We start from the raw sequence: 57,671 nt of genomic DNA on the forward strand, positions 1-57,671 counted from the left end.
GATTTGATGTATCCCTGCGGGCGATCGCAACGCGTGCCAACGTCACCGCGGGACTCGTGCGCCACCACTTTGGGTCCAAGCAGGCGCTGCGGGCAGAATGCGACGCCACGGTGCTCGAGCGCTACCGCCGCATGAAAGAGGATTCCCTGGCGGCCAGTCCCCAGCAGGTGTTCAGCAATCTGCCCAGCTCCAGAGAAGGCGGGGTGCTGATTCTGTACATTCTGCGCTCGGTGCGCGAGGGCGCGCAGGCGGGGACGCAGTTCACCGGCCAGCTGATCGAAGAGGCGCTTGCCTTATTGGATCGGGCCGTTTCGCGCGGGCTGATCGTCCCCAGCCGCAATGAGCCGGCGCGGGCACGCTTTCTGGTCCTGCAATCCCTGGGTGCGCTGGTATTGCACTTCGCGCTGAACCCGCCGCAGGATCCAGAAGACTTCGCTACCGTGATGCAGGAATACTATGCGCAAGTTGCCCTGCCAACACTGGAACTCTATTCCGAAGGGCTGTTCACCGACCCGGCCTACCTCAACGAGTACCTGGCCTCCGGCGCAGCCGACGTCCCGCCCGCGGGATCCGCGGGAACTGCCGAACCCCGGTAAGGAGCACACCATGGCCACCACCAAGCAGGCCATTGAAGTGAGCGGACTGCACAAGAATTTCGGGCGCGCCGCCGCCCTGTCAGGATTGGACCTGCGAGTGGACACCGGCCAGGTTGCCGGGTTCCTGGGGCCCAACGGCGCGGGAAAATCCACGACCATCCGCATCCTGCTGGGATTGCTGAAGGCCGACGGGGGAACAGCCCGGATGCTCGGCGCCGACCCCTGGGCCGATGCGGTGGCCCTGCACCGCCGCGTGGCCTATGTCCCGGGCGAGGTGAACCTCTGGCCCAACCTCACCGGGGGACAGGCGATCAGCATCCTGTCAAAGCTGCACGGGCGGGTCGATGAACAACGCCGCAGCCAGCTGCTTGAACGCTTCGACCTTGATCCCTCCAAGAAAGCCCGCAGCTATTCCAAGGGCAACCGCCAGAAGGTCGCCCTGATCGCCGCGCTGTCCTCGCGGGCAGAACTGCTGCTGCTCGATGAGCCGACCTCGGGCCTGGACCCGCTGATGGAGCAGGTCTTCACCTCCTGCATCCGCGAAGCCGCCGCAGAGGGGCGCAGCGTGCTGCTCTCCAGCCATATCTTCGCCGAAGTGGAAAAGCTCTGCGATACCGTGACCATCATCCGCGACGGGCAGACCGTTGAGGCTGGCCGCCTCTCCGACCTGCGCCACCTGCAGCGCACCGAAGTCACCGTTGAAGTCTCCGGCGCCGCAGCCAGCCTTGCGGCAGTTGAGGGCATCGAGGATTTCAAGCTCTCGGGCACTACGGCGAGCTTCAGCGTCGACCCGGAGCAGCTGTCCGGTGTCCTTGCAGCCTTGGCGCAGTATTCGCCGCGCAACCTGGTCAGCACCCCGCCGTCGCTGGAGGACCTGTTCCTGCGCCACTACTCGGACCAGGGGCCAACACCGGTGGCTGCCCGGGGAGGTGGGGTGCGATGACTACGGGCACCGCCCATGGGCGCCATGCTGCGGCAGAAAACCTGGGGCAACCGGCCACCTCGGCCCGCGGCACCAGCACGCTGGCCGGCGCCGGGACAGCCGCATGGTTCATCCTTCGCCGCAATTGGCTGCGCCTGGGCCTCTGGGCGCTGGTGCTGGCGTCGATGATTCCGATTGTCTACGACTCCCAGCAGCAGGCTTTCCCCACGCAGCAAGCGCGCGATGCCTATGCCCAGGTGGCCAACACCCCGGCCGTGGCTGCCATGACCGGCCTGCCCTACGCCGCGGGTTCGCTGGGAGGCATCCTGGTCATCAAGATCTGGATGACGCTGGCCGTGGCTTTGGCCTTCGCCGTGGTCTTCCTGGTCACCTGCAATGGCCGCGCCGAAGAGGAAGCAGGGCGCACCGAATTGCTGCGCGCCACCGCACTGGGACGCCACGCCTACCCGAGCGCGAACTATCTGGTCTCCGCAGGACTGTGCCTGCTGACCGGATTGCTCATCAGCCTGCTGTGCCTGTCGGTTGCGCTGCCGGCGGCCGGCAGCTGGATCATGGGTGCCTCGATCGCCGGCACCGGCCTGGCCTTCATCGGATTGGCGGCCATCTGCGGCCAGCTCGCCTCGACCAGCCGTGGAGCGAACTCGCTGGCAGTGGCACTGATCGGCCTGTTCTACTTCATCCGCGCGGGAGCCGATCTGCAGGCCGAGGGCATGGCCCCCAGCGCGCTGAGCTGGTTCTCGCCCATTGGCTGGGCGCAGAACATGCGCGCCTACGGGGAGGACAGTTGGTGGCCGCTGATGGCCCTGGCCGTCCTGGGCGCTGCCGGTTGCCTCGTGGCGTTGCGCATCGACAGCTCGCGGGATTTGGGCTCGGGCATTTTGCCCGAACGCCGGGGAGCATCCTTTGCCGGCCCCTTCACCACGACAGCGCTGGGACTGGCGCTGCGCCTGCAGCGATCTTCGCTGATCGGCTGGCTCATCGGTGCAGCGGTATCCGGGCTGTTCTTCGGCTCTGTCGCACGGTCCATGGGCACGCTGCTGGATCCCGAGAACCCCTTCGCCCGCAATTTTGTCGGCACCGGGCACAGCATGCTCGACGGGGTGCTTGGCATCTTCGTGGCGTTCAATGCATTGCTGGCCGCAGCTTTTGCCACCCAGTGCCTGGGTGCAGCGCGCAGCGAGGAAGAGAGCGGCCGGCTCGAACAGCAGCTTGCCGGGGCCTTGTCCCGTGGCAGGTGGCTCGGCGCGCACCTGCTGATAGCGGTGCTTGGCTCGGGGCTGATGCTGCTGCTTGCCGGGGCCCTGACCGGTGCATCCTCCCAAGGAGCAGGGGATCCAGGGCAGCTGGCCGGTGCCTGCCTCGCTTTCTGGCCGGCAGTGCTGTCGATGCTGGGCCTGCAGCTGCTGGCCTTCGGCTTCCTTCCGCGCCTCGCCACAGCGATCACCTGGTCCGTCTACGGGCTGTCGGCGATGGCGGCCATGTTCGGCGGGATCTTCTCGCTGTCGCAAGATGCCATCCGCTTGACCCCCTTCGGCGCCATCGCGCGCGTACCGGCAGAGGAATTGAGCTGGACCCCGCTGGTGGTGCTCGTGCTGATATCGCTTGTGCTCGCGGCGGCCGGCATGGCCCGGTTCAACCGCCGAGATGTCCTGGGCGCCTAGATGCCGAGGGCGGGCATCGCAGCAAGACCGCAACAGCGCAGTGCTTCGCGCGTGCATGGGATCCGCGAACCGGCTTTGTGTCCCTTGGTGGGGGAATGGCCCAGCGCACCCGTGTTTCGCAAAAACACCTGCTGATAAGGGGCATCGCAAATCTCCGAATGTTACGCCGTCACCGCAAATCAGTGGAGAAGTCGACTATCGTAACAATGTTACGACACACGCGCGGTAATAAAGTGGGCAGATCCTACGATTATTGAGTACTTTCCGCCGCCGATCGGTTCTGTAGCAACACAGGCCGGGAATTCTGGCGGCAGTTTTGCTTTGCCGAAAGGAATCAGCTCTCCCATGTCTAACACTCAGAACTCCGTCGTCGGTTCGGAACGCGTCAAGCGCGGAATGGCCGAAATGCTCAAGGGCGGCGTCATCATGGACGTGGTCACTCCCGAGCAGGCCCGCATCGCTGAAGATGCAGGTGCCGTTGCAGTCATGGCTCTGGAGCGTGTTCCTGCAGATATTCGTGCCCAGGGCGGCGTATCGCGCATGAGCGACCCGGACATGATCGATGGCATCATTGCCGAGGTCTCCATCCCGGTCATGGCCAAGGCCCGCATCGGCCACTTCGTCGAGGCGCAGATCCTGCAGTCCCTGGGCGTGGACTACATCGACGAGTCCGAGGTGCTCTCCCCAGCTGACTACGAGAACCACATCGACAAGTGGCCATTCACCGTGCCATTCGTCTGCGGTGCAACCAACCTGGGCGAAGCCCTGCGCCGCATCAATGAAGGTGCTGCCATGATCCGCTCCAAGGGCGAAGCGGGCACCGGCGACGTCTCGAACGCCACCGGGCACATGCGCAAGATCCGCGCCGAGATCGCCAAGCTCGCCGCCCTTCCAGAAGACGAGCTGTACGTTGCCGCCAAGGAATTGCAGGCACCATACGAGCTGGTCAAGGAAATCGCGCACACCGGCAAGCTGCCAGTAGTGCTGTTCACCGCGGGCGGCATTGCCACCCCGGCCGACGCTGCGATGATGATGCAGCTGGGCGCAGACGGCGTGTTCGTCGGCTCGGGCATCTTCAAGTCCGGCAACCCGGTGCAGCGCGCCGAAGCCATCGTGAAGGCCACCACGTTCTTCGACAACCCTGACGAGCTGGCCAAGATCTCCCGCGGCCTGGGCGAAGCCATGGTCGGCATCAACGTCGCCGACGTGCCAGTGCCTCACCGCCTTTCGGAGCGCGGCTGGTAATCACTGCACAGCGAAAAGCACGGGTCCGTGCCACCGAATTCCGGTGGGCGGGCCCGTGCTTTTCAGTCTTGATGCAGCTGCCGCGGACTTCAATTCCTGCACATTAGTGGCACCTAGCGCATGGTCCACCCTGTGGCGGGGAAGATGGCGATCGGCTACGAGGTTCTCGCGGTGCAGTCCACCTCCGGGCTGACATTCACCACCTAGCTGCCAGTGCCGGGCAGTTCTAGTGCCGATGCACTGGAATTTCTCCGCGGCGTGAGCGTCGGAGCCGAGTACGCAGGCTCAACCGCGACGGCCACCCGCCCTGACACGCAGCTGTGGCAGACTGAAGCCCATGAGCGAGATCATTTTCGACGCGGCCGTCACGCTGAACGGCTACCTGGCCGATGAAAACCACAGCCTGCAGTGGCTTTTCGAAGTTCCCGGAGCGCACGAGCCCGACCCGGACCTGCTGCCTGGCAACGTCGGCGTTCACGTGGAAGGCGCCTCCACCTACCTGTGGCTGCTCGAGCATGAACGGCTCATCGAGAACCCTGACAAGTGGCAGGACTACTACCCGGGAATCACCACCTATGTGTTCACCTCGCGCGAGCTGCCGATCCCGGAAGGGGCCGACGTGCGCCTGGTCAATGGCCCGGTTGCCGGGGTGCTGCCCCAGATCCGCGGCGCGGCGGGAGAGAAGAACATCTGGGTGCTCGGCGGGGGAGAACTGCTCGGCCAATTCCTCGATATCGATGCGATCGATACTTTGGCCCTGACCATCGCGCCCGCGGCCTTGGCCGGCGGGGCGCCGCTGCTGCCGAGGAACATTGGCAGCGACCGGCTGGAACTGGCCGAGGCGAGGCAAGCAGGACCTTTTGCGCGTTTGGTCTATCGGGTGCGCCGGGCCTCATGACCCTGTGTTGAGCGCGGAGTGCTAAAAGCAGCGAGCCGGCCACGGGAGGTTTCCCGTGGCCGGCTCGCTGCTTTGGCAGGTTGGACAGACCGCTACTGGTTCCAGGAGCGAAGCACCATATGGCGCCCGCGGCCCAGCAGCTTCAGCCCGTTGGCGCTGAAGAAATCGGCGCTGGATGGCGTGGCCGCAGCCAGCAGCTCCTGCGGGACTTCCTCATCAGGCGGTGAGAGCGGGTTGATCATCGAGCGCGAGAGCCCATGGAGCAGCGCGGTGCCCACGCCGTGGCGGCGGTGCTCCTTGCCCACGGCCAGCGAGTGCACCATCAGCTGCCCGCCCAAGCCCTGCTGGGCAAAACCGCGCCCGACAATCTCGCCCTCATCGGTGCGCGCCAGTGCGTGCTCTACCCGGCGCAGGGCCGGGTGGCCACTGGAGAGCTGCGAGCTGGTTTCGCGCCACAGGTTGGTCACGTTCAGTTCGGCAGCATCCGCCCCGGCGGCCTCGGGCACGTTGTTGCCCAGGCGGATCTTGCCGGCCCAGCGATCCATCGGGATCGCCAGCGGGCCGGCATGCCAGGAGACCTGGGCATTGTCGGAAAAGCCGGTGGCTTTCAGCTCGGCGGCGTCGGCCCCGGAATTCATCCAGGCTTCCACCCGCCTGGCACCCAGGCGGTGGCCTTCGGCCAGAGCCGGGCGCAACCCGGCTTGTTCGGGATGCTCGGGGAACAGCAGGATCAGGCGCTTGCGCACCGGCTGCCATGCCCACGAGCACCCGTGAGTGGTAAAGATCTTGCCGCCGGTGGCAACTGCTAGTGCCTGATGCCAGTGGCTCAGTGCTTCCTGTGCGGAGGCAATCGTCGTCATTATTCTGCGTTCACCAATCCTCGACGGCGCAGCAGCGGTTCTACCCGTGCGGTGCGGCCGCGGAATAATTCGTAGGACTCTAGGGGGTCGCGCGTATTTCCGCGCGAAAGCAGTTCCTCACGGAACCGATTACCATTTTCGCGCATCAGGCCGCCATTTTCCTCGAACCACTGCACAGTGTCGGCATCGAGCACCTCGCTCCAGATGTAGGAGTAGTAGCCAGCGGAGTAGCCATTGGCGAAAATGTGCTGGAAATAACCGGTCCGATAGCGTGGCGGAATCAAGTCGGCATCAAAGCCGGCGTCAGCAAGAACCTGCTGCTCGAATGCCACGGGATCATCAATGACCGTATCCGGGCCAATGGTGTGCCAAGCCCAGTCCAGAACGCTCGCGGCCAGATACTCGGTCGTGGCAAACCCCTGGCCCCACAGTCCTGCTGCACGGATCCTGGCAATGGTTTCATCATCCAGTTGCTCTCCGGATTGATGATGCACGGCATAGCCGGGCAGCACCTGCTGATCCAGTACCCACATCTCATTGACCTGTGAAGGGAATTCAACAAAATCCCGGGGGACCGAGGTGCCCGAAAGCGAAGCATACTTCCCGTTGGAGAACATGCCATGCAGGGCGTGGCCGAACTCGTGGAAGAGCGTATTGGCTTCATCCAGGGTGAGCAATACCGGATCTCCAGGGGCAGGAACCGAAATGTTCAAGGTATTGGTGACAATTGGACGTTCGTCGAAATAGGAGGCGGCATCACGAAGACTGGTCATCCAGGCGCCGCCCTTCTTCGTTTCGCGGGCCAGATAGTCACCGGTGTAGAGTGCCAGCGGGCTTCCGTCGGCATCAAAAACTTCGAAGACTCGAACCTGCTCGTGATAGGCAGGCAGGTCAAAACGCTCAGCGAAGGTGATGCCGTAGAGCTTGGTAGCGGTGGCAAAAACGCCATCGACCAGCACGCGATCAAGTTCAAAGTAATTGCGCAGCGACTCGGAGTCCACGGCATACTGTTCACGCAAGACCTGGTTGGAGTAGAACTTCCAATCCCACGCCTGAACTTCGTGGCCGGCAATGCTGCCCAGCACCTCAGCTTCTTTGCGCGCGTTGGCAGTTGCCGCCTTGGTCAACTCGGCGAGGCGTTGTTCAACTGCCGCGGTTGATGGCGCTGTCGCTTGGGCCAGCACCGTTTCAGCGTGGTTTGCAAAACCCAGCAGGGCTGCACGTTCAGCACGTAGCTTCGCCATATCTGCGGCCAGCTGGAGCGTGGGGTTTTCGGTGATCCCGCGTGAGATGGATGCGGCAAATACCTTGCGCCGCGCTTCGCCGCTGGTCAATGACTCCAGAACCGGCTGCTGCGTAGGGGAGACCAATGGCAGAAGATATCCTGCCGAATGGCCGGCCTGCTTTGCCGCTTGCGCTGCGGATTCGAGGGCCTGTGATGACAGGCCGTCCAGCTCGTCAGCCGAGTCGAAATGGACTGCATGGGCGTTTTGGTTTTCCAGTACGCGATTGGAGAACTGGCTGGAGAGCTCGGAGAGCTGCGCGTTGAGCTGCTTCAGCTGCTGCTTCTGGACTTCATCCAGATCAGCGCCAGCCAGCCTGAAAGCCTTGAGCGTTTGCTCGGCCAGGCGTGCGTCTTCACCAACCAGTCGGGAACAATCTGCGGCTTGTAAACGCGAATACAAAGCCTGGTTTAGGTAGATCTCGTCTTCTTGGGCGCTGAAGATCGATGACATCTCGGTCTGGATGGCCCTGATCGGTTCGGTTCCGTGGGCCGAAAGGACACTGAAATAGGTCATCATCGAACGGCGCAGCACTTGTCCGCTGGCTTCCAGCGCCAGGAACGTGTTGGCAAAGTCGGGTGCACTTTGCTCTTCGATGATGTGCTGCAATTCGGCGCGCTGTTCTGCGGCGCCGAGTTTGGCCGCTTCCAAATAGTGTTCGGCAGTGAGAACGTCGAATGCTGGCCATTGATAGGGGTTGGCGCTGGGTGCCAGGAGCGGATTTTGCATAAGCATAGGTTTTCACAGGCAACGTGATTTAGCTTGCATTTACACCCCTGATAGCTTGCTGGGATAGGGTCTAGGCATGCGCTCACGTCTGCCTCTGTCCTGCGGTTCCTTGGCCGCCGGCGTACTGCTTTCGGTACTGCTGGCAGGATGCTCGGCAAGCGTCGAGCCGGACGAAGACCCCCGCCCTTCCAAGCCTGCGATGGCAAGCACCCCTGCTCCCGAGTCCGGTGCAACCAGCGAACCGAAAGAGTTTTCGCTCATGGTTACCGGAGATGTCTTGTTGCATCCTCCGCTGCTCGAGCAGGCTCGCAGCGCTGCCAAGTCCGGCAACGGGAAGGAGTACGATTTTTCTGCTTTGCTTGCGGGCCTGAAGCCCTATGCGAACGACGCAGATGCCGCCCTATGCAATCTCGAAACCCCCATCGGTGCGCCACCGTACTCCGGCTATCCCCGGTTCACTGTCCCTGCGCAGATTCTCTCCGATCTCAAATCCATCGGCTATGACGGCTGCACCACTGCCACCAACCACACAGTCGACGCCGGAACCAGTGGGGTGAACAGGACCCTGGACGCTCTGGAGGAGCAAAAGCTATTTGCCACCGGGTCATACCGCAGCATGAAGGAAGCACAGGAACCGCCGATCATGCAGATCGACGGCATCAAGCTCGGCGTGATTGCCAGTACGTTCTCGCTCAATGGCCTGCCAGAGGTCGCCGACTGGCAGGTCGATACCGGAGTCGACGCGCAAAAGCTGATACAGCGTGGAAAATCGGCGCGCCAGGATGGTGCTGACATCGTGGTGGCCGCAATTCACGATGGCACTGAATATTCGAACAGGCCAACTGCCCAACAGCGCAAACTGGGCCGAGAGCTGGCCGAATCTGGAGTCTTCGACTTCATCTACATGCACCACACGCATTCGGCTCTGCCAATCGAAAAACACGATGGCACCTGGATCGTCTACGGGCTGGGAAATTCGGTGGCCAAGCATGCGACAAAAACCATCTTGAACCGAGAAGGAATCAGCGTCAAGGCAACGTTCAGCCACGATGAGAAGTCGGGTGACTGGAAAGTTTCACAACTTCAATGGGTGCCGCATATGCTCTCGCAATCACCGGTGGCATGGTGCCAGGTCTTCGAAGCATCGGCTTGCTTGCCCGAAGCCGATGCCAAGGCATCACTAGCCCGGACGACGGCCACCGTAAATGCCTACGGCGCATTCGATGATGGCCTGGAGGACTGGAAAATCGAATAAGCTAGCGTGCCGGTCAGGGCGCCCACGCGCCATCCACGGGAATGATCGCACGGGCCCATGCAAGCTGCGCGGGAGAAATATCGTCGAGTCCTGTCGTTTGTTGACAGGAACCTAACTCCTCCACGTCGAATTGATGGGTTATCCGGCCGTTCCCCAGATCCAGGACTTCAACAAAAGAGCCGGAGAGAACCGCTCCCACTTGTGCCTCAAGCTCGTCGAGCAGTTCCGGGACAGATTCATCGCAGGCATCGCAACCGCAGTGGGGCATGGCTGCCTGGAATAATGCGCCAAATCGAAGCTGCACCCCGGGAAACCTAGTGAAAACCAGGCCCATGGGTGCTCAACGCGAATCTTCCGGAAACAGTCTCACTGAGCGCACCAGCTCGTCACTGGGTACCCGTAATTGGGCAGCTAGGCCGGGGTCTTCGAAACACCGCACCTTGTAGAATTCGCAGATCCATTCCACGAGGGCCTCAGCCACAACTTGCACAGGAGAGAAGCGCTGCGGATGCGCTGTAACCGAGTAGCTCTCCGCTGGTGGTGCGTCGTCCCATCGTTGCCCATAGCCAATAGGTGCGCCACCGTCATCTGTGTAGGCATTGTGGGTTATCTCTGGACGCTGGTACCCCTGGAGCATGCTCAACTTTCTCATCGGATTTTCCGTATTTTCAGAGTACCTGTTTAGCCACTACCGCGGATTGAATCGATCCGGCGCTTTTTCCTGCTTGATTGCGCCTGGGGCCCTCGTCTTCAGCTCCATGTGGAGATAGCCAGCCGGGAAAAGTCCTCATGCCGCTTGATGCTGAAGTGTGACTTGAAAATCGCAACGGGGAAAACACGACACACCGAGCAACAAAATCAACTGCTGCTTCAGCCGGTACTAACGTTGATTCGGCGCCTAGTGCGCCTCGAACCCCGCAAACTATGAAGGTCACATCCATGCCGAAAATTGGCGTCCTCGCCCTCCAAGGAGATTTCCGCGAACATCTTGCATCCTTGCAGCGACTGGGACAAGAAACGCTCGCTGTGCGTACCCCGGACGACCTTTCGAAGGTCGACGCTTTGGTTATCCCCGGCGGAGAATCCTCGGTCATCGACCGGCTCTCCCGCAACTATTCACTGGCAGAGCCAATCAAGCAGCGCATCGCACAGGGCATGCCGGCCTACGGCTCCTGCGCGGGAATGATCATGCTGGCGGACCGAATTGAGAACCCTGCGGTCTCCAGCACTGGTGCCATCCAGCAGAGCTTCGGCGGCATCGACATGACGGTTCGGCGCAATGCCTTCGGCCGCCAAGTGGACTCCTTCGAATACCAGTTGGGCTTCTTGGGGCAGAACCTCGAAGCTGTATTCATTCGGGCTCCTGAAGCGGTGCAAGTAGGCGCCGATGTGCAAGTGATCAGCACGGTTCCAGCCGAAGGCGATGGCGAACAGGGTAGAATTGTTGCAGTACGCCAGGGAAATTTGTTGGCAACCAGCTTTCACCCGGAAGTCACCGGCAGCACGGCGATCCACGAATTTTTCATCCAACTCACGCGAGGAGACGCTTAAAGCATGTCAGGCCACTCCAAATGGGCAACCACCAAGCACAAGAAGGCCGCGATTGACGCCAAGCGCGCCAAAGCCTTCGCAAAATTCATCAAGGGCATCGAAGTTGCAGCCCGCGCCGGCGGCGCAGACATGTCGGGCAACCCGGCACTGGAACTTGCCGTCAGCAAGGCCAAGAAGAACTCTGTGCCAGTCAACAACATCGATCGCGCAATCAAGCGCGGTGCCGGCCTGACCGGCGAGGTCGTTGACTACACCGAAATCATTTACGAGGCACGTGGCCCGCAGGGCTCGGCTCTGCTGATCGAGTGCCTTACGGACAACAAGAACCGCGCAGCGTCCGAGGTTCGAGTTGGCATCACCCGCAACGGCGGCACCGTTGCCGACCCGGGGTCGGTCGCGTACTTGTTCAACCGCCAGGGCGTTGTCCGCTTGCCAAAGGGCGAGCTGACCGAAGACGATCTGCTGATGACCGTGCTGGATGCCGGTGCTGACGAGATCCTGGACGAGGACGAGAACTTCGCCATCGTTTCGGACCCATCGGACCTGCGTGCCGTGGCCACCGCATTGGATGAGGCTGACATCGCCTACGAATCCGATGAAATGGAATTCCTGCCTTCGATGAAGGTAGAGCTGGACGTTGACGGCGCCCGCAAGTTCCTCAAGCTCTTCGACGCATTGGAAGAGCTGGACGACGTGCAGAACGTCTACACCAACGCCGATCTGTCCGACGAGGTTCGCGCCGCGCTGGACGAAGAGCAGTAAAGGCTTGTCCCTTCGCGTTGTCGGCGTCGACCCCGGACTGACCCGTTGTGGCCTGGCCGTGGTCGACGTCGCTGCAAACAGGCAAGTTTCGCTGGTTGATGTCACCGTTGCCGGCACCCCGCCGGGCACCCCCTTGGACGCCCGGCTCTTGACGATCGCCAACGCCATCGACGCGTGGCTTGATGAGCACAAGCCGGATGTTCTGGCCCTCGAACGGGTCTTCGCTTCGGCCAACGTGTCTACCGTTATTGGCACGGCTCAGGTCACCGGTGTCGTCATCACGGCCGCAGCCCGGCGCGGCATCCCCGTGGCACTGCATACGCCCACCGAAGTGAAGGCCGCGGTGACCGGTTCAGGACAGGCAACCAAGGTGGCGATCGGTAAAATGGTTGCCAAGATCTGCCGTCTCGACGAGCCTCCCAAGCCAGCCGACGCAGCAGATGCTGTGGCTTTGGCGATCGCCCACGGCTGGCGCGGAGCAGCTGCAGGGTCGAATGCTTCGGCCTCGGCAGCCAGCGCTACAGGGTCCTCCCAGCTCACTGGTGCGCAACAAGCGTGGATCGCCGCCGAAGCCTCGGCCAAGCGCCGAGCTATTCGCCGGTAGGCAACACGACCCACCGTTGCGCCGCCCACGTCGCGATTCGTAGGTATCTTCGATAAACTGGGTTCGATCGAACATATATCCCAAGGAGTGGCATGATCAGCTCATTGACCGGCGCCGTGCAAGCGGTGACCCTGAATACTGCGGTAATTGACGTCAACGGCTTCGGCATGTTGATCAATGCCACCCCAGGAACCCTGGCAACCTTGCATGTTGGACGCGAAGCCACCGTATTCACTTCCATGGTGGTCCGTGAAGATTCCATGACCCTTTTCGGATTCGCCAGCGCTGAAGAGCGCGACGTGTTTGAAGTCTTGATTTCGGTCTCGGGTATTGGCCCGCGCACCGGCCTGGCGATTCTCGCAGTCCACAGCCCCGAAGAAGTGCGCATTGCGGCTAATACCAAGGACACCGCCGCTTTCACCAAGGTGTCCGGCATTGGCCCCAAGGGAGCTAGCCGAATTGTGCTGGAACTCAATGGCAAGCTCGTGCCAACCGGCGCGCCGGTCTCACCGGTGGCGGGTGCCGGCTCGCTCAGCGTCTGGGAGCCCCAGGTCATCGAAGCGCTCACCGGACTGGGCTGGAGCGAGAAGGACGCCACCAGCACTCTCAAGTCGCTCTCCAAGGCCGAACCGGAAATTGTTTCCGGCGGCAACGTCGCCGAAATTTTGCGTGCTGCGCTGCGCAGCATGTCCAGCGGAACCCGAGTCTAGGCCGGCTTCGAGAGGATCATGACGATGAACGATTCCACCGGGCTGACCAACGCCGGGAGCGAGCCCGAGGAACGGGTGCTTGAAGCAGCCTTGCGACCACGCAACCTTGACGACTTTGTCGGCCAGTCACGCGTCAGGCAGCAGCTATCGCTGGTCCTCGAGGCTGCCAAGATCCGCGAACGCACCGCAGACCATGTGCTGCTATCGGGGCCTCCGGGCCTCGGTAAAACAACGCTTTCCATGATCATTGCCGCGGAGATGAACGCGCCCCTGCGCATTTCTTCTGGCCCGGCAATCCAGCATGCGGGGGACCTCGCGGCCATTCTCTCCTCGCTGACCGAAGGCGAAGTTCTTTTCCTGGACGAAATCCACAGAATGTCCCGCCCGGCTGAAGAAATGCTCTACATGGCGATGGAAGACTTCCGTGTAGATATTGTTGTCGGCAAGGGCGCGGGAGCTACCGCCATCCCATTGGAGTTGCCGCCATTCACACTGGTCGGTGCCACTACCCGTGCTGGCCTGTTGCCTGGTCCGCTGCGCGACCGCTTCGGCTTTACCGGGCACCTGGAATTCTATGCAGTCCAAGAACTTGAACTTGTACTGCGCCGCTCAGCGATGATGCTGGATTTGAGCGTGACTTCGGCGGCCTTCACCGAGATCGCCGGCCGCTCGCGCGGAACACCTCGAATTGCCAATCGGCTGCTGCGCCGTGTGCGCGACTGGGCGCTAGTGCACAAGCTCGAAGAGATCGACCATAAGGCGGCCTCGGCAGCACTGGACATGTATGAAGTCGATGCGCGTGGGCTGGACCGATTGGACCGCGGCGTATTGGAAGCATTGTGCACCAAGTTTGGCGGGGGACCAGTAGGCCTATCCACCCTGGCCATTGCGGTCGGCGAAGAAACGGAAACCGTGGAGACCGTAGCTGAACCCTACTTGGTTCGCGAAGGCTTGATGGGGCGCACCCCACGCGGCCGCATCGCGATGCCAGGCGCTTGGGAGCATTTGGGACTGGCCATGCCCAAGGACGCCATCTTTGCCAGCGCCCAAAGCTATGAATCCGATGAGGATTAGGCAAGCAATACTTCACTGCCCGCGTAAATGGTCTGCCGGTTGACCGTATGCCATTAGACTAAAGACGCCCGACCTCTGCCCGTTTACGGGTCCGGTAGGGCGTCTTTGCCGTTAATGCCCGACCTTGGGCGACCCGGCAACCTAGAACTTTTGATCAAATCGCAACAATTCGTTAGCAGGTAAATACGTGAATTCCCTCGTAATCGCCCAGGCCGCCAGCGGCGGCTTCAACCCTTCGCTCATCTTGATGGTAGCGCTGTTTGCAGTGTTGATCTTCATGATGTTCCGTGGCCGCAAGAAGCAGTCCGCTCAGCAGGAGAAGCTGAAGAACAACACCGTGCCAGACGCGAAGGTGATGACCAACTCGGGCATCTTCGGCACTGTCGTGGGCATTGACGCAGAGGATCGCGTACAGGTCGAGGTCGCCAACGGCGTTGTGCTGACCCTGCACCGCCAGGCCATTTCCACCTTCCTGGATAACGAGCCAGCTGCCGCCGCAACGCAGCAGCCAGCAGAAACCAGCGATGTTGCTGAAACCCCAGAAGAGTCCCTGCGTCGCTTGAACGACGAGGGCAAGGACGAGCGCAACTCCTAATTTCCGGGTAGCAAGCGGTGGCCCGAAGCTACAGCCACCAACACGAGAAAGCACATTAGATGTCATCAATCAGACCTGTTAAGCAGGCGCGCAAGGCGTTGCTGTGGTTGCTGATCGTCTTCATCATCGCAACCGGCGTGCTGGTGGCTGGTGCAGCGAACGGTAAAACCGGGTGGGGACCAAAGCTGGCCCTCGACCTTGAAGGCGGCACCGAGATGATCCTGGCCCCACGGGTTCAGGGCGATCAGGAAATCAACCAAGAGCAGCTGGACCAGGCGGTGGAAATTATCCGCCAGCGTGTGGACGGCTCCGGTGTTTCGGAATCGGAAATCACCACACAGTCCGGTCGCAACGTTGTCGTATCCATGCCGGGTACACCCGACCAGGCAACCCGTGAACTGATCCAGGCTTCAGCAGCCATGGAATTCCGTCCGGTACTCGTCTCCGGCAGCTATCAAGCGACGCCGAAGGACCAGCGCACCGCCAAGGCTGATCTTCCCAAGCCAAACGGTGAACCTAAAAACGCTTCGGACACCAATTGGGTGACCGCAGATCTTTACCAGAAATTCGAAGCCTTCGACTGCACCAATGAAGAAGACAAGAAGAGCAGTGAAGACGCTGATCCCGCAAAGCCCATGATTTCTTGTGATGAGAGCGTGGGAGTCAAGTACATTCTTGGCCCCCAGGAAATCCCTGGCGACCAGATCTCCGACGCTTACGCACAGCTGGCCCGCGGAGTCAACGGTTCCGTCACTGGCGAGTGGGTTGTTGTCATTGAATTCAACCAGCAGGGCACCAAGACCTTTGCTGACACCACCCAGCGCCTGATTGCGCTCCAGGGTGCACAGAATCAGTTCGCGATCGTCCTTGACGGGCAGATCATCTCGGCCCCTACGACCAATGCCGTGATTTCCGACGGGCGCCCGCAGATCTCCGGTGGCTTCACCCAGGAAACTTCACAAGCGTTGGCCGAGCAGCTGAAATACGGCGCCTTGCCGATCAGCTTCGACATCCAGTCTGAGCGCCAGGTCTCTGCGACTCTTGGTGCCGACCAGCTGACTGCCGGTTTGATCGCAGGCATCATCGGCCTGGTGCTCGTATTCATCTACTCGCTGTTCCAGTACCGCGCACTGGGCCTGGTGACCATCGCTTCCTTGCTGGTCTCCGGTGTGCTCACCTACCTGTCCCTGGTCCTGCTTGGATGGGGAATGAACTACCGGCTGTCGCTGGCCGGTGTCGCGGGCCTGATTGTCGCGATCGGCTTGATCGCCGATTCGTTCATCGTCTACTTCGAACGCGTACGTGACGAGTTGCGCGAAGGCCGTCCGTTGGCCAGTGCCGTCGACATTGGCTGGGGCCGAGCCAAGCGCACTATCCTGGCTTCCAAAGCCGTGAACGTGCTGGCCGCAGTGGTGCTCTACATCGTCGCCGTCGGCAACGTGCGAGGCTTCGCCTTCACCCTGGGCTTGACTGCAATCATCGACCTTGTCGTGGTCTATGGCCTGACGCACCCAACGCTGGTGCTGCTGGCCCGGACCAAGTTCTTCGCCGATGGCCACCGCCTGTCCGGCCTTGATCCGTCGCTCTTGGGCGTTGAACCGCTGTACAAGGGCGCCGGCCAAGTTCGCCGATTCGGCGAGAATGCGGAGGCGAACCGCGGCAAGAAAAATGCCAAGGCTTCAGGCGAAGCAGCCAAGCGCATGACTATTGCTGAGCGCCGCCGCGAAGAGGCAGCCCAAGCGATCCGGCCTGGGAATGCATCGTCGAAGGCTCAGGAGGAGAACAATGAATAAGCTAGTGACTTGGGGCAACGAGCTCTACACCGGCAAGCGTTCCTACCCGTTCACCTCCAAGCACCGGCTTTGGTTCGCCATCGCAGGCGCAATGGTGATCCTGTCGATCCTTGTCCCTGTAGTCAAGGGCGGGTTCAATCTCGGCATCGACTTCCGTGGTGGCTCGGAATTCACCGTCTCGGATGTCCAGAACACCGATATCAAAATCGGTGAAAACGCAGTTACCTCGGTTGCATCGGGCGCCGAGGCCACGGTCACGAATATTGCACCGAACACCATGCGTGTTGAGACCGAGCGTCTGAGCGATGACGAAACTCTGGCAATCGCAGCATCTTTGGCTGAGGACTACGGGGTATCCAGTGACGAAGTGACCAGCAACTTCATCGGCCCAACCTGGGGGCAGGACGTTTCTCGCCAGGCGCTGCTTGGCCTGTTCGCTTTCGTGGTCCTTGTTGGACTCTTGATGGCCGCATACTTCCGCACGTGGAAAATGTCGCTGGCCGCCATCGTAGGCCTGCTGGTCGTGATCTTCGTGACCGCCGGCATCTATTCGGTCACCGGATTCGAGATTACGCCAAGTGCCATTATCGGCTTCCTGACGATTCTGAGTTATTCGCTCTACGACACCGTCGTGGTTTTCGACAAGGTTCGTGAAAATACGAAGGACTTCACCAAGCAGTCCAAGCGGACCTTTGAGCAGTTGGTGAACCTCGCGGTGAACCAGACCTTGGTCCGTTCAATCAATACCTCAGTGGTGGCCGTACTGCCCGTGGCATCGATTCTCTTCATCGGTTCCTACATGCTCGGTGCAGGTACGCTCAAGGATCTTTCCTTGGCCTTGTTCGTCGGCATTATCATCTCGGCGTTGTCCACCCTGTTCGTTCAAGCGCCGCTGTACCAATGGCTGCGCCGCAACGATTCGGATGTCGTTGAGCACTCGAAGAAAATGGCCGTCGCCTAATCGCACCCGGTCAGAAGAAGCGCCTCCAGCATTCGCTGGAGGCGCTTTTTCACAATGGCGTGAAGCGGTGTAATTAGTTGTCACCGGCCGAACGTGCTATAACAAATGAACTAAACAACGTGTTTTTTTGGTGCAAGGTCGTGGACGTAACCGCGGCCGGAAACTACCACCGGATGTCGCCACGCTAGCTCGCACAGGCCAGCGGCGTCAGGTGGCAATGGGGAAGGAGCGGGGCATGGCGAATACGTCAAACCTGAACAATTCGAAACGGCGCTCAATTTCCCGTTTAGTGCGGTTTGCCGGACGCGGCAGTACCCCGAGCACGTCGCCGACACTTGAGCCGCTGCTTCGCACAGTAAAGTCGAAGCATCCCCGTGCTGACCTCGACCTGCTCGTGCACGCCTATGAGGTAGCCGAAAAATACCATGATGGCCAGAAACGCAAAAGCGGTGACCCGTACATCACCCACCCCGTAGCCGTTGCTACAATTTTGGCCGAGATGGGAATGACCGGCGCAATTCTCGCTGCCGCGCTCCTGCACGACACGGTCGAAGACACCGAATACTCTCTTGAATCGGTCAAGAAGGAATTTTCGGAAGAAATTGCCATGCTCGTTGATGGCGTGACGAAACTCGACAAGGTCACCTACGGTGAAGCGGCACCGGCTGAAACCGTGCGCAAGATGGTTGTCGCCATGTCTCGCGACATCCGCGTCCTGTTGATCAAGCTTGCCGACCGCCTGCACAATGCCCGTACCTGGCGCTACGTTTCGCCTGAGTCTTCTTCGCGCAAAGCCAAGGAGACGCTGGAAATTTTCGCACCCTTGGCACATCGCCTCGGCATGAACACCGTGAAATGGGAACTTGAAGATCTTTCCTTCGCGGCCCTTCACCCTAAGGTCTACCAAGAGATCGTCCGCATGGTGGGGGATCGCACCCCCGAGCGAGAAAAGTACCTCTCCTCAATTCGCCAGACGCTCTCTGGCGACCTGGGCAATGTCGATATCCATGCCACCGTATCCGGGCGTCCAAAGCACTATTACTCGATTTACCAGAAGATGATTGTCCGAGGAAAGGACTTTGACGACATCCATGACTTGATGGGTGTTCGCATCCTGGTCGACACCGTCAAGGATTGCTATGGGGCACTGGGCGTCGTCCACGCAGAGTGGAATCCGCTGCCCAACCGCTTCAAGGATTACATCGCCATCCCGAAGCTGAACCTCTACCAGTCGCTGCACACCACGGTGATGGGGCCGGAAGGCAAGCCGGTAGAAATTCAGATCCGCACCCACGACATGCACGTGCGTGCCGAGTACGGCGTGGCTGCGCACTTCCAATACAAGCATGGCCAAAACGCGAACTCCATGCTGTCTCCGGAACAGAATATGGACTGGCTGCGGTCCTTGATGGAATGGCAGGCAGATACCACCGACTCCGAGGAATTCCTCGACGGGCTGCGCTATACGATCAGCTCCGCCGAGGTGTATGTCTTCACGCCCAAGGGCGACATCATGTCGCTGCCAGTGGGTGCAACTCCGGTGGACTTCGCCTACTCGATCCACACCGACGTTGGCCATCGGACGATCGGCAGCCGGGTCAACGGCAAGCTCGTGCCGCTGCATACCGAACTCAAACAGGGCGACGTAGTAGAGGTTTTCACTTCGAAGGCAGAAGGCGCCGGTCCATCCCAAGACTGGCAGAACTTCGTCAAATCACCACGTGCCAAAGCGAAGATCCGTGGATACTTCTCCAAGGAACGCCGTGAAGAAGCCATCGAAAAGGGCAAGGAGCTTCTGACCAAGGAGCTGCGGCGCAACCACCTGCCCCTGCAGAAATTGATGACTCACGACCTGCTGACCGCGGTTGCCAACGAGCTGCACCACACGGACATCTCGGCGCTGTATCAGTCTGTTGGCGACGGGCATACCAGTGCGCAGAACGTCATTGAGCATCTGACGGCCCTCATTGGCCCTCCTGAGGCCGAACAAGTCGATGAGGAAGCGGTAGTCCGCCCAAACGCTCCGAGCCCCACAACGGGCAACGACGCCGGCGTGATTGTTGAGGGCGTCGGCGACGTACTGGTGAAACTGGCTCGTTGCTGTACCCCAGTTCCACCAGACGAGATCCAGGGCTTTGTGACTCGTGGCGCGGGCGTCTCCGTGCACCGCTCGGATTGCTTGAACTTGACGCAGTTGTCAAACCAGCCAGATCGGCTGGTCAACGTCACTTGGGCAGCTAAGCACCACGGCGTGTTCCTCGTGGAGATCCAGGTGGAAGCGCTCGACCGCAAATCGCTGCTCTCCGATGTGACCCGAATTTTGTCCGAGAGCCACTTGAATATCCTCTCGGCCACGGTTCAAACCAGCAGGGACCGCGTGGCTTTGTCCCGTTTCTCCTTCGAAATGGGCGATCCGAAGTTCTTGAGCCACGTACTGAACCAAGTGCGCCGGATCGATGGCGTATACGACGTGTACCGCACCACTGCTGGCTCACGCCGCTAGAAACGCAACTGCCTCTAATAAATCACGCGGCCTGCGCGATGTCGTCAAAGGAATCGACTAGGCGCAGGGCGCGTGATCTTTCTGGGGACTTTTCACAAGCAATAAGGCATTCCCGGATCGACTCAAGATTCAAATAGGGATCATCCAGGGAAATTGCGTTGCCCAGAACTCGACTGGCTATTGGCAATGGGTCGAACTGGGCGCAGTCGCATACGCTGCGCAAGGCGGAAGTTACCTTGACCCGGCTACGGAAGACCATTTGCGTATCGGGAACTATGGCCTGCATGAATTGGGCATTCAACCCGAAGCCGGGTGCAAAAGGCCGATGGTAATTGCGCGTATAAATGCACAGCGTAAAGACTTCGGGCAGCAACCCATGAATCCAGGCGGCCGTTTGACGCGCCAGCACGGCATTGGAATTCAGCTCCCGCCCGCAGGCAAAAGCAGCAACCTGCGCGCGTAGCGAGGCAGTGATTTGAATCTGGCTGGGAAGAAAACAATCACCGAGCACCTCACGGAGCAAACCGTTCGAGGCCATCGCCTGCAACTCATTTCGGCTGAACATCTGGCCTGCGATCCAGAGGTCTTCTGGAATGCGCAACGCGGCGGCGCGTGGCCCGATAGCCTGGCAATTTCTAGATTCCATGTGGCTACTGAACCAGCAAGCGCCGCCGCGTTGAGCGTGTGCTGACGATCTGTGGATTACTTACTGGAAGTCGGCTGCCGATTTTTCCAGGGTGTTCAGCCACATGCGGCGTGCATCCAGTGCTTCCTGGGCCGCTGCGATCTGCTTTGCGTTGCCTTTGGCCTGGGCCTTGGCCAGATCCTCTTCCAGTGCAGAAATCGTGTCCTGCAGCTGGCTGAGCATCGAATTGGAACGCGCCTTGGTCTCCGGGTTGGACCGGCGCCACTGCTCATCTTCGGCGCCCTTGACAGCATCTTCAACCTGGCGAAGTGCTGATTCGACGCGCTGCAGGTCGTTGCGCGGCACCTTGCCAGCAGCTTCCCAGCGTTCGCGGATGGAATCCAGCTTGGCTTTGGCGGTGGCCAGATCCTTGATTGGCAACAGCGCACGAGCTTCCACGAGCAGAGCTTCCTTCGCCACAAGATTTTGGGCGTACTCTTCATCGATCTTGGCGTTCTCGGCGGCACGAGCCTGGAAGAAGACATCCTGGGCAGCGCGGAAACGGCCCCAGAGCTGGTCGTCATCCTTGCGCGAGGCACGGCGCGACTTCTTCCACTCGTCCATGAGCTTGCGGTACTCGGCGGCGGTGGCAGCCCAGTCCGTGGAGCTCTGCAGGGCTTCCGCGCGCGCGATCAATTCTTCCTTCACAGCCTTGGCCGAGGCGTTGGTCGAATCAAGCTGCGAGAAGTAGGCACGGCGATGGCGATCAAAAGTGGTGCGTGCGGCACGGAATCGCTTCCACAAAGCGTCTTCGGTGGCTCGTGGCAAGCGAACCGAAGAACGCTGGGAGGCCTTCCACTGCTCGAACAGCTCATTCATGGACGCCGAAGCGGTCTTCCACTGAATCTGCTCTGGACGCTTCTCGGCCATGGCTTCGGCCTGGGCAACGATGGATTCGCGCGTGGCCAGCTGCTCGGCACGGGCGGCATCGTGGGCCTTGCGCTGTTCTGCGGCGAGGTTCTCCACAGCAACACGGGCATTTTCCAGGCGCGATTCAAGGGCGGGGATGTCGCCAACCATGTGGCGCTCTGCGACGGTCGCCGACAGGGCCTGAACCGCCTTGCCCAATTCGCCGGCCGGAGCCTTGGCGACAACACGCTGTTCAAGGAGCATCAGCTGCGAGAGCGCATCGTCATATTTGCGCACAAAGTAGCCCAAGGCTTCTTCCTGCGTGGCATCTGGGTACTGGCCCACTGGGAACTCGGCGCCATCGATGATCACGAAGACGTGGCCGTCCTCGGTGATGCGGGCGAATTTAGCCGCTTCGTCGAGGGGAGTGGTGTGTGCGACGCTGGGCGCTACAACCGGTTTTGCAGCAGGCTTCTGCGCCTGCGGCAAAGGGGTCTTCTGGCTGTCGTCGGATTGCTGACTGGTGGTCACCGCTGAAACTCTTTCACTTTACGAGCACTTGCTTTAGCCAACTCTACCTGTGACCTCCGTTTCTTAGTAAGCCGACGTGCACAGGTTTCTTGCAAAACAGGCTTAAGATGGTTTGGTAGCCCAATTTGCACTAAGGAGTTTCATGGCACGCAAGGCCTCACTTTCAGGTTTCCCAGAATGGCTTCCAGCTGAACGGGCTGTTGAACAGCACGTGCTGGACACCTTGCGTCATGTTTTTGAACTACATGGTTTCGCCAATATCGAGACCCGTGCAGTTGAAACCCGCGCCCAATTGTTGCGCAAGGGCGAAATCGACAAGGAAGTCTATGGACTTTCGCGCCTGGCCGCCGAGGACGACAAGAACGATCCCAACGCCCTGGCCCTGCACTTCGACCTCACCGTGCCCTTCGCCCGCTATGTGGTGGAGAACGCCGGACACCTGGCCTTTCCCTTCCGCCGCTACCAGATGCAGAAGGTCTGGCGCGGCGAACGCCCTCAGGATGGCCGCTTCCGCGAATTCACCCAGGCCGACATCGACGTGGTCGGCGATGGCACCTTGCCGTTCAGCTATGACGTCGAATTGGCGTTGACCATTGCCGATGCGCTCTCCGCGCTGCCGATCGGGGACTTCCGCTTGCGCGTGAACAACCGCAAGCTGGCCGAAGGCTTCTACCGCGGCTTGGGCCTGGATGATCCGGATGCCGTGTTGCGCGCCATCGACAAGCTGGAAAAGATCGGCGATAACGCGGTCGCAAAGATTCTCGTGGAAGAAGTGGGCGCGACGCGCGAACAGGCCGAGGCGGCCTTGGCGCTGGCCAAGATCCGCACCATGGACACCTCCTTCGTTGACCAAGTCCGCGCCCTGGGTGTTGAGCACGAGCTGCTGGACACCGGCCTGGATGAACTCTCCCAGGTGATCGACGCGGCCTCGAAGCGCGCCCCGGGCAAGGTGATGGCGGACCTGTCCATTGCCCGCGGCCTGGACTACTACACCGGCACCGTCTACGAAACCGTGCTGGTCGGCCACGAATCCCTGGGTTCGATCTGCTCGGGCGGGCGCTACGAATCGCTGGCTTCCAAGGGCAAGAAGAACTACCCGGGCGTTGGCCTGTCCATCGGCGTCACCCGCCTGGTCTCGCGCATCCTGGCTGAAGAAGTAGTCACCGCCAGCCGCAGCGTGCCATCAGTGGTATATGTCACGCTGGCCAATGACGATTCCTGGCACGAGGCCCAGGACGTCGCCTCGCAGCTGCGCGGGCGCGGGATCGCTTGCGAAGTCGCAGCCAGCGCTGAGAAGTTCGGCAAGCAGATCAAATTCGCCGATCGCCGGGGGATTCCCTTCGTCTGGTTCACCCAGGCCGATGGCACCCACGAGGTCAAGGACATCCGCTCCGGCGAGCAGGTCGCAGCCGAGCCGGCCACCTGGATGCCCAACGCCGAAGACCTGAAGATCGCCATCAGCTAACGCTTCGGGCTTGGCCGCCCGCACCTGCACCGCCTTGCGGTGCACTAAACTTCATGGGGAGAAACTTTCCCAACCGACCGAAAGGATCGTAGTGCTACGCACTCATCAGCTGGGCGAATTGAACGCCGAGCACATTGGACAGCAGGTCACCCTCACCGGCTGGGTCGCGCGTCGCCGTGACCACGGCGGTGTCGCCTTCCTGGATTTGCGCGATGCCTCGGGCGTAGCCCAGGTTGTCGTGCGCGATGAAGAGGACTTCCACCCGCTGCGCAATGAGTTCGTGCTGCAGATCGCCGGCACCGTGGAGCGCCGGCCGGAAGGCAACGAGAACCCGAACCTGCCTACCGGGCAGATCGAGGTCATCGCGGACACCGTGACCGTGCTGAACACCGCCGCCCCGCTGCCTTTCCAGGTTGACGAGCATGTCGAGGTCGGCGAAGAGGCGCGCCTGCGCCACCGCTACCTGGACCTGCGCCGCCCGACCCCGGCCCGCAACATCCGCCTGCGCTCCGAGGCCAACCGCGTAGCACGCAACCTGCTGCACGATGCGGGCTACATCGAGATCGAGACCCCGACGCTGACCCGTTCCACCCCGGAAGGCGCCCGCGACTTCGTCGTGCCGGCCCGCCTGGCCCCGGGCAGCTGGTACGCGCTGCCGCAGTCCCCGCAGCTGTTCAAGCAGCTGCTGCAAGTCGGCGGTTTTGAGAAGTACTACCAGATCGCCCGCTGCTACCGCGATGAGGACTTCCGCGCGGATCGCCAGCCGGAGTTCACCCAGCTGGACATCGAGGCCTCGTTCGTCGAGGAAGATGACATCATCGAGCTCGGCGAGAAGCTGGTCACCGAGCTGTGGAACCTGATCGACGTGCAGGTCCCGACCCCGATCCGCCGCATGGCGTACTCGGAGGCCATGGCCAAGTACGGTTCGGACAAGCCGGACCTGCGCTTCGGCCTGGAACTGACCGAAATGACCGAGTACTTCGCGAACACCTCCTTCAAGGTCTTCCATTCCGAGTACGTCGGCGCCGTAGTCATGCCTGGCGGCGCTTCGCAGCCGCGCCGCACCCTGGATGCCTGGCAGGAATTTGCCAAGCAGCGCGGTGCCAAGGGCCTTGCCTACGTGCTGATCAAGGAAGATGGCGAGCTGGCCGGCCCAGTGGCCAAGAACCTCTCGGATGAAGAGAAGGCCGGACTGGCCGCTGCCACCGGCGCCTCTGCCGGCGACTGCATCTTCTTCTCCGCGGGCAAGAAGAACGAATCCCGCGCCCTGCTCGGCTCGGTTCGTGTCGAGATCGGCCACCGCACCGGGTTGATCAAGGAAGGCGACTGGGCCTTCGTCTGGATCGTCGACGCACCGATGTTCGAAGCCGCTTCGGATGCCGTGGCCTCGGGCGACGTGGCCGTGGGCGCCGGCGCCTGGACCGCTGTGCACCACGCGTTCACCAGCCCCAAGCCGGAGTTCATGGACACCTTCGACACCGACCCTGCCTCGGCACTGTCCTACGCCTATGACATCGTGTGCAACGGCAACGAAATCGGCGGCGGTTCGATCCGTATCCACCAGCGCGATGTGCAGGAGCGCGTCTTCAAGCTCATGGGCGTGACCCAGGAGCAGGCCGACACCCAGTTCGGTTTCCTGCTCGAGGGCTTCAAGTATGGCGCCCCGCCGCATGGCGGCATTGCCCTGGGCTGGGACCGCGTGCTGCAGCTGCTGACCAACTCGGAGTCCATCCGCGACGTCATCGCCTTCCCGAAGACCGGTGGAGGTTTCGACCCGCTGACCGCTGCTCCTGCACCGATCACCCCGCAGCAGCGCAAGGAAGCCGGCATCGACTTCAAGCCTGAGAAGAAGAAGGCCGAAGAGACCGAAGCCACGACTGAAGCCAAGTAGGCTTACGCAGCTATAAGAAGCCGGATGGAACGCACTTACGCGTTCCATCTGGCTTCTTTTTGCCTCAAAATAGGCCACGGCGTGGATTAATGCTGATTTTAATACTAGGTTAGTTTTCATACTAGTTATTTCACTGCAAGGAGACTTCTTGGCCGCGGCAGAACCCCAGCACATCGTCGAGCAATACCCGGCGCGCGACCGCAATTGGGCGCAGGACTTCAGGCTTGCCATGCTGCTCCATGACTTGAATGATTCGCAGAGCGTCCAGGAACTGGAAAATGCTTTGGCTATCATCCGGGACAGCGGTGAAGATGCAGAAGATCTTTTTGGCGCCCCCCTCGAATACGGTGAAGCCCGGGCTTACGCGCGGTTGACGCCGCAACAGCTGGCGGACTCGGAGATGCCGGTCAACAGCAGCGTTCTGCTGCTCGTTGGACTCGGAATTGGTGTTGGCCTGCTATGCACCGGTTTTGGCACTTGGGTCGGATTCCGTGACGGATGGACTGCGAACTCGTGGCACTATTGGCAGCTAGCGGCCTTGTGCGCAGGCACGGGAATCGCCTTATCCGCTCACCTGTGGTGGTTCTACCGCGTGAAAGGCAAATTCGCGCGATCTTGGGCGCTAGGCGTGACCGGAGTAGCGGTATCCATCGCAGTGGCCGCACTCATCGCCACGCTAGGTGGTGAACAAGCCCTGCCAATGCCCAACTGGCTAGCACCGATCCTCGGGATAGCCCTGGCTATCGGCGCGTTTTGGCTGCCATTCAAGGATGAGCCCGAAGCAACGCGCAGCGAAGCCACAGCTTTTTCTGATCCGGAAGCGTGGTTTGCCGAATCCACGCGCTTGCTGCGCGGACGCTATGGAATGCGAGCTAAAGAGGCGGTGTCAGTCATGGCACCTGCCCGCGAGCACTGGTCGAATATGTGCAGGGCAGAAGGCGAAGCATCGATAGTTGAGGAATTCGGCACCCCAGACGAATTCGCCATCGGACTGGGAGTCAACACCGCCAGGGCGTTGCAGCGACGATGGCTCGTACTCCGGTTGCTGCCATTGCTACTCGTATTCTTGTACGGCACAAGCCTGCTGCCGGAGGCGCTTGCCCCGGACCGAAGCGGATGGGACATCTTCTTCGCAGTATGCGTTGCGATTTTCGCGGTGGTTTCGCTCTGCGAATTGCGCCCCGCAAACCGCTCAGAATACGTGGACTCTAAACTAGCCCAAAGGCGGGCCCATGCCCGCGGCCTGGAAGAAGGGCGCAATGAGTAAGGACTCGCCATTTCCCGGCAGCTGGCAGCGCGCCATGCTCCCAATGCTCCTGCTGGCTGAATTATCGTCCGGGCAAGCCCACGGCTACGCGCTGTCCAAAACCTTGCAAGAACGCGGTTTCGGGCCGGTCAAGGGCGCAACGCTGTATCCCGCGCTGGCGAAGCTGGAAGCCTCGGGCTTCGTGGAAACCCGATGGGAAGAAGGCCGGGGCGGGCCCGGACGGAAAGTCTACGAGCTCTCCGCCACCGGCCAAACCGAGCTGAATGCGCAGCGCGCAAGCTTCGAGATGCTCGCGCAGCTGGTGAAGGCTGCCGGCAGCTAGGCCAGGTCCGCCGAATCGACGATCATGGTGAACGGGCCGGTATTGGTCAGCGACACATCCATCATTGCCCCGAACCGCCCGGTCTCAACGTGCGATCCGAGTTCACGCAGGTACTGCACGAAGTATTCGTAGAGCGGCTCGCTCACCGGGCCGGGCGCGGCATTGGACCAAGAAGGGCGCCGGCCCTTGCGCACCGAGCCATAGAGGGTGAACTGGCTGATCACCAGCAGCGGGGCATGAATGCCGGCCGCCGAGGTTTCATCCTCCATGATGCGCAGCTGCCAGATCTTCTCGGCGACCTTGCGCGCTATGGCCTGGTCGTCGTCGTGGGTCACGCCCAGCAGGATCACCAAGCCAGGGGAGTCGAGCTGCCCGACAATTTCCCCTTCAACTTCAACGCGGGCGGTGCTGGCGACCTGGACGACGGCGCGCATGCAGAAATTCCTCTCAATAGGCAATAAGCGGCGGGCGTAGGGCCGGTACCGCATTGACACCAGAATATCGGTAGGCTTGGACGGTGAGCGATTTGTTCGATTCCCTGACCGATGATCCGCAGGACGCGCGCGAGGCCCAAGTCAACCGGCCCCGCCCGCCACTGGCGGTACGGATGCGCCCGCGCTCGCTCGAGGAACTGGTCGGGCAGCAGCACCTGCTCGGTCCGGGCTCGCCCTTGCGGCAGCTGGCCGAGAATCCTGAAACAGGCCTGGCTGGGCCTGCCAGCGTGATCCTCTACGGCCCGCCGGGCATCGGCAAGACCACCATCGCCCATGTCATTGCAAGGGCTACCAACCGGAAATTTGTCGAGCTCTCGGCCATTACCGCAGGCGTCAAGGATGTGCGCCGGGTCATCGAGCAGGCCAAGGACGACCGCGACCTGCGCGGGATGACCACGGTCCTTTTCCTCGACGAGATCCACCGCTTCAACAAGGCCCAACAGGATGCGCTGCTTCCCGGAGTCGAAAACCGGGTGGTCGTGCTGGTCGCCGCCACTACCGAAAATCCGTCCTTCTCGGTGATTTCCCCGTTGCTCTCGCGCTCCTTGCTGCTGACCCTGCGCCCGCTGACCGATGGTGACCTCGCGGCCCTGCTGGAACGCGCCATCGAAGACGAGCGCGGATTCAACGGGCAGGTCCAGCTGGATGACGAGCAGCGCGACGCCATCGTCCGCCTGGCGCAGGGCGATGCTCGCCGCTCGCTGACCGTGCTCGAGGCGGCCGGGGCCGTCGCATGGAATGCCGCCGGCACCGAAGTGGACCCACCGGTGCAAATCACCGCCGACCATGTCCAGTTGGCCATGGACCAGGCCGTGCAGCGCTATGACAAGGACGGCGATCAGCACTACGACATCATCTCGGCCTTCATCAAATCCATCCGGGGCTCCGACGTTGACGCCGCCCTGCACTACCTTGCGCGCATGCTCTCTGCGGGGGAGGACCCGCGTTTCATCGCCCGCCGCCTGATGATCTCGGCCAGCGAAGACATCGGCATGGCAGATCCCACCGCCCTGCCCCTGGCCGTGGCCGCAGCCCAATCGGTGCAGCTCACCGGCATGCCCGAAGCGCGGATCATGCTGGGCCAAGCCACCGTGCATCTTGCGACCGCGCCAAAATCCAATGCGTCGTACAACGCGATCAACGCCGCCTTGGCCGACGTTTCCGAAGGCAAGGGCTCGCTGGTTCCGGACCACCTGCGCGACGCGCACTATCCAGGAGCCAAGCAATTGGGCCACGGCGTGGGCTACATCTACGCCCATGACGCGCCGCACTCGATCGCCACCCAGCAATACCTGCCCGACGATCTGGTCGGCACCAACTACTACACGCCGACCATCAACGGCGCCGAGAAGACCATCGGAACGCGCCTGGCCCGGCTTCGCGAGATCATCCGCGGCAAGGACCCGGTACGCGGGGCGCGCAAGCACTGATTGTGCGCTATGCCTCAGCCCGAGGCTAATTCCTTTCGTGTAGACTTGATCTTTGGCTGGCAAGCCCTGCCCGGATTCCGAGTGATCGGCCAACGGAGCAAGGTTGCAGTGTAGCAGGGACGCGACGCCCACACACTCTCCATCCTGGAGGCCAGTAGATACCGTCGCTGAACGAAAAGGACACATCAATGGCTAACGCCCGTGCCCGCCGCACCGTACGCCTTTCGCGTGCGCTCGGCCTTGCATTGACCCCTAAAGCTGAAAAGTACATGGAGCGCCGTCCATACGGTCCAGGCCAGCATGGCCGCGCCCGTAAGAAGCAGGACAGCGACTACGCAGTGCGTCTGCGCGAAAAGCAGCGTTTGCGTGCCCAGTACGGCATCCGCGAAGTTCAGATGCTGAACGCTTTCAAGGAAGCAAAGCGCCTCGGCGGCCAGACCGGTGACAACCTGCTGGCACTGCTCGAGTCCCGCTTGGACGCCCTGGTTCTGCGTGCAGGCTTCGCCCGCACCATCCAGCAGGCTCGCCAGCTGGTCGTGCACCGCCACATCCTGGTCAACGGCCAGCGTGTAGACCGCCCATCCTTCAAGGTACAGCCGGGTCAGTTGATCCACGTACACGAGAAGAGCGAAAAGATGGTTCCATTCCAGATGGCTGCAGCAGGTGAGCACGCTAAGGTGCTGCCAGCTGTTCCTGCTTACCTGGACGTAAAGCTGGAAGCCCTTCAGGCTACCTACCTGCGCGCTCCTGAGCGTGCAGAGATCCCAGTGACCTGCGAAGAGAACCTCGTGGTCGAGTACTACGCACGCTAAACCGTGCGCTAGTTCCAAGCCCGCAACCGTCCAACGGTTGCGGGCTTGTCGCTTAACTACCTATCTGGGCTCTGACTTCGATAAGGTGGACTGGCACCAAAAACCCAAGCAGAAGAGGAAGCACATGTCGGGTTCGGATATTGCAGGGCTCATCGCCGCCGGCGCATTTGTTGTACTAGTAGTGCTGCTGGCTGTGCCGATCATCAAGTTGGGCAAGGTGTTCGACGAGCTGCGCAAATCGATCAGGGACGTTGCCGATGGCACCACCCCGTTGATCGGAGAAGTCGCCAACACCGTGGCGACCACCAACGACCAGCTCAAGAAGGTCGATACGATCACCAATAACGTTTCTGATGCCACCGCCAATGTTTCCGCGCTGTCCTCGCTGATCGCAGCCACTGTAGGCAAGCCGCTGATCAAGGCGGCCGCGTTCACCGAAGGCGTGAAAGCCGCGATGAACACCAAGCCGAGCGGCAAAGCACGCCGCAGCCGCTAAGCCAGAGCTGTTCGATCGAACACGTATCGGCGCGCTGAACGACGGACGGCCCATTGAAGGCCGCCAAGGAGACTAGAATGAAAAAGTTCTTGTGGGTTTCTATTGGAGTGGGCGTTGGAGTGCTCGCAACCAGGAAATACGCTGACGTTAAATCCGGTGCAGCGCTCAATCGCCAGGTCGGCAAGTACGCCGACCGTGTTGCCGAATATCTGGAAGCCTTCCATCAGGGAATGACCGCCAGAGAAGAAGAATTACGTTCCGCCTTGGGCGTGGACGCCGCTAAGTGAAGGGATCATCCGTAACACGATGAAAACGCAGGAAATTGCCCGTCGGTGGGTCGACTTTTTCGTCTCTAAGGGCCACACGGCGGTGCCCAGCGCCTCGCTGGTCTCATCCGACCCATCGCTGTTGTTCACTGTGGCCGGCATGGTTCCCTTCATCCCGTACCTGACCGCCCGCGAAGAAGCCCCCTACACTCGTGCGACCTCGGTGCAGAAGTGCATCCGCACCGGCGACATCGAAGAAGTCGGCAAGACCGTGCGACACGGCACCTTCTTCCAGATGTGCGGCAACTTCTCCTTCGGCGATTACTTCAAGAAGGACGCCATCCACTTCGCCTGGGAGCTGCTGACCAGCCCGGTTGAAGCCGGAGGCTACGGCCTAGACAAGGAACGCCTCTGGGTCACCGTCTACGAAGACGGCGATGAGAAGGACCTTGAAGCCCGCCGCATCTGGGAAGAAGAGATCGGCATCCCGACCGAGCGCGTGGTCGGCACCGGCAAGGAAGACAACTACTGGAACACCGGCCAGCCCGGCCCCGGCGGTCCCTGCTCGGAAATCTACTACGACCGCGGTGCCCAGTACGGCCAAGAAGGCGGCCCGGCGGTCGACGAGACCCGCTATATCGAGATCTGGAACCTGGTGTTCATGCAGTACCGCCTCTCCGCGGTGCGCTCCAAGACCGACTTCGACGTGGCCGGCGAACTGCCCAAGCGCAATATCGACACCGGCCTGGGCCTTGAGCGTCTGGCCATGATCCTGCAGGGCGTCGAGAACATGTACGAGACCGACCAGGTCCGTCCGGTGCTCGACAAGGCCGCCGAGCTTGCCGGGGTCGCCTACACCTCCACCGAGGATCCAGCGGACCCCAACCACGCCAATGACGTGCGCCTGCGCATGATCGCCGACCACATCCGCTCCTCGCTGATGCTGATCTCCGACCAGGTCACCCCGGGCAACGAGGGCCGCGGCTACGTGCTGCGCCGGCTAATCCGCCGCGCCGTGCGCGCCATGCGCCTGATGGGCGTGGACAGCGAAGTGCTCCCGCAGCTGCTTCCTGTCTCCCGCGACGCCATGAAGGGCGTCTACCCAGAGGTGGAGAACGACTTCGAGCGCATCGCCCGCATCGCCTATGCCGAGGAGCGCGCCTTCCGCCGCACCATCGCTTCGGGCACCACCCGCCTCGACGAGGCGCTGAACCACGCCAAGGAAGAAGGAGCCAACCTCTCCGGAGACGACGCCTTCACCCTGCACGACACCTATGGCTTCCCGATTGACCTCACCTTGGAAATCGCTGCCGAGGCTGGCCTGTCCGTGGACGAGCCGCGCTTCCGCGAGCTGATGAACGAGCAGCGCACCCGTGCGCAGAAGGACGCCAAGGCCAAGAAGGCCGGCCACGCCGACCTGACGGTGTACAACAAGCTGGCCGACGCCGGCAGCGTGCACTTCACCGGCTACGACACGCTGGAAGGCGAGTCGACCATCCGCGGCATCATCCGCGACGGCCAAGTGGTCCCTTACGCCGAGCAGGGCCAGGAAATCGACCTGGTGCTCAATGAGACCCCGTTCTATGCCGAGTCCGGCGGCCAGGCTGGCGACAGCGGCCTGATCACCGGCGACGGCTTCGTGCTGGAGGTCACCGACGTGCAGGCGCCGGTCAAGGGCCTGAACGTGCACAAGGTGATCGTGCGCGAGGGCGAGCTTCCTGCCGAGGCATTGGTGCGCACCCAGGTCGACGCCGTGCGCCGCCGTTCGGGGGAGCAAGCCCACTCGGCCACCCACCTGGTGCACGCCGCGCTGCGCGAGCTGCTTGGCCCAACGGCCACCCAGGCCGGGTCCTTCAACAAGGCCGGCTACCTGCGCTTCGACTTCTCCTGGGCCGAGGCCCTCTCCGCTGCGGCTCGCAGCGAAGTCGAAGAGGCAGTCAACCTGGCCATCGCCTCGAACTACCAGGTGGTCACCAACGAGATGGCGCTGTCCGAGGCCAAGAAGCTCGGCGCGATGAGCCTGTTCGGCGAGAAGTACTCCAACGACGTGCGCGTGGTGGAAATGAACGGCGCCTGGTCGCGCGAGCTGTGCGGTGGCACCCACGTGGACACCACCGCCCGCATCGGCCAGCTGACCCTGCTCTCCGAGGCCTCGGTCGGTTCGGGCAACCGCCGCGTCGAGGCCCTGGTCGGCATGGAGGCCTTCCGCCACGGCGCTGCCGAGCGTGCCCTGGTTTCCGAACTCTCGGGCCTGTTCCGGGTTCCTTCCAGCCAGGTGTCCGAGCGCGTCAATGACACCGTTGCCAAGCTCAAGGCCGCCGAAAAGCAGATCGCCGAGCTCAAGAGCCAGGCCATGCTCGCCCAGTCCGCAGCCCTGCTGGAAAAGGTGGTGACCATCGGCTCGACCCGCCTGTTGGCCCATAACGCAGGGACCATCGACTCCGCGGATGCCCTGCGCACCATGGCGCTGGATCTGCGCGGCAAGCTTGGCACCGAAGCAGCAGTCATTGTGCTGATCGGTGTGGCCAACGGCCGGCCGCTGGTCCTGGCCGTCACCAACGATGACGCCCGTGCCAACGGCTTCAAGGCCGGCGCGCTGGTGCGCACCGCTACCGGTGTGCTCGGCGGCGGCGGCGGCGGCAAGGACGATATGGCCCAGGGCGGCGGCCAGGACGCTTCAAAGATCGACGAAGCGCTGGATGCCATTCGGGCGGCTTTGGCCAATGGCTAAAGTGGCACTCGGCGTCGACGTGGGCCTGGCCCGCGTCGGCGTCGCCATCTCAGATCCCTCGGGCATCCTAGCCACGCCGGTCATGACCCTGCGCCGGGATGCGAAGAAAAATTCAGATCGCCGGATGCTCCTGAGGATCATCACAGACCGGAATGTGGGCGAAGTATTCATCGGCGAGCCGAAATCCTTGGCCGGCAATGATACCGAATCCACCAAAATGGCCCGTGACTACGCTATTGCCTTGGCCGAAGAAGCCGATAGATCCAATATCGAGCTTGAGATTTTTCTGGTCGACGAGCGATTGAGCACCGTCAACGCCCATCGCGCGTTGCACGCCTCAGGCCGTAAGATGGAGGATCATCGAAAGGTTGTCGACCAGGTCGCTGCCACCGAGATCCTGCAGCAAGTGCTGGAAATGCGTCGGAACAACGTCCGTGTCCAGGCCAGCCGGATCGTCATGAAATAGATCCCGCACGTCGCGGCCCAGTTCGGTGCCAAACCGAGAAATGAGAGTTGATGCGAGAAGAAGCCCGTCAAGAACGGCAACGCGAAACTCTTCGTGCCCTCTACGAGAGCTTCGCGGCAGGCCAAGGGCAACACATCGCTGAACCGTCGACTCCTGAGCTGACCGGGCTGGACCACTATCTCGGTGCTTCCACCGATGGCGACCCGGCGCCGGATACTGCCATGGCAAGCGCCGATGACCAGGATGGGCAGGAAACCCATACCCGGTTCCTGCCCACTCTGGCCGCTGCGCATACCGCGCAGACTCCGGTCATCGAACAGCAGGACGCCCTGCACCGCAATGGGCTGCTCGACCAGGGCGATGAAGCATTCAATAAGCTGCGGCGCAAAAAGACTCGCCGGAAGCGCAACCTGGTGATGCTGGCCACCGTGGTGATTTTTGCCCTGGTTGTCGCCGGCTCCTTCTACTTCGTCAAGTCCTTGGTCAAGCAGTTCAACCCGGATGACTATCCCGGCCCGGGCGGCGCCACGGTCGAATTCACCGTGGAAGACGGCTGGGGCCTGGGCGCGATCTCACGCAAGCTCGAGGACCTGGACGTCATTTCCAACGACAAGCTGCTGATCAAGGCCGTGGAGAACTCCGAACGCGCCAATAAGGTCGTCCACCCGGGAACCTACCAGCTCAAATCCCAGATGCCGGCAGCCGATGCTGCTGAAATCCTGGTCGATAATCGCCCTGGCAAGGTGTTCTACATCGGGCTCAAGGCGAACTTGCGCCTGAACGCGGCGCTGGAGGAGATCGCCAAGGGCTCCGGGCTCAAGCTTGCCGACTTGGAAAAACTGGCTGGACAACCGGAAAAGTTCGGACTTCCTTCCTCTGTGTCGAACCTCGAGGGCTGGCTGCACCCGGGCGAATACCGTTTCGCCCTGGACAGCACCCCCAAGGAAGTGCTGGCCAAAATGGTCAGGTCCACCAAGAACACCCTCAAGGACGCCGGCATCACCGACCTCGAGAAGGGCTACCGCACCCTGAAGGTAGCCTCCATCCTGCAGGCAGAAGCCCGCGAGAAGGACTATGCCACCGTGGCCGGAGCCATCGAGAACCGGCTGAATCCCGCCAACAAGGAAACCCATGGCCTGCTCCAGGTGGATTCCACGGTGATCTACGGCTTGGACCGCTACAGCTTGCAGTTCAGCCAGGCCGAGCGCAAGGACGCCGCCAACAAGTACAACACCTACGTGCATAAGGGCCTGACCCCGACGCCGATCGGCTCACCCGCCACCTCGGCGATCAAGGCTGCGGCCAACCCGCAGGATAACGGCTACTACTACTGGGTGACCGTAAACATCGAAACGGGCGAAACCAAGTTCGCTTCCAGCTACGCCGAACATCAGCGCAACCAGGCTGAATTCCGGGCATGGTGCCAACAGAATTCGGATGTCTGCTAAGCGCAGCAGCAACGCAGAAAGTATGTGAATTGATAAAGCAGGCTGCCGTACTGGGCCACCCGGTCGGCCACTCCAAGTCACCGGTGCTGCACCGCACCGCCTACCAGCTGTTGGGCGCGCCGCTGAATTATGAGGCCATCGACCTCGTGCCCGAACAGTGCGCCGAACACGTTGCACGCCTGCGCTCAGGGGGATGGGCCGGATCGTCGGTGACCATGCCGCTGAAGGATGCCTTTGTGCCGCTCATGGACGAGGTTTCTGCCCGCGTGCGGCAACTTGGCGCCCTGAACACCATCGTGGTGCGCGAGGACGGAACGCTGTTCGGGGAGAATACCGACATCGACGGCCTGGTCCAGGCCCTGGCCGATTTTTCGATGACCGCCGCCGACCAGGCCATGATCCTGGGGTCGGGCAATACCTCGCTAGCGGCCCTGCAGGCCTGTGCCGAGCTTGGCGTTGAGCGCGTCACCCTGGTCGTTCGTTCCATTCAGCGCTCCCAGCGCGCCGTGGACCTGGCCAAGGAACTGGGCCTGCACCCGGTCGTCCACGAAATTTCCGGCATCACACGCGAGCTGTCCGATCAGTTGCGCCTGATGCCCTTGGTTTTCAGCACGCTGCCGCCGCACGCGGGCGATGAATGGGTGCCTGCTATCGGTTCCGGCAACGGGATCCTGCTCGATGTGGCCTACGATCCATGGCCCTCCAAACTGGCTGCCTCATGGCAAGGCCAGGTCATTTCCGGGCTTCACATGCTGGTGCACCAGGCAGTGGAACAGGTGCGCCTGTTTGCCGGTGCAGCCTGGGATGAGCAGCGTCGTGTTGACGTCACAAATGCGATGTATGACTCCTTGGGACTGGCCCGACACCAGTAATTGCTTCAGGTCATGGCAAAATGGAGGACATGTTGCGTTGGTTGACCGCGGGCGAATCGCATGGCCCGGCACTTGTTGGAATTCTTGAAGGGCTACCTGCCGGAGTATCGGTGGATAGCGAAGTTGTACGCGAAGCATTAGCGCGTCGCCGCCTCGGCTACGGCCGCGGCGCGCGGATGAAGTTTGAAAAGGACCAGGTCACTTTCCTTGGCGGCGTGCGCCACGGCAAGACCCAGGGCGGTCCGGTGGCCATTGAAATCGGGAACACCGAATGGCCCAAGTGGGAACGCGTCATGAGCGCGGATCCAGTGGACCTCGACGAGCTGGCTTCGCTGGCGCGCAATGCGCCATTGACCCGTCCGCGCCCGGGCCACGCCGACTTCACGGGCATGCAGAAATACGGTTTCGACGATGCCCGCCCGATCCTGGAACGAGCCAGCGCCCGCGAAACCGCGGCCCGCGTGGCCTTGGGCGCGGTAGCCTCCCGTTTCCTGAACGACCTTGGCATCGAATTGGTGTCGCACACCACCGCCGTTGGCGCTATTTCGGCTCCGGCTGATGCCCCGCTGCCGACCGCTGCGGATATTGAAGCGCTCGATGCCGATCCACTGCGCTGCTTCGACCAGGCAACCAGCCAGGCCATGGTGGCCGAGGTCGACGACGCGCACAAGGCGGGGGAGACCCTCGGCGGCGTGGTTGAGGTCTTGGCCTACAACCTGCCTCCGGGCATTGGATCCTACGTGCACTGGGACCGCCGCCTGGACGCACGCCTGGCCGCCGCATTGATGGGCATCCAGGCCATCAAGGGCGTGGAAGTAGGCGACGGTTTTGAAACCGCGGCGCGCCGCGGCTCGGCCGCCCACGATGAGATCGTGCACGCTGAAGATGGCAGCATCAAGCGCAATTCCAATCGCGCTGGCGGCATTGAGGGCGGCATGAGCATCGGCGAGGTGCTGCGCGTGCGCGCCGGCATGAAGCCGATCGCGACCGTTCCCCGCGCCCTGCGCACCGTCGACACCGCAACCGGCGAAGACACCACCGCGCACCACCAGCGTTCAGATGTCTGTGCAGTCCCGGCTGCCGGCGTGGTTGCCGAAGCCATGGTTGCCCTGGTGCTCGCCCAGTCCCTGCTCGAGAAGTTCGGCGGCGACTCGGTTGCGGAAACCAAGCGCAATATCGACTCCTACCTGGCCAGCATCCCGGATAACCTGGGATCGACCGGCGTCTAGGAAGCATTCGTCAATGATTTACCTCATTGGTCCGATGGCCAGTGGCAAGTCCACCGTGGGCAGGTCACTGGCCACGGCCTTATCAACCAGTTTCGCCGATTCCGACGCGACGGTCGTGGCTCATCACGGCACGATTCCGCAAATTTTTGCCGAACACGGAGAAGCGCATTTCCGCGACCTGGAAGTCCAGGCCCTGGCGCGCCTGCTCACCGGGGTCGTCGCCACCGGCGGCGGCGCGGTGCTCCGCGAGGAGAACCAGCAGCTGCTTTCCCGCGGCACCGTCATCTACCTGGAGCTGGGCATGCAGGCAGCGGCCGAGCGAATCAAGGCGGACTCCAACCGGCCATTGCTGGCAGGTGATGAAGCACTCACTGTCTGGGCTTCGGTCTACGAAAAGCGCCGCCCCATTTACGAAATGCTGGCTGACGTGCACGTTGTGGTTGACGGAAAGTCTGTTCTACAAATTGTCGAAGAGATTTTGCCGCAACTCGAACAGCTGTGATTAGCGCCACGAGATGCCAGATCTCGACAATCCCACGCGTACGCTAGACAAATCAGCACCATCAGGAGGAACAAGACTGATGCCATTAGCACCGACCACTTTAAAGGTCTCGGGAGACACGGCCGCCGAATCGTACCCAGTACTGGTTGGCAACGGATTGTTGGGGCACCTGCCCGAACTGCTCGGACCTTCGGTCAAGAAGGTTTTGGTGATCCACCCTCGCGCGCTGCGCACCACCGGCGACGTGGTTCGTGATGAACTGGCCAATGCCGGCCTGGAAGCACTGACCGCAGAGATCCCGGATGCCGAAGAAGGCAAGCACATCCAGGTGGCTTCCTTCTGCTGGGAAGTTCTGGGCAAGAATGATTTCACCCGCAGCGACGCGGTCATCTCCGTTGGCGGCGGCGCCGTCACCGACCTGGCCGGTTTTGTGGCAGCCACCTGGCTGCGCGGGGTCAAGGTCATTCACATTCCGACCTCCCTGCTGGCCATGGTCGACGCCGCGGTAGGCGGCAAGACCGGCATCAATACCGCCGAAGGCAAGAACCTGGTGGGCGCATTCCACCCACCTGCCGCCGTGCTCGCGGACCTCGACGCCCTGGCCACGTTGCCGAAGAACGAACTGGTCACCGGCATGGCCGAAATCGTCAAGACCGGATTCATCGCCGATGAGCGCATTCTGGAACTGATCGAAGAAGATCCGCAAGACGCCATCAACCCGGCCAGCGCCCGCCTGCGCGAGCTGATCGAACGCACCATCGCCGTGAAGGTCGACGTGGTCTCCCGCGACCTGAAGGAATCGGGCGATCGCGAATTCTTGAACTACGGCCACACCCTGGCCCATGCCATCGAGCTGGCCGAGCGCTACCAGATGCGCCACGGCGCCGCGGTGTCCATCGGACTGTGCTTCGCTGCCGAGCTGGGCCGCTCCGTTGGCTACACCTCCGATGCGATCGCCGATCGCCATGTGAGCATCTTGACCTCGCTGGGACTGCCAACGAGCTACCGCAACGACCGCTGGGCCGCTTTGCTCGATGGCATGAAGCGGGACAAGAAGGCGCGCGGCAACCAGCTGCGCTTCGTCGTGCTCGAAGAGATCGGCAAGCCGCGCATCTACGAAGTGCCGGATAACTCGCTGCTGTTCGCGGCTTACCAGGAAATCGGGGAGTGAAAATGGGCGACCACACCGCATACGCCATTGATGTCGCATCGGTAAACCGGGAAGGTGTCGGGACTTCGGTCAACGGCGTCCTGATCGACCCGGTAACCCTCAAGCCCTACGTCGCCGACGAACAGGCCGCGCAGCACCAGATGCAGGTTGGTTCCCCTACCGACCAGGTCATGATCCTGTTGGCTCGCGGCGATCTTGCCGACGCCGGCGAACTGATCGCTGAATCCCGGCTGATCGATCCAACCAACGCGCACCTGCGCGTGCTCGATACCGAGCTGACCCGGATGCAGGGCGATTTTGATCGCGCGATCAATCGGCTGCGCAAGCTCTCCGAAGAGTTCGCCGGCACCGATTACGAACCGCTGATGCACCACCACCTGGGTCTTTCCTTCTTCGCGAAGGGCGATTTCAAGGCCGCGGCGACGCGTTTCCGCAAGGCGATGGACCTGCGCATCGAGCTGGGCGATGACGCCTACCTGGTCAACGCATCGAGCATCTGCCTGAATATCGCCGAAGAGCGGGCCGCGCAGTAACGAGCGCCACCGCGCGCAACCCTAACGGCCCGAGGCCGAGTAGGGTAAACTTGTAGATGGATTTTTGATAATGCCAGTGCATGCTGGTGTCAATAGAGGATTGAGGAAACGTGGCGGATACAACTGACATTAAAAATGGCGTGGTTCTGAAGATCGAGGGCCAGCTCTGGACCATCATCGACTTCCAGCACGTCAAGCCAGGCAAGGGCGGCGCTTTCGTCCGCACCAAGATGCGCAACGTGATGAGCGGCAAGGTGGTCGACAAGACCTACAACGCCGGAACCAAGATCGAAACCGCAACTGTTGACCGCCGCGATTACCAGTACCTCTACCAGGATGGCGACGACTACGTCTTCATGAACCTGGAAGACTATGACCAGATCACCGTCCCGGGCGAAACCGTGGGCGAGACCGCTGGCTACATGCTGGAAAACCAGGAACTGACCATCGCCATGCACGATGGCAGCCCGCTGTACCTGGAACTGCCAGCTTCGGTCGTTCTGGAAATCACCTACACCGAGCCTGGCCTGCAGGGCGACCGCTCCTCGGCCGGCACCAAGCCAGCAACCCTGGAAACCGGCAAGGAAATCCAGGTTCCGCTGTTCGTCGAGCAGAACACCAAGGTCAAGGTTGACACCCGCACCGGCGACTACCTGGGTCGTGTCAACTAGTGAGAGCCCGCGCCAAAGCCCGTCGCCGAGCCCTCGAATTCCTGTTTGAGGCTGAAGCCCGCGATGTCGACCCCATGGGTGTTGCCATCTCGCGCCGGGAAAACTCGGACATCGTGCTCAATGAGTACTCGTTGACGATCGTCGAAGGCGTCATGGCCCATCTGGACCGCATCGACGAAGTGCTGGAAAGCTACGTCAAGGACTGGACCATCGAGCGCATGCCGGCCGTTGACCGCGCTGCCCTGCGCATCGGCGTCTGGGAATTGCTCTACAACGATGATGTTCCCGATGCAGTAGCCGTGGCAGAAGCCGTGGTTAATGTTCGCGAGCTCTCCACCGACGAGTCCCCGGAATTCGTCAACGGCGTACTGGGCCGGATCCAGAGCGTCAAGGACACCCTGGTCGACTAAGATCGTTTCCCAGTCCCAGAAGCCTGGGTCGGAACTCCCTTTCGCGGGGTTTTCCGGCCCAGGCTTTTTTGCGCCCTGGAACATTCTCTTGCCATGGTCGATCCGCCCGGCAAGAATGGCGGGATGAACCACGTACCTGAACGATGGAGCGAATCGGTGCAGCTTCCCGACATGTGGCTGGACCCCGATCAGGACCCCAGGGATACAAACGAGCCGGATCCAGCAGGGGAGCAGGAAACCTACGCCAGATATCTTCGGGATTACAGGCTCACCCTGGAGCTGAAATGCGAAGGCCTGGCGCCCGGGCAGCTGGCCCGACGCTCTGTGCCTCCTTCGACCATGTCCTTGCTCGGACTCCTGCGCCATCTGGGCGAAGTCGAACGCGACTGGCGCAATTGGATCAGCGACGGCAAGAGGATTGCACCGATCTACGGCGGGCACGGTGCGGATTTCGACGGGGTGCGGCCCGAGCCTGAATGCCTCGCCCAAGCACTGCAGATTCTCCATGAAGAGCAGCACGCCACGGACCGGGCGCTGGCGAACTTTGCGGACCTCGGGCAGCGTGTTGGCAGGGAAGAGGTGATCGTGCGCGAGCTGCAGGTGCACCGGATCGAAGAATATGCCCGGCATTGCGGCCACGCGGATTTGCTGCGCGAACGCATTGACGGGCGCGTGGGGCAATAGTGCGCCGGCTCTAGCACCGAACAGCTGCCCAGCGGATGTGCCAAAGCCAACAGCAGCTGGCCTAGAAGCCCGATCCGCGCGCCGATCTGCAGTAAATCGCCGGTGCGCCCATGGCAGGCACGTCACCAGGTGGCGCATCTCACCGATCATCCAGTGTCATGCATAGCTTTCCGCTAGGGAATCGCTGCCGGCTCATGATAATTTGAGGTAGCAATATTCCTTTAAATCCCGTCCTGTGAGGCGGAGAAGGGAGAGGTGCACAGCATGAATGAAAATTCAGTGCCAGATGTGTCGCGCACGGTGCTTACCGGCGACGATATCGATCGTGTACTCACTCGCGTGGCTTTCGAGATCATCGAAGCCAATAAGGGCACAGACGACCTAGTGCTCCTGGGCATTCCCAGCCGCGGTTTCCCGCTGGCCCAGCGCTTGGCGCAGCGCATCGCCGCTTCCGCGCCCGGCGATCTCGATCCGGCAGCTCTTGTCGGCCAGCTCGACATCACCATGTACCGCGATGACCTCCGCCACTCCACCACGCGCACCCCGTCGCCGACCCGGCTTCCTGCCGGCGGGATCGACGGCAAAGTCGTGGTGCTGGTTGACGACGTGCTCTACTCCGGCCGCACTATTCGCGCCGCACTGGATGCCCTCGCCGACTGGGGCCGTCCGCGCATCGTCCGCCTCGCCGTGCTCGTGGACCGCGGCCACCGCGAACTGCCCATCCGCGCCGACCATGTGGGCAAGAACCTGCCCACCGCCAAGAGCGAAAAGGTGCGTGTGCACCTGGCCGAAATCGACGGAACCAACGAAGTGATGATCGAGGGCGTAGCGTGAAGCACCTGCTATCCACCGCGGATTTGACCCGCGAAGAAGCCATCTCCATCCTGGATATCGCCGAGGAAATGCGCGAATCCGGAACCCGTGCCATCAAGAAGCTGCCGGCGCTGCGCGGACGCACCGTGGTGAACCTCTTCTTCGAGGACTCCACCCGAACCCGCATCTCATTCGAGGCTGCCGCCAAGCGCCTGAGCGCTGACGTCATCAACTTCTCCGCGAAGGGATCGAGCGTCTCCAAGGGCGAATCGCTGAAGGACACCGCGCAGACCCTGTTGGCCATCGGCGCCGACGCGGTAGTCATCCGCCACCCGGACTCGGGGGCCCCGGCCCGCCTTGCTGCCACTGATTGGATCGGCCTGCCGATCGTCAACGCTGGCGATGGCACCCACGAACACCCCACCCAGGCGCTGCTGGACGCATTCACCCTGCGCCGCCAGGTGGCCTTGCGCAATGGCACCAGCCCGGCCGGACAGGGCCTGGATGGGCTGAAGGTCGCGATCGTCGGGGATATTCTGCATTCCCGCGTGGCCCGCTCCAACCTCTGGCTGCTGAACGCCCTGGGCGCCGAGGTCACCATGGTGGCCCCACCAACCCTGCTGCCGGTGGGTGCGCACTCCTGGCCCTGCACCATCAGCTACGACCTGGACGCAGTGATCGCGTCGGGCGTTGATGCGCTGATGATGCTGCGTGTCCAGGGCGAGCGCATGAACGCCGCCTACTTCCCGAACCCCCGCGAGTACTCGCGCTACTGGGGGCTGGATGATGCGCGCCTGGGCCAGCTGGATTCCAGCGGCGCCGAAACGCTGATCATGCACCCGGGCCCGATGAACCGGGGCCTGGAAATCTCCTCGGCCGCCGCGGATTCACCGCGTTCCACCGTGCTCGACCAGGTCACCAATGGCGTGGCCGTGCGCATGGCCAGCCTCTACATGCTCCTCTCCGGCGACCTGATCTGAAAGAAGAACCCATGAACTACTTGATCCAACAGGCCGCCATCCTCGGCGGCGAAGCCCAGGACGTGGTGATCGTCGACGGGAAGATCGCCCAGATCGGCTCCATCGAAGCCAGCGGCGACGTCCAGGTGGTTGACGCGAAGAATCTCGTGCTGCTGCCAGGGCTCGTTGATACCCACACCCACTTGCGCGAACCGGGCCGCGAAGATGCCGAAACCGTGGAAACCGGTTCCCAGGCTGCAGCCAAGGGCGGCTACACCGCGGTGCACGCCATGGCCAACTCCACGCCGGTGGCCGATACCGCCGGCGTGGTCGAGCAGGTCTACGAGCTGGGCCGCAAGGCCGGATGGGTGGATGTCCGCCCGGTCGGCGCGGTCACCGTGGGCCTGGCCGGCAAGCAGCTGAGCGAAATCGGCGCCATGGCCGACTCGCGCGCCCAGGTCAAGATGTTCTCCGATGACGGCATCTGCGTCTGGGACCCGCTGCTGATGCGCCGCGCCCTGGAATACGTGAAGGCCTTCGACGGGGTCATCGCCCAGCACGCCCAGGAGCCGCGGCTGACCGAAGGCGCCCAGATGAACGAGGGCGAAGTCTCCTCGATCCTGGGCATGCCGGGCTGGCCAGCGGTCGCCGAGGAGTCGATCATCGCCCGCGACGTGCTGCTGGCCGAGCACGTCGGCGCCCGCCTGCACGTGTGCCACGTCTCCACAGCCGGTTCGGTGGAAATCATCCGCTGGGCCAAGGCGCGCGGAATCAACGTCACCGCCGAGGTCACCCCGCACCACCTGCTGCTCACCGATGAGCTGGTGCGCACCTTCGACCCGGTCTACAAGGTCAACCCGCCGCTGCGCCGCGAAGCCGATGTGCAGGCCCTGCGCGCCGGCGTCGCCGATGGCACCATCGACGTGATCGGCACCGACCACGCACCGCACCCTTCCGAGTCCAAGGACTGCGAATGGGGGGCTGCCGCCATGGGCATGACCGGACTGGAAACCGCCCTGTCCATCGTCCAGCACACGCTGGTGGACACCGGGCTGCTGGACTGGGCCGACGTCGCCCGCATCACCTCCGAAGTTCCGGCGCAGATCGGCCGCGTTGCCGACCAGGGCCGCCCGATCGCCGTGGGGGAGCCAGCCAACCTGGCCCTCGTGGACCCGGCCGCCCGCTGGACGGTGGACCCCTCGGCCATGGCCACCAAGGGCCGCAATTCGCCGTTCGCCGGCATGCAGCTTCCTGGATCGGTGCGCGCGACCTTCTTCCACGGCCACCCCACGGTGCTCGATGGCCAGCTGGCAACCCCAAGGGCGGCCCATGCCTGAGGGAGCACTCGGCCCGGTCATCATCACGATTCTGGTCATCATCGCCGGAATCTCGCTGATCCTGATCGGCTGGCGGAACCTCAAGGCCCGCCAGGCGCAGATCCCCGAGCCCTTTGAGGCCTTCGAGGATTCGATCGAACACAGCTTCACCGGAATGTACGTGGCCACCACGAAGTTCGACGACTGGCTCGATCGCATTGCCGTGCACGATCTGGGAGTGCGCTCCAACGCCACCTTGGAACTCGGGGCGAGCGGTGTGCATCTGGTCAGGCCGGGCAGTCGCGATGTGCACATTCCATGGGAGCACTTCGATGCGGTCAGGCGATCGAACGGGATGATCGGCAAATTTGTCGAGAAGAACGGGCTGATCGTGATCAGCTGGAATCGCGAAGGCTTCAATTTCGACACCGGATTCCGTCCCCGGTTCTCCGAGGACACCCCCAAGATTTATCAGTTGCTGGCGTCGCATGGCGACGTAAGCCGAGCAGGAGACAAATAAGTGAATTCCCTGAGCAACCTACCAGCCGTGTTGGTACTCGAAGATGGCCGCATCTTCCGCGGGCGCAGCTATGGCGCCGTGGGCACTACCCTGGGTGAAGCAGTCTTCACCACCGGCATGACCGGCTACCAGGAAACCCTGACTGACCCTTCCTACGCGCACCAGATCATCGTGCAGACCTTCCCGCACGTGGGCAACACCGGCGTGAACTCGCAAGACCCGGAGTCCACCCGGATGTGGGCCGCCGGCTACGTGGTGCGCGACGCCGCCCGCCGTCCGAGCAACTGGCGCAGCGAGCGCACCTTGGATGAGGATCTGAAGGAATACGGCATCGTGGGCATCCGCGGCGTGGACACCCGCGCCCTGACCCGCCACCTGCGCGAAGCCGGCGCCATGAAGTCCGGCGTGTTCTCCGGCGAGGCCGCCGCGAAGTCCGATGCCGAGCTGATCGAGATCGTCAAGGCCCAGCCATCGATGGCCGGCCGGAACATCTCCGCCGAAGTTTCGGTGGATTCGGCCTACATCGTCGAGCCGGCCGACCACGGCTACGAGGGCGCTGCCAAGCACACCGTGGCCGCGATCGACCTGGGCATGAAGTCGATGACCCCGCACCGCCTGGCCGAACGCGGCCTGCGCGTGCACGTCTTGCCGCACGATGCGACCCTGGAGGATATCAAGGCCACCGGCGCGAACGGCGTATTCTTCTCCAACGGCCCGGGCGATCCTGCCACCGCCACAAAGCAGGTGGAACTGGTCCGCTCGGTGCTCGACGCCGGACTGCCGTACTTCGGCATCTGCTTCGGCAACCAGATGCTCGGCCGCGCCCTGGGCTTTGAGACCTACAAGCTGCGCTTCGGTCACCGCGGCATCAACCAGCCGGTGATGGACAAGGCCACTGGCCGGGTGGAAATCACCAGCCAGAACCACGGTTTCGCCGTGGACGCCCCGATCGAGGGCGAAATGACCGCACCGGTCGAGCGCTTCGGCAAGGTCGAGGTTTCGCACTTCTCGCTCAACGACCGCGTGGTCGAAGGCCTGAACTGCCTGGACATCCCGGCCTTCTCAGTGCAGTACCACCCAGAAGCGGCATCTGGCCCCCACGATGCCGCCTACCTCTTTGACCGCTTCATCACCGCGTTGGATTCCGCCGCAGAAAAGGACAGCAAGTAATGCCTAAGCGCACCGATCTGAAATCAGTTCTCGTCATCGGTTCGGGCCCGATCGTCATCGGACAGGCCGCTGAATTCGACTACTCCGGCACCCAGGCACTGCGCGTGCTCAAGGAAGAGGGCCTGCGCGTTGTCCTGGTGAACTCCAACCCGGCGACGATCATGACCGACCCGGAATTCGCCGACGCCACCTACGTGGAGCCGATCACCCCGGAGGTCGTTGAGAAGATCATCGCCAAGGAGCGCCCGGATGCGATCCTGCCTACCCTGGGCGGCCAGACCGCGCTGAATACCGCCATCGCGCTGGACAAGTCCGGCGCCCTGGAAAAGTACAACGTCGAGCTGATCGGCGCGAACATCGAAGCCATCGAGCTGGGCGAGGACCGCGAGAAGTTCAAGGGCGTCGTCGAACGCTGCGGCGCCGAATCGGCCAAGTCCGTGATCGTGCACACTTTGGACGAGGCCTTCGCCGCCGTCGAGGAGCTGAAGTACCCGGTTGTGGTGCGCCCATCATTCACCATGGGCGGCCTGGGCTCGGGCATGGCCTACAACCCGGAGGACCTGCGCCGCATCGCCGGTGCCGGCCTGCAGTACTCGCCCACCACCGAGGTGCTCCTTGAGGAGTCGATCCTGGGCTGGAAGGAGTACGAGCTGGAGATGATGCGCGACAAGAACGACAACGTCGTGGTCGTCTGCTCCATCGAGAACTTCGACCCGGTCGGCGTGCACACTGGCGACTCGATCACCGTGGCCCCGGCCATGACCCTGACCGACCGCGAATACCAGAAGCTGCGCGACATCTCCATCGCCGTGATCCGCGAGGTCGGCGTGGACACCGGTGGCTGCAACATCCAGTTCGCCATCGAGCCGGACACCGGCCGCGTGGTGGTCATCGAGATGAACCCGCGCGTTTCGCGCTCCTCGGCTCTTGCCTCCAAGGCCACCGGCTTCGCGATCGCCAAGATCGCCACCAAGCTGGCCGTGGGCTACACGCTGGATGAGATCCCGAACGACATCACCCAGAAGACCCCGGCCTCCTTCGAGCCGGCCCTGGACTACGTGGTCGTGAAGGTCCCGCGCTTCGCCTTCGAGAAGTTCCCGGCAGCGGACAAGACCCTGACCACCACCATGAAGTCGGTCGGCGAGGCGATGGCCCTGGGCCGCAACTTCACCGAAGCCCTGCAGAAGGCCCTGCGCTCCCTGGAGCAGAAGGGCTCGGAGCTGAGCTTCGAAACCATCGACGAATCCGAGCACGAAGCCGTGCTGGCCTCCATCGTGAAGGGCTCCACCGAGCGCCTCTCGCTGGTCCAGCGCCTGCTCTACTCAGGTGTCTCGATCGAGCGCCTCTACGAAGCCACCTCGATCGATCCCTGGTATCTGGACCAACTGGCCCTGATCAACGAGACCGCGCAGCTGGTGGCGGCGAACAAGGACCTGCCGGTTGAAGTATTGCGCGAAGCCAAGCACCACGGCTTCTCCGATGCACAGCTCGCGCAGCTCACGGGCAAGTCCGAGGCCGTGATTCGCGGCATCCGCCACGCGCTGGGCGTGCGCCCGGTCTACAAGACCGTGGACACCTGCGCCGCCGAGTTCGAGGCCTTCACCCCGTACATGTACTCCTCGTACGACGAAGAGACCGAGCTGGCCACCCACGAGAAGAAGTCGGTCATCATCCTCGGTTCGGGCCCGAACCGCATCGGCCAGGGCATCGAGTTCGATTACTCCTGCGTCCATGCGGTGATGGCACTGCGCGCCGAGGGCTACGAGACCGTCATGGTCAACTGCAACCCGGAAACCGTCTCCACCGACTACGACATCTCCGATCGCCTCTACTTCGAGCCGCTGACCCTGGAAGATGTCCTCGAGGTCATCCACGCCGAAGAGCAGACCGGCGGAGTGCTCGGCGTGTTCGTGCAGCTCGGCGGCCAGACCCCGCTGAAGCTTGCCGCCGAATTGAAGGCCGCCGGCGTGCCGATCCTGGGCACCTCGCCGGAGGCCATCGATCTGGCAGAACACCGCGGCGCTTTCCAGCGTGTGCTGGATAACGCCGGTCTGATCGCCCCGAAGAACGGCACCGCCGTCTCCTTCGCCGATGCCAAGGCGATCGCTGACTCCATCGGCTACCCGGTGCTGGTCCGCCCTTCCTACGTGCTGGGTGGCCGCGGCATGGAGATCGTGTACGACGAGGCCAACCTCGAGCGCTACATCGCCAATGCCACCGAGATCACCGTGGACCACCCGGTCCTCGTTGACCGCTTCCTGGAAGACGCCATCGAGATCGACGTCGACGCCCTGTACGACGGTACCGACCTGTACGTTGGCGGCATCATGGAGCACATCGAGGAAGCCGGCGTGCACTCCGGGGACTCGGCGTGCACCCTGCCTCCGATCACCCTGGGCCCGGATGTGCGCGACCGCGTGAAGGCTGCGACCTTGGCCATTGCCGAAGGCGTGGGAGTGCGCGGCCTGATCAACATCCAGTTCGCGCTGGCATCGGACATCCTGTACGTGATCGAGGCAAACCCCCGCGCCTCGCGCACCGTGCCGTTCACCTCCAAGGCCACCGGGGTGCAGCTGTCCAAGATTGCCGCCCTGATCGGCGTTGGCAAGACCCTGGCCGAACTGCGCGGCAGCTACCTGCCAGCCTCCGGCGATGGCGCGCACCTGCCGGACTCGGCACCGATCGCCGTCAAGGAAGCGGTCATGCCATTCGCCCGCTTCCGCACGCCCGAAGGCAAGGTCGTCGACTCGCTGCTCGGCCCTGAGATGCGCTCCACCGGCGAAGTGATGGGTATCGACAAGTACTTCGACACCGCCTTCGCCAAGTCTCAGGCCGCGGCGAACAACCCGCTGCCAACCTCCGGCAAGGTCTTCGTTTCGGTCACCAACCGCGACAAGCGCTCGATCGTGCTTCCGGTCAAGCACCTGTCGGACAACGGCTTCGAGATCATCTCCACCGGCGGCACCGCAGAGGTGCTGCGCCGCAACGGCATCCCGACCAAGGTTGTGGGCAAGCTGCACGAAGGCGGGGACTCGATCGTCGATCTGATCAACGCCGGCGAAATCGGCCTGATCCTGAACACCCCGTCGGGTTCCGATGCCCGCGGTGACGGCTACGAAATCCGCGCGGCCGCCACCTCGGTGGGCACCCCGGTGATCACCACGGTTGCCGAGTTCGGCGCCTCGGTCCAGGCGATCGACGCACTGCGTGAATACGCGTGGGATGTCACCAGCCTGCAGGAGCACGAAGCCAACCTGAGAGCAGCTCGCAATGCCTAGCCCGATCCCATTTGGCGAACGGCTTCGTTCGGCCATGCAGGCTTGTGGCCCGCTGTGTGTGGGAATCGACCCGCACCCGGCGTTGCTGGAAGCGTGGGGGCTGGACGACACGGCCGAAGGCGTGCGATCTTTCTCACTGACCGTCGTTGAGGCAATGGTTGGCGCCGCGGCAATTCTCAAGCCTCAGGTTGCCCTGTATGAGCGCTTTGGTTCGGCCGGATTTGCGGTGCTGGAAGAGACCTTGGCGGCTGCCAAGTCCGCTGGCCTGCTGACTCTGGCCGATGCGAAGCGCGGGGATATCGGTTCGACCATGGCCGCCTATGCGACCGCGTGGCTCGATGACCGCTCTCCACTGGCTTCGGACGCTGTGACTCTCAGCCCATATTTGGGCTACGAGTCCTTGCGGCCGGCGCTGGATCTGGCGGCCGCCACTGGCAGGGGAGTGTTCGTTCTCGGGCTGACTTCCAACCCGGAAGGTCCATCCGTGCAGCACGTCGGCGGTGAAAACTCGGTTGCTAAATCTATTATCGACCAAGTCACCGCAGAAAATTCGGCTGCAGAAGATTTAGGCCACGTTGGGCTTGTCGTCGGAGCAACGATCGGCGACGCGCCTGAGAGGCTGGGAATCGACCTGAAGGCGAGCAAGGCGCCGCTGCTGACACCTGGACTGGGCGCGCAGGGTGCCACAGCCATTGATATCGCCACGTCATTCGCCTCGAGCTACTCGCAGGTGCTCGGCACGAGCAGCCGCGACGTTTTGAAAGAGGGGCCGAATGTAGCGGCGCTTCGTGAGAAAGCGCTGAGGGTTCGCGATGAATTGATCGCCGCCGGCTAGCGAAAATTCCGCTTAGTGACAGAAACGCGTTGTGGCTACTAGAGTTTCTAGTAGCCACAACGCGTTTAGTCTTGCAAAAGCAGCGTTTGAAAGCTATGTTTCTCAACATAGCCTTAGTCAATTACACATTAAGGATGGCTGAACGATGGTACTGCGAGAACTCTCTGACGAAGATCGTATCCGGGCCCGCGCCAAAGCCCTTGCTGCTCGCACACGTCGTGCGGAAATCAAGGCGGAGTTCAGCGCCGGCAAAATTTCCATCACCGAGGTACTAGACTTGGTTTACGAAGATGAAGCCGTGGGACGCATGCGTGTCATGGACCTTCTGGAATCGGTGCCGGGCGTAGGCGAAGTACGCGCGGCGAACTTGCTGGAGCGCCTTGGCATTTCACCATCACGCCGCCTGCGCGGATTGGGCCGCAAACAGCGCACCGCAATCACCGAGCACTTCAAGCAAAGCCCGCCAAAAACGAAAGTGTAGTCAATGACCGCTGCGTCGGTAACTGTTCTAGCCGGCCCCACGGCAGTAGGTAAGGGCACCGTCTCCACCTATATCCGCGATAATTATCCAGATGTCTGGCTCTCGGTGTCGGCGACGACCCGAAACGCACGACCAGGGGAACAGGACGGAGTCCACTACTTCTTTGTGGGCCCGGAACGTTTCCATGAACTAGTCGAGGAAGGCCAGATGCTGGAGTGGGCTGTCGTCCACGGCCAGAACAGCTACGGCACGATCCGTTCGACGGTCGAGGATGCAGTAGCAGAAGGCAAAAAAGTTCTGCTGGAGATTGACCTGCAAGGTGCCCGCCAGGTCAAGGAATCGATGCCGGAAGCAAAATTCGTCTTTTTGGCACCACCATCGTGGGAAGAATTGGTGCGCCGGCTTGTTGGGCGCGGCACTGAATCGCCCGAGGAGCAGCAGCGCCGCCTAGAAACCGCTAAACTAGAACTTGCGGCGGAATCAGAATTCGACGTGACCATCGTTAATGACGATGTTGCACGTGCCGCCGAAGAGCTTGTAGCCCTCATGGGGCTAAAGAACGACAAATAGGGAGTCCTGTGTCCAACCCAGAGGGAATCATTAACCCATCGATCGACTCGTTGCTTGAGACCAACGACTCGAAGTACGCCATCGTGCTCAATTCGGCTAAGCGCGCACGCCAGATCAACGCGTACTACGCCCAGCTCAACGAAGGCCTTTTCGAATACGTAGGCCCACTGGTTGAAACCAAGCTGAACGAAAAGCCACTGACCATCGCCTTGCGCGAGCTGGATGAGAGCCTGTTGAAGGTTACTCCGGCCGAGGTCATCGAGGACTAATCGAAAAGTCGGCGCCCTGATCGGGCGCCTTCTTTTTCGTTAAGCACCTTTAACCAAGATCTCCACCACGGCCTGCCGGTTATGGCAGGGCCGATAGATTTTATTGAGTTCTCACCGCACAGAAAACTTCGAGGAAGTACTTCGTGAAGCGAATCGTCCTAGGCGTCTCGGCAGGAATTGCCGCCTACAAGTCTGTTCTCCTGTTGCGCTTGCTGCGTGAAGCCGGGCACCACGTCGACGTGATCCCGACCAGCAATGTAGAAAACTTTGTGGGAATTGCCACGTGGGAGGCGCTATCGGGCAACCCCGTCACCGCAAGTGTTTTCGAGGCGGTCGAAAACGTGAATCATGTGCGCCTGGGCCAATTAGCCGACCTGGTGCTCGTTGTCCCGGCAACGGCCGACATCATGGCCAAAGCCTCGGCGGGGATCGCCGATGATCTGCTGACCGGCACCTTGCTGGCAACCCGCGCACCTGTCGTCATGGCTCCGGCCATGCACACCGAAATGTGGCAACACGCGGCAACCCGAAACAATGTAGCCACCCTGCGGGAACGCGGCGTGCGCATCATTGAGCCGGCATCAGGGCGGCTGACCGGAAAGGATTCCGGACCCGGCCGATTGCCGGAACCAGAAGAGATCTTCGCGTCCATCCAGGACTTGCTATCCGAGCCGATCCTGGCCGGCATCTCCGTGCTGATTACCGCTGGCGGCACACGCGAACCGCTGGACCCGGTGCGTTTCCTGGGCAATCGCTCATCAGGCCGTCAGGGTGTTGCCCTGGCCGAAGCAGCACGAGCGGCAGGGGCCGAGGTCACGCTGATCGCCACGCACCTGGAAGTACCGCCACCGCATGGGGTGAACCTCATACACGCATCGAGCGCGCTTGAACTGCGCGAGGCAGTCTTCGAACACGCCCCGGGCAAGGACGTGCTCATCATGAATGCCGCGGTCGCAGACTTCCGGCCAGCGACGATCGAAAACTCGAAAATCAAAAAGCGCGACGATTATTCAGCCCCGGTGATCGAGCTGGTGCGCAACCCCGACATCCTGGCAGAAATAGTCCAGGAACGCGGCACGAAGGCCCAGCTGCCGCCCTTCATCGTCGGCTTCGCCGCGGAGACCGGAGATGACCAGGGCACGGTGCTGGACTACGGCCGGGCGAAACTTCGGCGCAAGGGTTGCGAGATGCTGGTCGTCAACGAGGTCGGCACGACGCTGACCTTCGGCCAGGAAACCAACGCCATTCAGGTGCTCTTTGCCGACGGCAGCGAAACGGTGCAAGCGGCCGGAAGCAAATTGGATGTGGCCCGTGTAGTCATCGAACAAATTTCCCATGCAATAAAAGGACATGCAGGCGACATCTCGTGAGCTGCGCCATAGGGCGCTTAGTCACGTATCGTCGCAACAACTGCTTAACGGTCCACCAGACCAGATAGAGTAAAAAGGTGACTTCAACAACCCCTGAACTTCGTCTCTTCACCTCGGAATCCGTAACCGAGGGACACCCGGACAAGATTTGCGATCAAATTTCGGACGCGATCCTCGACGCCATGCTGGCGCAGGATCCGGACTCCAAGGTCGCCGTCGAGACCCTGACCACCACCGGCCTGGTGCATGTGGCAGGAGAGGTGACCACCAACGGCTACGTGGAGATCCCTGAGATCGTCCGCAAGACCATCCTGGACATCGGCTACGATTCCTCCGCGAACGGCTTCGACGGGGCACGCTGCGGCGTGTCCGTGTCCATCGGCCAGCAGTCCCAGGAAATCCACGACGGCGTGTTCAACTCGCTGGAATCGCGCGAAGGCACGGCCAAGGATCCTCGCGACCTGCAGGGCGCGGGAGACCAGGGGCTGATGTTCGGCTATGCCTCGGATGAGACCGAGTCGCTGATGCCGACCCCGATCTTCTTGGCACACCGCCTTTCCGAGCGGCTGACCCAGGTGCGCAAGAACGGCCGCATGCCGCTGCTGCGCCCGGACGGCAAAACCCAGGTCACCATCGGCTACGACGGCGACCAGCCGGTCTCCGTGGACACCGTTGTGGTGTCCAGCCAGCACGCTTCGGAATACGAACTGGCCACCTTGAAGGCCGACCTGCACGAAGAGGTCGTCACCCCCATCCTGGAGCGCTCCGGCTTGGACGTGTCCAACACCAAGATCATCTTGAACCCCTCGGGGCCCTTCATCATCGGCGGTCCGGTGGGCGACGCCGGCCTGACCGGCCGCAAGATCATCGTGGATACCTACGGCGGATTCGCACGCCACGGCGGCGGCGCGTTCTCCGGCAAGGATCCATCGAAGGTGGACCGTTCGGCCGCCTACGCCATGCGCTGGGTAGCGAAAAACGTCGTCGCTGCCGGCCTGGCGCGTCGTGCAGAAGTCCAGGTTGCCTACGCGATCGGCGTGGCACACCCAGTTGGACTCTACGTGGAGACCTTCGGCACGGAAACCGTGGACCCGGCCAAGATCACCAAGGCCATCAACGAGGTCTTCGATCTGCGCCCGCTGGGCATCATCGAAGACCTCGACTTGAAACGCCCGATCTACCGCAAGACCGCTGCCCACGGCCACTTCGGCCGCGAGGACAACGACTTCACCTGGGAGAAGCTGGACCGAGTCGACGCATTGCGCAACTGGTTCAACGCCTAGGAACTGCCGAGTGCAGCAAGATGCCCTCATCGCAGCACCCGAGCCGACCCGCATCAAGCGGGTTGCCCGGGTGCTGATTGATTCTTCCGTCCCGCACCTGGACCGGTTGTTCGACTACGAGGTTCCGGCTTCGATGGAACAGCAGGCGGTGCCCGGGATCAGGGTGAAGGTTCCTTTTGGACCGCAACAATTGGCGGGATTCATCGTCGAGATCCTCCAGGACCACGCCACCACGATGAAATTGCGGCCGCTGGCCAAGATCGTCAGCGACCAGGTAGCGCTCTACCCGGAGGTCGTTGCCGCGGCAAGCGACATTGCCGCGCGATATGCCGGGACGCTGTGGGACGTTGTGCGCTCGGCCGTGCCCGCCAGGGCCGCGAAGGTCGAAAAAGAAGAACTTCAAACAACAGCGCCTGTTTTGCCCCAGGGGCCAAATCAGCTTGAACTCTACGAGCACGGCTCCCAGGCGCTGGAAGCCTGGGGAACCGGCAAAACGCTTCGCGCCGTCGCCACCTGGGTGCCCAATGTGGACGGATTCTGGCCCAAGTTCCTCTTGGATGCCTGCCGTCCGGTACTCGAGCGCGGCAAGCGCGTCCTGCTGGTCGTCCCCGATGCCCGGGATCTGAAAATCCTCGGCGGCTACTTGGACGAAGAGTACGGGGCAGAATCCTACGCGCGCTTGCAGGCCGATGACGGGCCAACGCCAAGATACCGCAATTACCTTCGCGCCATTGGCGGCAATGTCCAGATCGTGATCGGCACCCGTTCTGCGGCCCTGTGCCACGTACCGGATCTGGAACTGATGATCGTCTGGCAGGACGGCGATCAATCGCATCGCGAACAGCGTGCTCCCTATCAGCACAGCAGGGAAGTGGCCCTGCTGCGCAGCGCGCAGGCAGGTATTTCGCTGCTGATCGCCGCGCCATCGCGATCGGTCGAAGCGCAACGCCTGGTTGCCACCGAGTGGGCCATCGAGCTGAAATTGCCACGCGGCTTGCTGCGTGCGCACACTGCCCGGGTCGTCGCCACCACCAATGACTTCGAGCTGGAGCGCGATCCGATGCTGGCTCGCGCCCGCATTCCGTCCGTGGCGTGGCGTGAAGCGACGAAGGCATTGGAATCCGGCCCGGTCTTGGTGCAGGTGGCACGGACCGGATTTGTACCGGCGGTATCCTGCCAGGATTGCCGCATGCTGGCTCGTTGCACCATCTGCCAGGGCCCTTTGCATATTGCCGGCAAGCAGTCGCATGTGGCTTGCCGCTGGTGCGGCGAGCAGTTCCATGACTACCGGTGCCAGAATTGCGGCTCGCCGAGGATCCGGGCTGCCAGCATCGGAGCCGAGCGCACGGCCGAAGAACTGGGCCTGGCCTTTCCGAAGGTCGCTGTTATTTCCTCCACCGGAGCAAAGCCAGTAGAAAAAGTTCCCGGAAAACCGGCGCTCATCGTGGCCACGCCGGGAGTCGAACCGATAGCTGAAGGCGGCTACAGCGCGGTGCTGCTGCTCGATGCCGACAAGATGCTCGCCCATGACTCGCTGCGCAACGCCGAAGAAGTCCTCGCCCGCTGGTTTACCGCGGCCTCCATGGCCAACAGCGACGGGGTGGTCGTGCTTACCGGCAATCCGAGCCCAGCCGGTGCGAGCCTGGTGCGCTACGACCCGTCGAGCTTCGCCGAACGCGAGCTGGCTGAGCGCCGTGAAGTCGGGCTGCCACCGGCCGTGCGCAGTGCCGTGATCAGCGGGCCGGGAGCGCAACGCCTGATCGCCGCGCTGGATGTTCCCACGCGCGCCCGCGTGCATATCCATGGCCCGACGGTTATCGACGGCCCGCCCATAGAGCATCGCTACGTGCTGTTCTTCTCCTACGCCGATGGCCTCGACGTCACCAGCGTCCTGCGCCAGCTGAGATCAAGCATGTCAGCCGCCAAGGATCCACTGGTGAATATCGCGATCGACCCGGACAGCGTACTTTAGCTGCCGCTGGGCAGGCTGCGCAACGACCGCAGGAAGGCGTCTATTTCGCGGGCGGTTTCCGGCGCCTTTTCGTAGTGGATCAAGTGCCCGACCCGTTCGAGCATGACCAATTGCGCGCGGGCGAAGCTGTTGCGCAGCTCCTCCTGGGTTTGCGGGGTGCCAAGTTCGTCCTGCATGCCGCCGATCATCAGCGTCGGCAACGTGATTCCGGGGGAGTAGTGGCCGACCGTGGAGCTGATGGAGGCCCGGTAGGCTTGGGCCAGGGTGCTGCGCGAATGGAAACCGCCGAAGTACCGCCGATGCTGCTCGCGCACATAACGGCGGATCTGCGGATCCTTGCTCTTGGTCATCACAAAGCTCATCGCATCGCTGAAAAGGCCGGAGCGAAGCAGCGGCTCGGCGATGCTCGCCGGAAGCGTGGCGCAGACCGCGTAATAGGCGCTGGTGATTTTGGCCAGCAGCGCTTGCGAGGAATCCAGCGCGGGCTCGGAGATCGGGTTGAGCAGCAGCAGCGATGCAAAGGGCCGATCCGTCGCCAATTTCGCGGCGACGATCGAACCGAAAGAATGGCCGAGCAGGTGGATGCTGTCATCCAAGTTCAGCTCGTCCGCCAGCGCGTCGAGCAGCTGGGCGTACCCGTCGACGTCGTGCTCCATGGAAGTCATGGACGTCGAGGCGCCAAAACCGGGCAGATCGGGAACGATCACCGTGTAGTTTTCCAGGTGGTCCACGATCCGGGCCAAGCCGTGGTGGTCGCCGCGGAAACCATGGACCGCAAAAATCACACCACGTGCAGGTTCTTGCGCCACCGTCGTGAAGACGCGCAGTTCGGCGCCATGGAGGCGATGCGTGGAAACAAGTTGTTCTCTTTGCAGCATGGCTAAAATCCTACCCGTCCAAAAGCGCCAACGCCGTGCCCTCGTCGATGACGAGGTCGGTGATCAGCCCGCCCTTCAACGCCGCGCGCACCGCTTCAAGCTTCCCGCGGCCGGCAACCACGCAGAAGCGGGTGGGCACCCTGAGCAGGGAATCCAGTGCTGGACCAGTCGAGCGGGCATTGAGGGAGATGTTGGAGCTATTCCCGTCCTTGTCGAAGAACACGGTAGCCACATCGCCGACCACTCCCATTTCCCGCAGCTCCTGAGTCTCGCTCTTGGTCAGATACCCGCCGCGGTACACCTGGGAAATGACCGCCGAACCAGCGGAACCCAACGAGAAGACTGCCAGGTTCATCTCTTGCTGCACTTCAAGCACACGCCTGATTGACGTTTCCTGCCACATTGCTTCACGGGTGGACGCGCGATCGAAAAATGCGGGCACCGGGAACTGCTCGGTCCGCGCGGTGAAGGCATGGCCAAAGCGGGTGAGGATATCGCTGGCGTAGCTGACCCCGCTGCTGACCGGATTGGCGGCGCCATTGAGCTGCACAATTTTCGTGTCATGGGTCGGATGGGATGCCAGTGCCGTGGATACCGCCTGCATGGTGGATCCCCACGCGACGCCAACGGTCATCGAGGAGGAGACGAGATCGCCCAGCAAATAGGCTGCGTGCGCCGAGACGCGAGCGAGCAATTCGGAATCTGGCAT

The 57,671-nt window shown here is 62.1% G+C and carries 54 protein-coding genes and 1 pseudogene (2 of these 55 only partly in view); 47 read left to right on the forward strand and 8 right to left on the reverse strand.

What is annotated here, in order from left to right:
* From ACT7DV_RS14985 to ACT7DV_RS15005, 5 genes are all read left to right on the forward strand, one after another.
* Positions 1 to 596 carry the 3' portion of a TetR family transcriptional regulator gene (locus ACT7DV_RS14985; protein ID WP_444663736.1) on the forward strand. It extends 76 nt beyond the left edge of the window, so the window shows 596 of its 672 coding nt (coding positions 77–672); the start codon falls outside the window, past its left edge; its stop codon occupies positions 594 to 596.
* A 10-nt stretch (positions 597 to 606) separates the two neighbouring features.
* Entirely contained in the window at positions 607 to 1,539 is a 933-nt protein-coding gene (locus ACT7DV_RS14990) for an ABC transporter ATP-binding protein (RefSeq protein WP_444663738.1), read from the forward strand.
* Positions 1,536 to 3,200: an ABC transporter permease gene (locus ACT7DV_RS14995; protein ID WP_444663740.1), complete on the forward strand. Its 1,665-nt coding sequence runs from the start codon at positions 1,536 to 1,538 to the stop codon at positions 3,198 to 3,200. Before ACT7DV_RS14990 ends, ACT7DV_RS14995 begins: the two co-directional genes overlap by 4 nt.
* Before the next feature lie 345 nt (positions 3,201 to 3,545).
* Entirely contained in the window at positions 3,546 to 4,445 is a 900-nt protein-coding gene (gene pdxS / locus ACT7DV_RS15000) for a pyridoxal 5'-phosphate synthase lyase subunit PdxS (RefSeq protein ID WP_444663742.1), read from the forward strand.
* Between the two features lie 337 nt (positions 4,446 to 4,782).
* Positions 4,783 to 5,343 carry a dihydrofolate reductase family protein gene (locus ACT7DV_RS15005; RefSeq protein ID WP_444663744.1) on the forward strand — a complete coding sequence of 187 codons (561 nt, stop codon included), beginning with the start codon at positions 4,783 to 4,785 and terminating at the stop codon, positions 5,341 to 5,343.
* A 92-nt stretch (positions 5,344 to 5,435) separates the two neighbouring features.
* Here ACT7DV_RS15005 and ACT7DV_RS15010 read toward each other — a convergent pair whose 3' ends face one another.
* Positions 5,436 to 6,203, reverse strand: a complete 768-nt coding sequence (locus ACT7DV_RS15010; protein ID WP_444663746.1) for a GNAT family N-acetyltransferase — start codon at positions 6,201 to 6,203, stop codon at positions 5,436 to 5,438.
* Complete coding sequence (locus tag ACT7DV_RS15015) at positions 6,203 to 8,215, reverse strand: M3 family metallopeptidase (RefSeq protein WP_444663748.1); 2,013 nt, start codon at positions 8,213 to 8,215, stop codon at positions 6,203 to 6,205. Before ACT7DV_RS15015 ends, ACT7DV_RS15010 begins: the two co-directional genes overlap by 1 nt.
* 76 nt (positions 8,216 to 8,291) lie before the next feature.
* Between ACT7DV_RS15015 and ACT7DV_RS15020 the strand changes: the two genes are divergently transcribed.
* Positions 8,292 to 9,470 (forward strand): CapA family protein, encoded by a 1,179-nt coding sequence (locus tag ACT7DV_RS15020; RefSeq protein WP_444663750.1) that lies wholly within the window; start codon positions 8,292 to 8,294, stop codon positions 9,468 to 9,470.
* Positions 9,471 to 9,483: 13 nt separating this feature from the next.
* On the opposite strand, the pseudogene ACT7DV_RS15025 reads toward ACT7DV_RS15020, so the two are convergent.
* Positions 9,484 to 10,122: pseudogene (locus tag ACT7DV_RS15025) on the reverse strand (DUF6226 family protein).
* A 287-nt stretch (positions 10,123 to 10,409) separates the two neighbouring features.
* Between ACT7DV_RS15025 and pdxT the strand changes: the two are divergent.
* The 9 genes from pdxT (at position 10,410) to ACT7DV_RS15070 (ending at position 20,023) form a co-directional block, all read left to right on the forward strand.
* Complete coding sequence (gene pdxT / locus ACT7DV_RS15030; RefSeq protein ID WP_084793194.1) at positions 10,410 to 11,021, forward strand: pyridoxal 5'-phosphate synthase glutaminase subunit PdxT; 612 nt, start codon at positions 10,410 to 10,412, stop codon at positions 11,019 to 11,021.
* Between the two features lie 3 nt (positions 11,022 to 11,024).
* Positions 11,025 to 11,783: a YebC/PmpR family DNA-binding transcriptional regulator gene (locus ACT7DV_RS15035; protein WP_444663752.1), complete on the forward strand. Its 759-nt coding sequence runs from the start codon at positions 11,025 to 11,027 to the stop codon at positions 11,781 to 11,783.
* 4 nt (positions 11,784 to 11,787) lie between these two features.
* Positions 11,788 to 12,387: a crossover junction endodeoxyribonuclease RuvC gene (ruvC, locus tag ACT7DV_RS15040; protein ID WP_060701689.1), complete on the forward strand. Its 600-nt coding sequence runs from the start codon at positions 11,788 to 11,790 to the stop codon at positions 12,385 to 12,387.
* 92 nt (positions 12,388 to 12,479) lie between these two features.
* On the forward strand, positions 12,480 to 13,097 hold the full coding sequence (ruvA, locus tag ACT7DV_RS15045; protein ID WP_060701688.1) for a Holliday junction branch migration protein RuvA: 618 nt from the start codon (positions 12,480 to 12,482) through the stop codon (positions 13,095 to 13,097).
* A 24-nt stretch (positions 13,098 to 13,121) separates the two neighbouring features.
* Positions 13,122 to 14,171, forward strand: coding sequence for a Holliday junction branch migration DNA helicase RuvB (gene ruvB, locus ACT7DV_RS15050; RefSeq protein WP_060701687.1), 1,050 nt, complete (start codon positions 13,122 to 13,124; stop codon positions 14,169 to 14,171).
* A 187-nt stretch (positions 14,172 to 14,358) separates the two neighbouring features.
* A complete protein-coding gene (yajC, locus tag ACT7DV_RS15055; RefSeq protein ID WP_444663755.1) occupies positions 14,359 to 14,766 on the forward strand; it encodes a preprotein translocase subunit YajC in 408 nt (135 codons plus the stop codon).
* Positions 14,767 to 14,825: 59 nt separating this feature from the next.
* Positions 14,826 to 16,559, forward strand: a complete 1,734-nt coding sequence (gene secD, locus ACT7DV_RS15060) for a protein translocase subunit SecD (protein ID WP_444663757.1) — start codon at positions 14,826 to 14,828, stop codon at positions 16,557 to 16,559.
* Positions 16,552 to 17,520, forward strand: a complete 969-nt coding sequence (gene secF, locus ACT7DV_RS15065; protein ID WP_444663759.1) for a protein translocase subunit SecF — start codon at positions 16,552 to 16,554, stop codon at positions 17,518 to 17,520. The genes secD and secF overlap by 8 nt, the downstream gene beginning before the upstream one ends.
* Positions 17,521 to 17,755: 235 nt before the next feature.
* Positions 17,756 to 20,023, forward strand: coding sequence for a RelA/SpoT family protein (locus ACT7DV_RS15070; RefSeq protein ID WP_060701683.1), 2,268 nt, complete (start codon positions 17,756 to 17,758; stop codon positions 20,021 to 20,023).
* Positions 20,024 to 20,045: 22 nt separating this feature from the next.
* On the opposite strand, the gene ACT7DV_RS15075 is transcribed toward ACT7DV_RS15070, so the two are convergent.
* Together ACT7DV_RS15075 and ACT7DV_RS15080 are read right to left on the reverse strand one after the other, a co-directional pair.
* Complete coding sequence (locus ACT7DV_RS15075) at positions 20,046 to 20,624, reverse strand: hypothetical protein (protein WP_444663761.1); 579 nt, start codon at positions 20,622 to 20,624, stop codon at positions 20,046 to 20,048.
* Between the two features lie 105 nt (positions 20,625 to 20,729).
* Positions 20,730 to 22,088, reverse strand: a complete 1,359-nt coding sequence (locus ACT7DV_RS15080) for a DUF349 domain-containing protein (protein ID WP_444663763.1) — start codon at positions 22,086 to 22,088, stop codon at positions 20,730 to 20,732.
* A gap of 142 nt (positions 22,089 to 22,230) precedes the next feature.
* Between ACT7DV_RS15080 and hisS the strand changes: the two genes are divergently transcribed.
* From hisS to ACT7DV_RS15100, 4 genes are all read left to right on the forward strand, one after another.
* Positions 22,231 to 23,553, forward strand: a complete 1,323-nt coding sequence (gene hisS / locus ACT7DV_RS15085; RefSeq protein ID WP_444663765.1) for a histidine--tRNA ligase — start codon at positions 22,231 to 22,233, stop codon at positions 23,551 to 23,553.
* Between the two features lie 91 nt (positions 23,554 to 23,644).
* Positions 23,645 to 25,444, forward strand: coding sequence for an aspartate--tRNA ligase (gene aspS / locus ACT7DV_RS15090; protein ID WP_444663767.1), 1,800 nt, complete (start codon positions 23,645 to 23,647; stop codon positions 25,442 to 25,444).
* A 148-nt stretch (positions 25,445 to 25,592) separates the two neighbouring features.
* The gene (locus ACT7DV_RS15095; protein WP_444663769.1) at positions 25,593 to 26,711 is read left to right on the forward strand and encodes a hypothetical protein; all 1,119 of its coding nucleotides are present in this window, start codon (positions 25,593 to 25,595) and stop codon (positions 26,709 to 26,711) included.
* Positions 26,704 to 27,033, forward strand: coding sequence for a PadR family transcriptional regulator (locus tag ACT7DV_RS15100; protein WP_444663771.1), 330 nt, complete (start codon positions 26,704 to 26,706; stop codon positions 27,031 to 27,033). Before ACT7DV_RS15095 ends, ACT7DV_RS15100 begins: the two co-directional genes overlap by 8 nt.
* Here the strand turns inward: ACT7DV_RS15100 and dtd are convergent.
* Positions 27,030 to 27,467 carry a D-aminoacyl-tRNA deacylase gene (dtd, locus tag ACT7DV_RS15105; RefSeq protein ID WP_444663773.1) on the reverse strand — a complete coding sequence of 146 codons (438 nt, stop codon included), beginning with the start codon at positions 27,465 to 27,467 and terminating at the stop codon, positions 27,030 to 27,032. The two genes, ACT7DV_RS15100 and dtd, sit on opposite strands and share 4 nt — an antisense overlap.
* A gap of 83 nt (positions 27,468 to 27,550) precedes the next feature.
* Between dtd and ACT7DV_RS15110 the strand changes: the two genes are divergently transcribed.
* From ACT7DV_RS15110 to ACT7DV_RS15245, 28 genes are all read left to right on the forward strand, one after another.
* Complete coding sequence (locus tag ACT7DV_RS15110) at positions 27,551 to 28,957, forward strand: replication-associated recombination protein A (RefSeq protein WP_444663775.1); 1,407 nt, start codon at positions 27,551 to 27,553, stop codon at positions 28,955 to 28,957.
* A gap of 188 nt (positions 28,958 to 29,145) precedes the next feature.
* Positions 29,146 to 29,769 (forward strand): 30S ribosomal protein S4, encoded by a 624-nt coding sequence (rpsD, locus tag ACT7DV_RS15115; RefSeq protein ID WP_060701674.1) that lies wholly within the window; start codon positions 29,146 to 29,148, stop codon positions 29,767 to 29,769.
* Positions 29,770 to 29,893: 124 nt separating this feature from the next.
* On the forward strand, positions 29,894 to 30,265 hold the full coding sequence (locus ACT7DV_RS15120; RefSeq protein ID WP_060701673.1) for a DUF948 domain-containing protein: 372 nt from the start codon (positions 29,894 to 29,896) through the stop codon (positions 30,263 to 30,265).
* 77 nt (positions 30,266 to 30,342) lie between these two features.
* Positions 30,343 to 30,552: a hypothetical protein gene (locus ACT7DV_RS15125; protein ID WP_060701672.1), complete on the forward strand. Its 210-nt coding sequence runs from the start codon at positions 30,343 to 30,345 to the stop codon at positions 30,550 to 30,552.
* Between the two features lie 19 nt (positions 30,553 to 30,571).
* On the forward strand, positions 30,572 to 33,262 hold the full coding sequence (gene alaS / locus ACT7DV_RS15130) for an alanine--tRNA ligase (protein WP_444663778.1): 2,691 nt from the start codon (positions 30,572 to 30,574) through the stop codon (positions 33,260 to 33,262).
* Entirely contained in the window at positions 33,255 to 33,728 is a 474-nt protein-coding gene (gene ruvX, locus ACT7DV_RS15135; protein WP_444663780.1) for a Holliday junction resolvase RuvX, read from the forward strand. Before alaS ends, ruvX begins: the two co-directional genes overlap by 8 nt.
* Positions 33,729 to 33,778: 50 nt before the next feature.
* On the forward strand, positions 33,779 to 35,176 hold the full coding sequence (mltG, locus tag ACT7DV_RS15140; protein ID WP_444663782.1) for an endolytic transglycosylase MltG: 1,398 nt from the start codon (positions 33,779 to 33,781) through the stop codon (positions 35,174 to 35,176).
* Positions 35,177 to 35,205: 29 nt separating this feature from the next.
* Positions 35,206 to 36,048: a shikimate dehydrogenase family protein gene (locus tag ACT7DV_RS15145; RefSeq protein ID WP_444663784.1), complete on the forward strand. Its 843-nt coding sequence runs from the start codon at positions 35,206 to 35,208 to the stop codon at positions 36,046 to 36,048.
* Positions 36,049 to 36,077: 29 nt separating this feature from the next.
* Positions 36,078 to 37,277 (forward strand): chorismate synthase, encoded by a 1,200-nt coding sequence (gene aroC, locus ACT7DV_RS15150; protein ID WP_444663786.1) that lies wholly within the window; start codon positions 36,078 to 36,080, stop codon positions 37,275 to 37,277.
* A 13-nt stretch (positions 37,278 to 37,290) separates the two neighbouring features.
* Positions 37,291 to 37,779, forward strand: coding sequence for a shikimate kinase (locus ACT7DV_RS15155; protein ID WP_444663788.1), 489 nt, complete (start codon positions 37,291 to 37,293; stop codon positions 37,777 to 37,779).
* A gap of 79 nt (positions 37,780 to 37,858) precedes the next feature.
* Positions 37,859 to 38,950 carry a 3-dehydroquinate synthase gene (gene aroB, locus ACT7DV_RS15160; protein ID WP_444663790.1) on the forward strand — a complete coding sequence of 364 codons (1,092 nt, stop codon included), beginning with the start codon at positions 37,859 to 37,861 and terminating at the stop codon, positions 38,948 to 38,950.
* A 2-nt stretch (positions 38,951 to 38,952) separates the two neighbouring features.
* A complete protein-coding gene (locus ACT7DV_RS15165; RefSeq protein ID WP_060701664.1) occupies positions 38,953 to 39,483 on the forward strand; it encodes a hypothetical protein in 531 nt (176 codons plus the stop codon).
* A gap of 110 nt (positions 39,484 to 39,593) precedes the next feature.
* On the forward strand, positions 39,594 to 40,154 hold the full coding sequence (gene efp / locus ACT7DV_RS15170) for an elongation factor P (protein ID WP_060701663.1): 561 nt from the start codon (positions 39,594 to 39,596) through the stop codon (positions 40,152 to 40,154).
* Positions 40,154 to 40,564 (forward strand): transcription antitermination factor NusB, encoded by a 411-nt coding sequence (gene nusB / locus ACT7DV_RS15175; protein ID WP_060701662.1) that lies wholly within the window; start codon positions 40,154 to 40,156, stop codon positions 40,562 to 40,564. Before efp ends, nusB begins: the two co-directional genes overlap by 1 nt.
* A 123-nt stretch (positions 40,565 to 40,687) precedes the next feature.
* Positions 40,688 to 41,248: a mycothiol transferase gene (locus ACT7DV_RS15180; RefSeq protein WP_444663793.1), complete on the forward strand. Its 561-nt coding sequence runs from the start codon at positions 40,688 to 40,690 to the stop codon at positions 41,246 to 41,248.
* Between the two features lie 264 nt (positions 41,249 to 41,512).
* Complete coding sequence (gene pyrR / locus ACT7DV_RS15185) at positions 41,513 to 42,082, forward strand: bifunctional pyr operon transcriptional regulator/uracil phosphoribosyltransferase PyrR (protein WP_060701661.1); 570 nt, start codon at positions 41,513 to 41,515, stop codon at positions 42,080 to 42,082.
* Positions 42,079 to 43,041, forward strand: coding sequence for an aspartate carbamoyltransferase catalytic subunit (locus ACT7DV_RS15190; protein WP_444663796.1), 963 nt, complete (start codon positions 42,079 to 42,081; stop codon positions 43,039 to 43,041). Before pyrR ends, ACT7DV_RS15190 begins: the two co-directional genes overlap by 4 nt.
* An 11-nt stretch (positions 43,042 to 43,052) precedes the next feature.
* Entirely contained in the window at positions 43,053 to 44,357 is a 1,305-nt protein-coding gene (locus ACT7DV_RS15195; RefSeq protein ID WP_444663797.1) for a dihydroorotase, read from the forward strand.
* Positions 44,350 to 44,856: a PH-like domain-containing protein gene (locus tag ACT7DV_RS15200; protein WP_444663798.1), complete on the forward strand. Its 507-nt coding sequence runs from the start codon at positions 44,350 to 44,352 to the stop codon at positions 44,854 to 44,856. Before ACT7DV_RS15195 ends, ACT7DV_RS15200 begins: the two co-directional genes overlap by 8 nt.
* Positions 44,857 to 46,026 (forward strand): glutamine-hydrolyzing carbamoyl-phosphate synthase small subunit, encoded by a 1,170-nt coding sequence (gene carA, locus ACT7DV_RS15205; protein WP_444663800.1) that lies wholly within the window; start codon positions 44,857 to 44,859, stop codon positions 46,024 to 46,026.
* Entirely contained in the window at positions 46,026 to 49,304 is a 3,279-nt protein-coding gene (carB, locus tag ACT7DV_RS15210; RefSeq protein WP_444663802.1) for a carbamoyl-phosphate synthase large subunit, read from the forward strand. Before carA ends, carB begins: the two co-directional genes overlap by 1 nt.
* A complete protein-coding gene (pyrF, locus tag ACT7DV_RS15215) occupies positions 49,297 to 50,139 on the forward strand; it encodes an orotidine-5'-phosphate decarboxylase (protein ID WP_444663804.1) in 843 nt (280 codons plus the stop codon). Before carB ends, pyrF begins: the two co-directional genes overlap by 8 nt.
* Before the next feature lie 145 nt (positions 50,140 to 50,284).
* Positions 50,285 to 50,620, forward strand: coding sequence for an integration host factor, actinobacterial type (mihF, locus tag ACT7DV_RS15220; RefSeq protein WP_013349055.1), 336 nt, complete (start codon positions 50,285 to 50,287; stop codon positions 50,618 to 50,620).
* Between the two features lie 3 nt (positions 50,621 to 50,623).
* Positions 50,624 to 51,190, forward strand: coding sequence for a guanylate kinase (gmk, locus tag ACT7DV_RS15225; RefSeq protein WP_060701654.1), 567 nt, complete (start codon positions 50,624 to 50,626; stop codon positions 51,188 to 51,190).
* An 8-nt stretch (positions 51,191 to 51,198) separates the two neighbouring features.
* Complete coding sequence (gene rpoZ, locus ACT7DV_RS15230; RefSeq protein ID WP_146275167.1) at positions 51,199 to 51,459, forward strand: DNA-directed RNA polymerase subunit omega; 261 nt, start codon at positions 51,199 to 51,201, stop codon at positions 51,457 to 51,459.
* A 143-nt stretch (positions 51,460 to 51,602) separates the two neighbouring features.
* The gene (gene coaBC / locus ACT7DV_RS15235) at positions 51,603 to 52,829 is read left to right on the forward strand and encodes a bifunctional phosphopantothenoylcysteine decarboxylase/phosphopantothenate--cysteine ligase CoaBC (protein WP_444663807.1); all 1,227 of its coding nucleotides are present in this window, start codon (positions 51,603 to 51,605) and stop codon (positions 52,827 to 52,829) included.
* Between the two features lie 77 nt (positions 52,830 to 52,906).
* Entirely contained in the window at positions 52,907 to 54,112 is a 1,206-nt protein-coding gene (metK, locus tag ACT7DV_RS15240; RefSeq protein ID WP_060701651.1) for a methionine adenosyltransferase, read from the forward strand.
* Positions 54,113 to 54,122: 10 nt separating this feature from the next.
* Positions 54,123 to 56,084 carry a primosomal protein PriA gene (locus ACT7DV_RS15245; RefSeq protein WP_444663809.1) on the forward strand — a complete coding sequence of 654 codons (1,962 nt, stop codon included), beginning with the start codon at positions 54,123 to 54,125 and terminating at the stop codon, positions 56,082 to 56,084.
* Here ACT7DV_RS15245 and ACT7DV_RS15250 read toward each other — a convergent pair.
* Positions 56,081 to 56,962, reverse strand: a complete 882-nt coding sequence (locus tag ACT7DV_RS15250) for an alpha/beta fold hydrolase (protein WP_444663811.1) — start codon at positions 56,960 to 56,962, stop codon at positions 56,081 to 56,083. The genes ACT7DV_RS15245 and ACT7DV_RS15250 overlap by 4 nt on opposite strands.
* Before the next feature lie 10 nt (positions 56,963 to 56,972).
* Positions 56,973 to 57,671, reverse strand: the 3' portion of a protein-coding gene (locus ACT7DV_RS15255) for a sugar-binding transcriptional regulator (RefSeq protein WP_444663813.1). 309 nt of this gene lie beyond the right edge of the window; 699 of the gene's 1,008 nt are visible here — the last part of the coding sequence; its start codon lies beyond the right edge, outside the window; it ends in the stop codon at positions 56,973 to 56,975.

This window comes from Glutamicibacter sp. TV12E, assembly GCF_052441935.1.
Taxonomy (GTDB): Bacteria; Actinomycetota; Actinomycetes; order Actinomycetales; family Micrococcaceae; genus Glutamicibacter.

Excerpts from the sequence above, each read along its gene's own strand:
- ACT7DV_RS14990 (WP_444663738.1), top strand. The coding sequence starts at position 607 with ATGGCCACCACCAAGCAGGCCATTGAAGTGAGCGGACTGCACAAGAAT.
- ACT7DV_RS14995 (WP_444663740.1), top strand. The coding sequence starts at position 1,536 with ATGACTACGGGCACCGCCCATGGGCGCCATGCTGCGGCAGAAAACCTG.
- pdxS (WP_444663742.1), top strand. The coding sequence starts at position 3,546 with ATGTCTAACACTCAGAACTCCGTCGTCGGTTCGGAACGCGTCAAGCGC.
- ACT7DV_RS15005 (WP_444663744.1), top strand. The coding sequence starts at position 4,783 with ATGAGCGAGATCATTTTCGACGCGGCCGTCACGCTGAACGGCTACCTG.
- ACT7DV_RS15010 (WP_444663746.1), bottom strand. The coding sequence starts at position 6,203 with ATGACGACGATTGCCTCCGCACAGGAAGCACTGAGCCACTGGCATCAG.
- ACT7DV_RS15015 (WP_444663748.1), bottom strand. The coding sequence starts at position 8,215 with ATGCAAAATCCGCTCCTGGCACCCAGCGCCAACCCCTATCAATGGCCA.
- ACT7DV_RS15020 (WP_444663750.1), top strand. The coding sequence starts at position 8,292 with ATGCGCTCACGTCTGCCTCTGTCCTGCGGTTCCTTGGCCGCCGGCGTA.
- pdxT (WP_084793194.1), top strand. The coding sequence starts at position 10,410 with ATGCCGAAAATTGGCGTCCTCGCCCTCCAAGGAGATTTCCGCGAACAT.
- ACT7DV_RS15035 (WP_444663752.1), top strand. The coding sequence starts at position 11,025 with ATGTCAGGCCACTCCAAATGGGCAACCACCAAGCACAAGAAGGCCGCG.
- ruvA (WP_060701688.1), top strand. The coding sequence starts at position 12,480 with ATGATCAGCTCATTGACCGGCGCCGTGCAAGCGGTGACCCTGAATACT.
- ruvB (WP_060701687.1), top strand. The coding sequence starts at position 13,122 with ATGAACGATTCCACCGGGCTGACCAACGCCGGGAGCGAGCCCGAGGAA.
- secD (WP_444663757.1), top strand. The coding sequence starts at position 14,826 with ATGTCATCAATCAGACCTGTTAAGCAGGCGCGCAAGGCGTTGCTGTGG.
- secF (WP_444663759.1), top strand. The coding sequence starts at position 16,552 with ATGAATAAGCTAGTGACTTGGGGCAACGAGCTCTACACCGGCAAGCGT.
- ACT7DV_RS15070 (WP_060701683.1), top strand. The coding sequence starts at position 17,756 with ATGGCGAATACGTCAAACCTGAACAATTCGAAACGGCGCTCAATTTCC.
- hisS (WP_444663765.1), top strand. The coding sequence starts at position 22,231 with ATGGCACGCAAGGCCTCACTTTCAGGTTTCCCAGAATGGCTTCCAGCT.
- ACT7DV_RS15100 (WP_444663771.1), top strand. The coding sequence starts at position 26,704 with ATGAGTAAGGACTCGCCATTTCCCGGCAGCTGGCAGCGCGCCATGCTC.
- dtd (WP_444663773.1), bottom strand. The coding sequence starts at position 27,467 with ATGCGCGCCGTCGTCCAGGTCGCCAGCACCGCCCGCGTTGAAGTTGAA.
- rpsD (WP_060701674.1), top strand. The coding sequence starts at position 29,146 with ATGGCTAACGCCCGTGCCCGCCGCACCGTACGCCTTTCGCGTGCGCTC.
- ACT7DV_RS15120 (WP_060701673.1), top strand. The coding sequence starts at position 29,894 with ATGTCGGGTTCGGATATTGCAGGGCTCATCGCCGCCGGCGCATTTGTT.
- ACT7DV_RS15125 (WP_060701672.1), top strand. The coding sequence starts at position 30,343 with ATGAAAAAGTTCTTGTGGGTTTCTATTGGAGTGGGCGTTGGAGTGCTC.
- alaS (WP_444663778.1), top strand. The coding sequence starts at position 30,572 with ATGAAAACGCAGGAAATTGCCCGTCGGTGGGTCGACTTTTTCGTCTCT.
- ruvX (WP_444663780.1), top strand. The coding sequence starts at position 33,255 with ATGGCTAAAGTGGCACTCGGCGTCGACGTGGGCCTGGCCCGCGTCGGC.
- mltG (WP_444663782.1), top strand. The coding sequence starts at position 33,779 with ATGCGAGAAGAAGCCCGTCAAGAACGGCAACGCGAAACTCTTCGTGCC.
- aroC (WP_444663786.1), top strand. The coding sequence starts at position 36,078 with ATGTTGCGTTGGTTGACCGCGGGCGAATCGCATGGCCCGGCACTTGTT.
- ACT7DV_RS15155 (WP_444663788.1), top strand. The coding sequence starts at position 37,291 with ATGATTTACCTCATTGGTCCGATGGCCAGTGGCAAGTCCACCGTGGGC.
- aroB (WP_444663790.1), top strand. The coding sequence starts at position 37,859 with ATGCCATTAGCACCGACCACTTTAAAGGTCTCGGGAGACACGGCCGCC.
- ACT7DV_RS15165 (WP_060701664.1), top strand. The coding sequence starts at position 38,953 with ATGGGCGACCACACCGCATACGCCATTGATGTCGCATCGGTAAACCGG.
- ACT7DV_RS15180 (WP_444663793.1), top strand. The coding sequence starts at position 40,688 with ATGAACCACGTACCTGAACGATGGAGCGAATCGGTGCAGCTTCCCGAC.
- pyrR (WP_060701661.1), top strand. The coding sequence starts at position 41,513 with ATGAATGAAAATTCAGTGCCAGATGTGTCGCGCACGGTGCTTACCGGC.
- ACT7DV_RS15195 (WP_444663797.1), top strand. The coding sequence starts at position 43,053 with ATGAACTACTTGATCCAACAGGCCGCCATCCTCGGCGGCGAAGCCCAG.
- ACT7DV_RS15200 (WP_444663798.1), top strand. The coding sequence starts at position 44,350 with ATGCCTGAGGGAGCACTCGGCCCGGTCATCATCACGATTCTGGTCATC.
- carB (WP_444663802.1), top strand. The coding sequence starts at position 46,026 with ATGCCTAAGCGCACCGATCTGAAATCAGTTCTCGTCATCGGTTCGGGC.
- pyrF (WP_444663804.1), top strand. The coding sequence starts at position 49,297 with ATGCCTAGCCCGATCCCATTTGGCGAACGGCTTCGTTCGGCCATGCAG.
- mihF (WP_013349055.1), top strand. The coding sequence starts at position 50,285 with ATGGTACTGCGAGAACTCTCTGACGAAGATCGTATCCGGGCCCGCGCC.
- gmk (WP_060701654.1), top strand. The coding sequence starts at position 50,624 with ATGACCGCTGCGTCGGTAACTGTTCTAGCCGGCCCCACGGCAGTAGGT.
- ACT7DV_RS15250 (WP_444663811.1), bottom strand. The coding sequence starts at position 56,962 with ATGCTGCAAAGAGAACAACTTGTTTCCACGCATCGCCTCCATGGCGCC.